The sequence below is a fragment of the Isoalcanivorax pacificus W11-5 genome, assembly GCF_000299335.2.
In the GTDB taxonomy this organism is placed as follows: domain Bacteria; phylum Pseudomonadota; class Gammaproteobacteria; order Pseudomonadales; family Alcanivoracaceae; genus Isoalcanivorax; species Isoalcanivorax pacificus.
The window spans coordinates 2,006,041-2,063,027 of the sequence record NZ_CP004387.1 but is presented as its reverse complement, the minus strand read 5'-3'; the positions used below and the strand labels follow the sequence as shown (position 1 = coordinate 2,063,027).

The 56,987-nt window shown below is 62.9% G+C and carries 51 protein-coding genes and 4 tRNA genes (1 of these 55 running past the window's edge); 19 read left to right on the top strand and 36 right to left on the bottom strand.

What is annotated here, in order from left to right; translation table 11 throughout:
* Positions 1-677: 677 nt before the first annotated feature.
* Complete coding sequence (locus S7S_RS09305; RefSeq protein ID WP_008737776.1) at positions 678-1,730, bottom strand: NAD(P)-dependent alcohol dehydrogenase; 1,053 nt, start codon at positions 1,728-1,730, stop codon at positions 678-680.
* Between the two features lie 210 nt (positions 1,731-1,940).
* Here S7S_RS09305 and S7S_RS09300 point away from each other — a divergent pair, with 210 nt between their 5' ends.
* Entirely contained in the window at positions 1,941-2,912 is a 972-nt protein-coding gene (locus S7S_RS09300; protein ID WP_008737775.1) for an alpha/beta fold hydrolase, read from the top strand.
* Between the two features lie 102 nt (positions 2,913-3,014).
* Here the strand turns inward: S7S_RS09300 and S7S_RS09295 are convergent, their stop codons facing one another.
* Positions 3,015-3,971 (bottom strand): adenine nucleotide alpha hydrolase family protein, encoded by a 957-nt coding sequence (locus tag S7S_RS09295; RefSeq protein WP_008737774.1) that lies wholly within the window; start codon positions 3,969-3,971, stop codon positions 3,015-3,017.
* A gap of 254 nt (positions 3,972-4,225) precedes the next feature.
* On the opposite strand from S7S_RS09295, the gene hemN reads away from it, so the two are divergent.
* From hemN to S7S_RS09275, 4 genes are all read left to right on the top strand, one after another.
* Complete coding sequence (gene hemN / locus S7S_RS09290; protein ID WP_008737773.1) at positions 4,226-5,599, top strand: oxygen-independent coproporphyrinogen III oxidase; 1,374 nt, start codon at positions 4,226-4,228, stop codon at positions 5,597-5,599.
* 75 nt (positions 5,600-5,674) lie between these two features.
* Complete coding sequence (fnr, locus tag S7S_RS09285) at positions 5,675-6,382, top strand: fumarate/nitrate reduction transcriptional regulator Fnr (protein WP_238582956.1); 708 nt, start codon at positions 5,675-5,677, stop codon at positions 6,380-6,382.
* 21 nt (positions 6,383-6,403) lie between these two features.
* The gene (locus S7S_RS09280) at positions 6,404-7,336 is read left to right on the top strand and encodes a universal stress protein (RefSeq protein ID WP_008737771.1); all 933 of its coding nucleotides are present in this window, start codon (positions 6,404-6,406) and stop codon (positions 7,334-7,336) included.
* Between the two features lie 86 nt (positions 7,337-7,422).
* Complete coding sequence (locus tag S7S_RS09275; RefSeq protein WP_008737769.1) at positions 7,423-7,722, top strand: sll1863 family stress response protein; 300 nt, start codon at positions 7,423-7,425, stop codon at positions 7,720-7,722.
* 17 nt (positions 7,723-7,739) lie between these two features.
* On the opposite strand, the gene yaaA is transcribed toward S7S_RS09275, so the two are convergent.
* Positions 7,740-8,519 carry a peroxide stress protein YaaA gene (yaaA, locus tag S7S_RS09270; RefSeq protein ID WP_008737767.1) on the bottom strand — a complete coding sequence of 260 codons (780 nt, stop codon included), beginning with the start codon at positions 8,517-8,519 and terminating at the stop codon, positions 7,740-7,742.
* Between the two features lie 129 nt (positions 8,520-8,648).
* Between yaaA and S7S_RS09265 the strand changes: the two genes are divergently transcribed.
* Complete coding sequence (locus S7S_RS09265; protein ID WP_008737765.1) at positions 8,649-9,173, top strand: hypothetical protein; 525 nt, start codon at positions 8,649-8,651, stop codon at positions 9,171-9,173.
* Positions 9,174-9,257: 84 nt separating this feature from the next.
* Positions 9,258-10,097, top strand: coding sequence for an MBL fold metallo-hydrolase (locus S7S_RS09260; protein ID WP_035204873.1), 840 nt, complete (start codon positions 9,258-9,260; stop codon positions 10,095-10,097).
* A 25-nt stretch (positions 10,098-10,122) separates the two neighbouring features.
* Here the strand turns inward: S7S_RS09260 and corA are convergent, their stop codons facing one another.
* Positions 10,123-11,073 carry a magnesium/cobalt transporter CorA gene (gene corA / locus S7S_RS09255; RefSeq protein WP_008737760.1) on the bottom strand — a complete coding sequence of 317 codons (951 nt, stop codon included), beginning with the start codon at positions 11,071-11,073 and terminating at the stop codon, positions 10,123-10,125.
* Positions 11,074-11,192: 119 nt separating this feature from the next.
* On the opposite strand from corA, the gene S7S_RS09250 reads away from it, so the two are divergent.
* On the top strand, positions 11,193-11,813 hold the full coding sequence (locus tag S7S_RS09250) for an alpha-ketoglutarate-dependent dioxygenase AlkB family protein (RefSeq protein WP_035204950.1): 621 nt from the start codon (positions 11,193-11,195) through the stop codon (positions 11,811-11,813).
* On the opposite strand, the gene S7S_RS09245 is transcribed toward S7S_RS09250, so the two are convergent.
* The gene (locus tag S7S_RS09245) at positions 11,791-13,014 is read right to left on the bottom strand and encodes a nucleoside recognition domain-containing protein (protein ID WP_008737754.1); all 1,224 of its coding nucleotides are present in this window, start codon (positions 13,012-13,014) and stop codon (positions 11,791-11,793) included. The two genes, S7S_RS09250 and S7S_RS09245, sit on opposite strands and share 23 nt — an antisense overlap.
* A gap of 72 nt (positions 13,015-13,086) precedes the next feature.
* Here S7S_RS09245 and S7S_RS09240 point away from each other — a divergent pair, with 72 nt between their 5' ends.
* Complete coding sequence (locus tag S7S_RS09240; protein WP_008737752.1) at positions 13,087-15,237, top strand: carboxy terminal-processing peptidase; 2,151 nt, start codon at positions 13,087-13,089, stop codon at positions 15,235-15,237.
* Between the two features lie 55 nt (positions 15,238-15,292).
* On the opposite strand, the gene S7S_RS09235 is transcribed toward S7S_RS09240, so the two are convergent.
* Entirely contained in the window at positions 15,293-16,435 is a 1,143-nt protein-coding gene (locus S7S_RS09235; protein WP_008737750.1) for an oxygenase MpaB family protein, read from the bottom strand.
* A gap of 127 nt (positions 16,436-16,562) precedes the next feature.
* The gene (locus S7S_RS09230) at positions 16,563-17,372 is read right to left on the bottom strand and encodes an alpha/beta fold hydrolase (protein ID WP_008737748.1); all 810 of its coding nucleotides are present in this window, start codon (positions 17,370-17,372) and stop codon (positions 16,563-16,565) included.
* Positions 17,373-17,616: 244 nt separating this feature from the next.
* On the opposite strand from S7S_RS09230, the gene S7S_RS09225 reads away from it, so the two are divergent.
* The 4 genes from S7S_RS09225 (at position 17,617) to S7S_RS09210 (ending at position 22,256) form a co-directional block, all read left to right on the top strand.
* On the top strand, positions 17,617-19,050 hold the full coding sequence (locus S7S_RS09225; protein ID WP_008737746.1) for an ABC1 kinase family protein: 1,434 nt from the start codon (positions 17,617-17,619) through the stop codon (positions 19,048-19,050).
* Between the two features lie 336 nt (positions 19,051-19,386).
* Positions 19,387-20,598: a Re/Si-specific NAD(P)(+) transhydrogenase subunit alpha gene (locus S7S_RS09220; RefSeq protein ID WP_008737743.1), complete on the top strand. Its 1,212-nt coding sequence runs from the start codon at positions 19,387-19,389 to the stop codon at positions 20,596-20,598.
* Complete coding sequence (locus S7S_RS09215) at positions 20,598-20,873, top strand: NAD(P) transhydrogenase subunit alpha part 2 (RefSeq protein ID WP_008737741.1); 276 nt, start codon at positions 20,598-20,600, stop codon at positions 20,871-20,873. The genes S7S_RS09220 and S7S_RS09215 overlap by 1 nt, the downstream gene beginning before the upstream one ends.
* 3 nt (positions 20,874-20,876) lie before the next feature.
* Positions 20,877-22,256: an NAD(P)(+) transhydrogenase (Re/Si-specific) subunit beta gene (locus S7S_RS09210; protein WP_008737739.1), complete on the top strand. Its 1,380-nt coding sequence runs from the start codon at positions 20,877-20,879 to the stop codon at positions 22,254-22,256.
* 114 nt (positions 22,257-22,370) lie between these two features.
* Here the strand turns inward: S7S_RS09210 and S7S_RS09205 are convergent, their stop codons facing one another.
* Positions 22,371-23,138 (bottom strand): DUF481 domain-containing protein, encoded by a 768-nt coding sequence (locus tag S7S_RS09205; RefSeq protein WP_008737737.1) that lies wholly within the window; start codon positions 23,136-23,138, stop codon positions 22,371-22,373.
* A 20-nt stretch (positions 23,139-23,158) separates the two neighbouring features.
* Positions 23,159-23,980: a mechanosensitive ion channel family protein gene (locus S7S_RS09200; protein ID WP_008737735.1), complete on the bottom strand. Its 822-nt coding sequence runs from the start codon at positions 23,978-23,980 to the stop codon at positions 23,159-23,161.
* Between the two features lie 208 nt (positions 23,981-24,188).
* Between S7S_RS09200 and metH the strand changes: the two genes are divergently transcribed.
* On the top strand, positions 24,189-27,917 hold the full coding sequence (gene metH, locus S7S_RS09195; protein ID WP_008737733.1) for a methionine synthase: 3,729 nt from the start codon (positions 24,189-24,191) through the stop codon (positions 27,915-27,917).
* Here the strand turns inward: metH and S7S_RS09190 are convergent.
* From S7S_RS09190 to S7S_RS09180, 3 genes are all read right to left on the bottom strand, one after another.
* Positions 27,905-28,747, bottom strand: coding sequence for a DMT family transporter (locus S7S_RS09190; RefSeq protein WP_008737731.1), 843 nt, complete (start codon positions 28,745-28,747; stop codon positions 27,905-27,907). The two genes, metH and S7S_RS09190, sit on opposite strands and share 13 nt — an antisense overlap.
* Before the next feature lie 65 nt (positions 28,748-28,812).
* Positions 28,813-30,798, bottom strand: a complete 1,986-nt coding sequence (locus S7S_RS09185) for a PEP-utilizing enzyme (protein WP_052269233.1) — start codon at positions 30,796-30,798, stop codon at positions 28,813-28,815.
* Entirely contained in the window at positions 30,795-31,547 is a 753-nt protein-coding gene (locus S7S_RS09180; protein ID WP_008737727.1) for a hypothetical protein, read from the bottom strand. Before S7S_RS09180 ends, S7S_RS09185 begins: the two co-directional genes overlap by 4 nt.
* 88 nt (positions 31,548-31,635) lie before the next feature.
* Here S7S_RS09180 and S7S_RS09175 point away from each other — a divergent pair, with 88 nt between their 5' ends.
* A complete protein-coding gene (locus tag S7S_RS09175) occupies positions 31,636-33,312 on the top strand; it encodes an alpha/beta hydrolase (protein WP_008737725.1) in 1,677 nt (558 codons plus the stop codon).
* Here S7S_RS09175 and S7S_RS09170 read toward each other — a convergent pair.
* From S7S_RS09170 to S7S_RS09055, 24 genes are all read right to left on the bottom strand, one after another.
* Positions 33,200-34,570: a hypothetical protein gene (locus tag S7S_RS09170; RefSeq protein ID WP_144401627.1), complete on the bottom strand. Its 1,371-nt coding sequence runs from the start codon at positions 34,568-34,570 to the stop codon at positions 33,200-33,202. The two genes, S7S_RS09175 and S7S_RS09170, sit on opposite strands and share 113 nt — an antisense overlap.
* A 62-nt stretch (positions 34,571-34,632) precedes the next feature.
* Positions 34,633-35,163 (bottom strand): type II secretion system protein GspM, encoded by a 531-nt coding sequence (gene gspM / locus S7S_RS09165; RefSeq protein WP_008737723.1) that lies wholly within the window; start codon positions 35,161-35,163, stop codon positions 34,633-34,635.
* A gap of 2 nt (positions 35,164-35,165) precedes the next feature.
* Positions 35,166-36,317 (bottom strand): type II secretion system protein GspL, encoded by a 1,152-nt coding sequence (gspL, locus tag S7S_RS09160; protein WP_008737722.1) that lies wholly within the window; start codon positions 36,315-36,317, stop codon positions 35,166-35,168.
* On the bottom strand, positions 36,307-37,368 hold the full coding sequence (gene gspK, locus S7S_RS09155) for a type II secretion system minor pseudopilin GspK (RefSeq protein ID WP_169745556.1): 1,062 nt from the start codon (positions 37,366-37,368) through the stop codon (positions 36,307-36,309). Before gspK ends, gspL begins: the two co-directional genes overlap by 11 nt.
* The gene (gene gspJ, locus S7S_RS09150) at positions 37,365-38,000 is read right to left on the bottom strand and encodes a type II secretion system minor pseudopilin GspJ (protein ID WP_008737718.1); all 636 of its coding nucleotides are present in this window, start codon (positions 37,998-38,000) and stop codon (positions 37,365-37,367) included. The genes gspK and gspJ overlap by 4 nt, the downstream gene beginning before the upstream one ends.
* Positions 38,000-38,452 carry a type II secretion system minor pseudopilin GspI gene (gene gspI / locus S7S_RS09145; protein WP_008737715.1) on the bottom strand — a complete coding sequence of 151 codons (453 nt, stop codon included), beginning with the start codon at positions 38,450-38,452 and terminating at the stop codon, positions 38,000-38,002. The genes gspJ and gspI overlap by 1 nt, the downstream gene beginning before the upstream one ends.
* Complete coding sequence (locus tag S7S_RS09140; protein WP_008737713.1) at positions 38,449-39,072, bottom strand: pilus assembly FimT family protein; 624 nt, start codon at positions 39,070-39,072, stop codon at positions 38,449-38,451. Before S7S_RS09140 ends, gspI begins: the two co-directional genes overlap by 4 nt.
* Positions 39,038-39,475: a type II secretion system major pseudopilin GspG gene (gspG, locus tag S7S_RS09135; RefSeq protein ID WP_008737712.1), complete on the bottom strand. Its 438-nt coding sequence runs from the start codon at positions 39,473-39,475 to the stop codon at positions 39,038-39,040. Before gspG ends, S7S_RS09140 begins: the two co-directional genes overlap by 35 nt.
* Before the next feature lie 48 nt (positions 39,476-39,523).
* Positions 39,524-40,747: a type II secretion system inner membrane protein GspF gene (gspF, locus tag S7S_RS09130; RefSeq protein ID WP_008737710.1), complete on the bottom strand. Its 1,224-nt coding sequence runs from the start codon at positions 40,745-40,747 to the stop codon at positions 39,524-39,526.
* A complete protein-coding gene (gene gspE, locus S7S_RS09125; protein WP_082027797.1) occupies positions 40,747-42,270 on the bottom strand; it encodes a type II secretion system ATPase GspE in 1,524 nt (507 codons plus the stop codon). The genes gspF and gspE overlap by 1 nt, the downstream gene beginning before the upstream one ends.
* A gap of 116 nt (positions 42,271-42,386) precedes the next feature.
* Complete coding sequence (locus S7S_RS09120; protein WP_008737705.1) at positions 42,387-43,529, bottom strand: response regulator; 1,143 nt, start codon at positions 43,527-43,529, stop codon at positions 42,387-42,389.
* A complete protein-coding gene (locus S7S_RS09115; protein WP_238582955.1) occupies positions 43,526-44,110 on the bottom strand; it encodes a chemotaxis protein CheB in 585 nt (194 codons plus the stop codon). The genes S7S_RS09120 and S7S_RS09115 overlap by 4 nt, the downstream gene beginning before the upstream one ends.
* 104 nt (positions 44,111-44,214) lie before the next feature.
* Positions 44,215-44,682 carry a response regulator gene (locus tag S7S_RS09110; RefSeq protein WP_008737701.1) on the bottom strand — a complete coding sequence of 156 codons (468 nt, stop codon included), beginning with the start codon at positions 44,680-44,682 and terminating at the stop codon, positions 44,215-44,217.
* Entirely contained in the window at positions 44,679-45,587 is a 909-nt protein-coding gene (locus S7S_RS09105; protein WP_008737699.1) for a CheR family methyltransferase, read from the bottom strand. Before S7S_RS09105 ends, S7S_RS09110 begins: the two co-directional genes overlap by 4 nt.
* Positions 45,584-49,240, bottom strand: a complete 3,657-nt coding sequence (locus tag S7S_RS09100; protein ID WP_008737696.1) for a response regulator — start codon at positions 49,238-49,240, stop codon at positions 45,584-45,586. The genes S7S_RS09105 and S7S_RS09100 overlap by 4 nt, the downstream gene beginning before the upstream one ends.
* 261 nt (positions 49,241-49,501) lie before the next feature.
* Positions 49,502-49,588, bottom strand: a tRNA-Leu gene (locus S7S_RS09095).
* 59 nt (positions 49,589-49,647) lie between these two features.
* Positions 49,648-49,721, bottom strand: a tRNA-Cys gene (locus S7S_RS09090).
* A 119-nt stretch (positions 49,722-49,840) separates the two neighbouring features.
* Positions 49,841-49,916, bottom strand: a tRNA-Gly gene (locus S7S_RS09085).
* A 175-nt stretch (positions 49,917-50,091) separates the two neighbouring features.
* On the bottom strand, positions 50,092-50,703 hold the full coding sequence (pgsA, locus tag S7S_RS09080) for a CDP-diacylglycerol--glycerol-3-phosphate 3-phosphatidyltransferase (protein WP_008737695.1): 612 nt from the start codon (positions 50,701-50,703) through the stop codon (positions 50,092-50,094).
* A 134-nt stretch (positions 50,704-50,837) separates the two neighbouring features.
* The gene (gene uvrC / locus S7S_RS09075; protein ID WP_035204870.1) at positions 50,838-52,661 is read right to left on the bottom strand and encodes an excinuclease ABC subunit UvrC; all 1,824 of its coding nucleotides are present in this window, start codon (positions 52,659-52,661) and stop codon (positions 50,838-50,840) included.
* 63 nt (positions 52,662-52,724) lie between these two features.
* Positions 52,725-53,369 (bottom strand): UvrY/SirA/GacA family response regulator transcription factor, encoded by a 645-nt coding sequence (uvrY, locus tag S7S_RS09070; protein WP_008737691.1) that lies wholly within the window; start codon positions 53,367-53,369, stop codon positions 52,725-52,727.
* Positions 53,370-53,498: 129 nt separating this feature from the next.
* Positions 53,499-53,924, bottom strand: a complete 426-nt coding sequence (locus S7S_RS09065) for a fluoride efflux transporter FluC (RefSeq protein ID WP_008737687.1) — start codon at positions 53,922-53,924, stop codon at positions 53,499-53,501.
* Positions 53,917-54,336, bottom strand: coding sequence for a CrcB family protein (locus tag S7S_RS09060; RefSeq protein ID WP_202966536.1), 420 nt, complete (start codon positions 54,334-54,336; stop codon positions 53,917-53,919). The genes S7S_RS09065 and S7S_RS09060 overlap by 8 nt, the downstream gene beginning before the upstream one ends.
* Before the next feature lie 49 nt (positions 54,337-54,385).
* Complete coding sequence (locus S7S_RS09055; protein ID WP_041025977.1) at positions 54,386-55,222, bottom strand: SIMPL domain-containing protein; 837 nt, start codon at positions 55,220-55,222, stop codon at positions 54,386-54,388.
* A gap of 193 nt (positions 55,223-55,415) precedes the next feature.
* Here S7S_RS09055 and S7S_RS09050 point away from each other — a divergent pair.
* The 4 genes from S7S_RS09050 to S7S_RS09035 form a co-directional block, all read left to right on the top strand.
* A tRNA-Ser gene (locus S7S_RS09050) sits at positions 55,416-55,505 on the top strand.
* 182 nt (positions 55,506-55,687) lie between these two features.
* A complete protein-coding gene (locus tag S7S_RS09045; protein ID WP_008737681.1) occupies positions 55,688-56,374 on the top strand; it encodes a Bax inhibitor-1/YccA family protein in 687 nt (228 codons plus the stop codon).
* The gene (gene tusD, locus S7S_RS09040) at positions 56,374-56,763 is read left to right on the top strand and encodes a sulfurtransferase complex subunit TusD (protein ID WP_008737678.1); all 390 of its coding nucleotides are present in this window, start codon (positions 56,374-56,376) and stop codon (positions 56,761-56,763) included. Before S7S_RS09045 ends, tusD begins: the two co-directional genes overlap by 1 nt.
* A gap of 1 nt (position 56,764) precedes the next feature.
* Positions 56,765-56,987, top strand: the 5' portion of a protein-coding gene (locus S7S_RS09035) for a DsrE family protein (protein WP_008737676.1). The gene runs 107 nt beyond the window's last position; 223 of the gene's 330 nt are visible here — the first part of the coding sequence; it begins with the start codon at positions 56,765-56,767; the stop codon falls past the right edge of the window.

The window sequence follows — 56,987 nt, the reverse complement described above, 5'->3', positions numbered from 1 at the left end:
GTCATCGCGTTAGTACCCATGGGCGCCAACCTCATGTGTGTGTGTTTTTGTGTGTGTGGCCGCCGGGGTTCAGGGCCATAAGGCCCGTCCCCGGTTGGCGCCAATATGAATACCCACTTACCTATCGTTACTCAAGTGTCAGTAGGGCGTGGAGAAAGTACAAAACAGGCTGTAGGCTATTCAGTGTGCAATCGGAGGGCTTGACAGAACGCCGGCTCTCCGTTCCGTGTGTGTGCTGAGGTGCGTGTGATGGTCAGAACTTACTCGACTATGGAGCTTGCAGACCAATGCAAGTCATTGATTGGCAAAGAATCAGTTTATGCTGTCAGCAAGCTTCTTGGAGTGTCCCAACAGGCTGTAGCCAACTGGTACAAGCTGGGGACAGTGATGGATGACGAGACGGGAATACGGGTTGCAGACGCCCTCAAAATCCCCCGCGAAACGGTGCTGATGAGCCTGCAACTTGAGCGAATTACTAGGCGTGGAAACGCCAATCTGACAAAAACATGGCGAAAGATAGCATCTCAGATTTCATAATGTAATCAATGCGTTGCACGCCATGGACTGGTGTGTAACGCATTTCAATTCCTATACATTATGCGAACTTTGAATAATATTCCCTAGGCTCTGCTGGTTAGACAGCGTGCCGTTGCTCACGCGGCACACCGTCCTCTGCCTCAGCCCGCCAGCGTGGCGCTGTCGATCACAAACCGGTACTTCACATCACTTTTCTGCATCCGGTCATACGCCGTCTCGATGTCCTGGATGCGGATCATCTCGATGTCCGCCACGATGCCTTTCTCGGCACAGAAATCCAGCATCTCCTGTGTTTCCCTGATGCCACCGATCAGCGAGCCTGCAATTGCACGGCGCTGGAAGATCAAGGCGCCGATGTTTGGTGACGGATGCGGATGTTCTGGCACGCCGACCAGCGTCAGGGTGCCGTCACGCTTGAGCAACTGGGTGTAGGCATCCAGGTTGTGGCTGGCCGCCACCGTGTTGAGGATGAAATCGAAGCTGCTGCGGTGCGCCTTCATTTCAGCCGCATTGCGGGTCACGACCACTTCATCCGCACCGAGCGTGTGGGCATCTTCGCGCTTGCTTTCCGACGTGGTAAAGGCCACGACATGTGCGCCCATGGCGTGGGCCAGTTTGATGCCCATGTGACCCAGGCCGCCAATGCCGACGATGCCGACCTTTTTGCCTGGGCCTGTGCCCCAGTGCCGCAGCGGCGAGTACGTGGTGATGCCGGCACAGAGCAACGGCGCCACGGCGGCGAGCTGTTCTTTGGGGTGGTTGATGCGCAGTACGAATTTTTCGTCGACCACGATGCGTTGCGAGTAGCCGCCGAGGGTGTGCCCCGGCGGGTCCTGCACACGACCGTTGTAGGTCGGCACAAAGCCGTTCTCACAGTACTGTTCCAGTCCGTCGTCACACGCCGCGCAATGCTGGCAGCTGTCGACCATGCAGCCAACGCCGACGGTATCGCCGACCTTGAATCCTTGCACTGCATTCCCGACGGCGGTCACTTCACCGACAATTTCATGGCCCGGAACGCAGGGGTATAAAGTGCCCTCCCATTCTGAGCGGACCTGATGCAGGTCGGAATGGCAGACGCCGCAATAGGCAATGTCGATCTGGATGTCGTGGGCGCCAGGCGGGCGGCGTTCGATATCGATGGCTTCAAGAGGCTTGTCCGCAGCGTGGGCGCCGTAGGCTCTGGTGGTCATGGATCTCTCCTGTCAGCATGGCGGGGTCTGGCAAAGGTAAACCCATCGCCAGCGTGTTGCACAGTGAATTATGGCTCCGCGTGCATGGTCTGTGGCGTGAATTGGCGCTATCGTCTTGAGCCGCTGGCGAGCACCCGGGGCGACCGCCCTGCTGCCTTCGTTTGTTTCTCTGGATCACGGAAGTCACGCTTCCGCAAAGGAACCGCATTTATGTTACGACTGCTCAAATTTCTCGGTGTGCTGTTGCTGGCCCTGGTGATCGTTATCGCCGCTTATATCGGCGTGAACTGGGCGCCGGATAAATCCGTGGATGAACTGGCCGGGCGCTGGGCACAGCCGCCTTCGCAGTTTGTCGAGGTCATGGGCATGCAGGTGCATCTGCGTGATGAGATGGCCGAGGGCGCAGACCCGGAGGCCCTGCCGGTCGTACTGTTGCACGGGACCTCGGACAGCCTGCACACCTGGCAGGGCTGGACCGACGTGCTCAGCCAGCAGCGTCGGGTCATCCGTTTTGATCTGCCCGGCTTTGGCCTCACCGGCCCGTTCCCTGCAGGCGACTATCGCATGGCGCATTACACGCAGTTCGTGCTGGCCATGCTGGATGAACTCGACGTGCCGCGCGCCATCGTGGCGGGCAACTCCTTTGGTGGCCAGCTGGCCTGGGAAACCGCCTATGCAGCCCCGGAGCGTGTTGCTGCGCTGGTGCTGGTGGATGCAGCCGGTTATCTGTTTGAAACCCAGTCGATGCCGATCGGTTTCCGTATTGCGCAGATTCCCGGCCTGAATGAGTTGATGAACCGGGTGCTGCCGCGCGGCATGGTCGAATCCAGCGTGCGCAGTGTGTACGGCAACCCGGATCGTGTAACGCCAGCACTGGTCGACCGTTACTACGATCTGACCCTGCGTGAAGGCAACCGTGCCGCCCTGGCGGCGCGTTTCCGCGAGGCGCGCGGCACCGAGGACGCGCCGGCGCGGCTGGCCACACTGAACATGCCGGCGCTGATCATCTGGGGCGACCAGGACCGGCTTATTCCGCCGGACAGCGCCACCCGCTTCCATCAGGACCTGCCGAATAACACGCTGCGCCTGTTCCCCGGCCTGGGACACGTGCCGCAGGAAGAAGATCCGTCCGGCACGGTCGAGGCGGTGCAGACCTTCCTGGCAGAGCAGTCGGTTCCCTGACGGGGCGTTGAAAAAGCCTCTTTTGAGGCTGTTGCAAGCCACCCTTGCGATGTGCTGACGGCCAGATCAAGCCGTCAGCACAGGCTGCTCTTCAACAACCGGCTATTCCGCCTGTGACAGACCAGCGGCAGCCAGGCTGTCATCGGCATCCGCAGCCGGGGTTGGCAGGATGCACAAATCCCCGCTGACCCGGGCCATCACCTTCTCCGGAATGGTACTGCGCCAGAAACTGCTCAGGCCGCCGGCCAATTGGCCGCACCCCATCATCAGCATCACACGGTTGTAACCGGCCCGCTGCAGGTCGTTCATCCAGGTCACCAGCGCCGGCCCGGCGTCGCCTTCGCACAGATGCGCTTCTGGTGGCACCCCACTGCCCTGCTCCGCAGCCAGACCACGCAAGACCTGGAGGCGCTGGCTGTGAGTGGCGAGCACATCGTCCTGGGCGTGGGTGAGATCGCCGAATTCTCCCAGCCAGCCCAGTTGTGGCACCACGGTCAGCAATTCCAGCGGAATGGACAGGCGCATGGCCAGCGTTGCAGCGTGTCGGGCCAGACGCTCGGCCGGGACGCAGCCGGCAGCGTGGGCGCCGGTGTCCAGCGCGGCGATCAGCCGCTGGGGTGGCAGGCTGTTGTCGGTATCCACCAGCCAGAGGCAGGCCTGTTGTTCCAGCCGCAGGAAGTGCCGCAGGTCGCTCGAGAGTGTGCCGGGATCGCGACGCATCAGTATCAGGGAGGCCTGCTGCTGGCAGACGGTGTCGTGCAGTAATGCCGCAGCGTCTTTTTCAAGCCAGGTCAGCGTGTAGTTTACCGGCCAACCCTCGGCACGCAGGACCGCCGTGAGTTCATCCAGCCCGGCACGGGCGGTGGCCAGGCTGCGGTGACGGACCTGCTGGCGCAGTTCCGGGGTCAGGAAGCGATAGTCCAGGCCACCGAGCGGGCTGCGTACCGGACGCCAGAGACACAGCCGGGTGTCTGCCTGGCGCAGCGCGGCGGCGCGGCGCAGCAAGACCTGATCTGCCTGCCCGTCGCCGGAAAGCACTACCAGCAATCGTGAGAACATGGCCACCCCCTGTTACCCGCCCGCTTGCCTGATGCTCCCATTGTTGTCGGCGGGTTGGTTGCGGTCAATTGGCCATCATGTCGCTATTTCAATCAATAGGTTATCTGTAAAACATAAAGTGATTTATTCGGTACAGAACCGTCGGCCAGTTTATTGATATGGATCAATAGATGCCTGCCCCGACGTGCCATGATGCGCCGGTATACGGTGATCGGGGGATCTCTTTTCATGGCAATGCCCGGTGTGGAGGCTGCATGAGCGCCTGGAGTACTGACATCATTCAACGCTATGGCGGGCCGGGGCCCCGCTACACGTCCTATCCACCCGCCCATTGCTTCCATGAGGAAGTAACCCACCAGGACTACCTTGATGCCCTGAGCGCGGGCAATGCCGAACGCCGCCCACTGTCACTGTACATGCACCTGCCGTTCTGTGAGCACGTCTGCTACTACTGTGCCTGCAATCGCATCGTGACCGGGGACAAACGTCTCGCAACGCCTTATCTGGACACGCTGCTGGCCGAGATGGCGCAGAAAAGCGCGCTCGTGGACAGTCAGCGTCCGGTAGTGCAGATCCATTGGGGCGGTGGCACCCCCACCTTCCTCGACGACGGCCAGTTGACCCGCCTGATGCACCAGACCGGACGCCATTTCCGCTTGCTGGACAACGACCGTGGTGATTACGGCATTGAGCTGGACCCGCGCACCGTCACGCGCAGCCGTATCAGCCTGTTGCGCGGCCTGGGTTTCAATCGTGTCAGCATCGGTGTGCAGGACCTGGATGCCCGGGTGCAGCAGGCCGTCAACCGCGTACAGCCCTATGACAGCGTGCGCGAGGTGGTCGACGCGGCGCGTGACTTCGGCTTCCGCTCGACCAGCGTGGACCTGATCTACGGCCTGCCATGGCAATCGGAATCGAGCCTGGCGCGCACCGTGGAGCAGTTGCTGGCGCTGCGCCCGGACCGTATTTCCCTGTACAACTACGCTCACCTGCCCGCCCGCTTCAAGGTCCAGCGGCAGATCTCCGAAGCCGCCCTGCCCGCGCCGATGGAGAAGCTGCGCATGCTGGTGCGTGCCGGCGACCTGTTCGCCGACGCCGGCTACGTGTTTATCGGCATGGATCATTTCGCCCTGCCCTCCGACGCCATGGCCATGGCGCAGAGCTCGGGCACACTGCATCGCAATTTCCAGGGCTACAGCCTGTACGGCGATGCAGACCTGCTCGGCATGGGTATCTCGGCAATCAGCCAGATCGGTGCCCTGTATGCCCAGAACCACCGCCAGATCGATACCTGGCAGTCGGCGGTGCAGAACGACGAAATGCCGGTCGCGCAGGGCTATGTCCTGGACCGGGATGACCAGATCCGGCGCGACATGATCATGTCACTGCTCTGCCACCTGGAAGTGGACCTGGCAGCCTTCGATGACCGCTGGGCCATCCAGACAACACACTACTTTGCCGATGAACTGGCCGCGCTGGCGGCGTTCGAACGAGACGGGCTGGTACGGCGCGATGGCCGGCGGCTGCACCTGACCGACAGCGGACGGCTCGCCGCCCGCGCCGTGGCGATGTGTTTTGACCGTTATCACAGCCCGGCCGACACAGTGCGCTTCAGCCGCATCATTTGAGACCTGCAGGCCGGACACAGGAGCCGTATAATGAACATCCGCATGGCGATAGCGCACCAACACAGGGAGACCCCCTTGGCTGCCCGAGTATCCTGTAACGACTGCAGTCTCAGTCAGATTTGCCTGCCACTGGCCGTGGAGCCGGCGCAGCTGGATGAGCTGGACCGCATCATCCGCCGGGGACGTGCGCTCAAACGTGGCGAGCACCTGTACCGGGCTGCGGACTCGTTCGAGGCAGTGTACGCCGTGCGCAGCGGCGCGCTGAAAACCTACGCCATGTCGGAAGATGGCGAGGAACAGGTGACGGGGTTCTATCTGCCGGGTGAAATTGTCGGCATGGACGGCATCAGCACCGCCTATCACATCTCCTCCGCCAAGGCGCTGGAGACATCGACCGTGTGCGAGATTCCCTTTACCCACCTGGAAACACTTTCCAGCCGCATTCCCAGCCTGCAGCATCACTTTTTCAGCCTGATGAGCCGCGAGATCCAGGAAGACCGTGCGCTGCACATGCTGTTGAGCAAGAAATCCGCCGACGACCGCATTGCCTCCTTGCTGACCACCATTGCGGCACGGCAGCAGCGCCGCGGATTGTCCAATCGCATTTTCCGGCTGCCCATGTCACGCTACGACATCGCCAATTATCTCGGTCTCGCCGTCGAAACGGTCAGCCGCATATTTACCCGGTTCCAGCAGCAGGGATTGATTCGGGTAGAGGGTCGCGAGGTGGAAATCCTCGACCGCCCACGCCTGTGTGGCGAGGGTCGTCTGCACGCAGGTTGACCGGGACAACAAGGAGTGCTCATGCAACCGGTATTCGTCGTTCTCGACAGCCAGCTCAAGGCGCCGCAGGTGGCGCTGATCAAGGGAGTTCGCCTGGCCAGAGGCATGCGCGCTCCACTGGTGGTGTTCGTCAATGCCTATTCTGCTGCGCTGGTGCGTGCCGCCGGCGATGAGTCCTCGCCATTGATTCAGGCCCGCAAAGCCGTCAACCACGGTTGGCAGGCGCGCATTGAGGCCTTGCTGGATGAGTGCGGCGCCCAGGACCTTGATGTGGATATCCGTATCGAATGGGTCAAAGACGATGACGAAGCATTGCGCGACGCCGTGCTCGACACTCGTCCGGCGCTGGTGGTGGTGCATGCCGGCGACGACAGCCATCCGCTCAAGCGCCTGCTGCTGACACCGCGCCACTGGCAATTGCTGCGCAAGGCACCCTGTTCTGTTCTGTGCGTCAATGACGCGCCCTGGGTGGGCGACGTGCCGGTGCTGGCCGCTGTCGACCCGGATCACGATGAAGGCCGGCTGGAAGGCCTCAATGCTGCCATCGTACGTGCCGCGCGCGAAATGAGCGATGTACTCGACAGCTCGCTGGATCTGGCACATGTGATCGAGCACCCGGACGAGGCACTGATCCTGATCGCCGGCGAAGCCATTCCCAGCTACGTGGACACCTCCGGCAATCTGCGCGACTACTACCAGAATCGCCTGAGCGCGCTGGCCGAGCAGGCCGGGCTGGGAGCGGAGCGCCATGTGCTGCTGGAAGGCAGCCCCGCCGCCGCGCTGGCCGAATACCAGAGCATGCACATGCCGCTACTGCTGGTGCTCGGCACCGTGCACCGCGGCCCGTTGCGCCGTTTGCTGCTCGGCAGCACGGCGGAAAAAATTGCCCAGCAGGCCAGTGGCGACCTGCTGGTAGTCAAGGATGAACATTTCAGCTCGCCATGGCAGGACTGAACGCGGCGGGCTGATCTGTATCAACACGGCGTGCCGGGGAACGGCACATACTCAGGGAACGACAACACGGCAAGGAGCACAACCGCATGAACCGCCTCAGCGATTATCTGCAACATCTGCGTCAACGGCTGGAGGACTGGGAGTACCAGTTCGATCGTTTCCAGCACCGCATGGAAGACATCAATGAAGAACTGCGTGACCAGGCCCGTGAGCGGCTGGCCGAACTGAAGCAACGCAGCGACACACTGCGCGCGAAGATCGCCGATCTGGAAAGCCAGAGCGAGCTGGCGCTGGAAGATATCCGTGATGGTCTGGACCTGGCCTGGGATGGCCTGCGCCTGGGCCTGCTGTCTGCCCGGGGCGAGTTCGGACAGGGTGCTGACTGAGCACCCTGTCCTGCCAGTCACTGATCCGCTTCCCGGCGACGGAACACCAGTGTATCCCCGTCGGACGCGGCGGCATGAAAGCGGTAACCTGCCACCTTGAACTCACGTAATTGTTCCGGCTGCTGTATCTGCTGCTGCAGAATCCAGGCTGCCATCAGCCCGCGTGCCTTCTTGGCGTAGAAGCTGATCACCTTGTACTGCCCACTCTTCTCGTCCTGAAAGACCGGCGTGACAACGCGGGCCTGCAATACCTTCTGCCGCACCGCACGAAAATATTCATTCGACGCCAGGTTCACCAGCACATCGGTGCCGGCGGCACGCAAATCCTTGTTCAACAGCGCGGTAATGCGCTCATCCCAGAAACTGTACAGGTCCGGACCGGCATGGTTGGCAAACCGTGTGCCCATTTCCAGCCGGTAAGGTCGCATCATGTCCAGCGGACGCAGCAGCCCATACAGCCCGGAAAGAATGCGCAACCGTTGCTGCGCCTGCTGCAGATCATCACGGCTGAAGCGCGACACATCCAGGCCGGTATAGACATCGCCCTTGAAGGCAAACAACGCCGGGCGTGCTTGCTCCGGGGGCATCTCCGCACTCCATTCGGCAAAGCGCGCGACGTTCAATGACGCGATGGCATCGCTGACATGCATCAGGCTGGCCAGCGCCGGCGGGTCGAGATGACGGAGCTGGGCGACCAGTTCACTGCTCTGTTCGAGCATACGGGGCCGGGTGGTGCGCAGGCGCGGAATATCGGATTGGTAATCCAGTGTCTTGGCAGGCGAAACTACAATCAGCATGATCAACCTCTTGCGATACTGGCGCGGGAGTATATCAGGCCCACGGGCGGGCGCCTCGCCCGCCCGGCCTTTCACTGCGACAGGTACAACCCATCGGCGCTGTGGCCGGTGGCCAGACAGGATGGAACTATGCTGCGTGTATTACTGGTGTGTGCAGGCCTGGTCGCCATTGCGGTGGTGCTCTGGAGCAGTTGGCGTGTGGATCGCCGGCTGTTTGCCTTTGTGCTGGCCGTGGTGGTGATCGGGGCGCTGCTGTTCGGGGTGGGCTACTGGCGCACGGCCGATCAGGCCATGGTCGTCATTGCGCCGGACCAGGTGCGCCTGAGTGTGGAACAGGCCCGTGGCATGGAGACCGGCATTCGTCTCAGCGGCCGTGTGTACAACCAGAGTGCCTGGCCGGTGGCGCTGATCCAGGGTCGCGCGGTGCTGCAGGAATGCACCGCTCCCGGCCAGGACGCATGCCGCGAAATCGGCAGTGCGGCCTTCCGTGTACGCCAACACGTGCCTGTGGGCGGCAGCTATCCCTACTCGCAGGTGGTGCGCCTGTCGGACAGCCTGCTGGCCGACCCTGCCACTCCCGACAGCAATCGGCGCTGGCATATCGAGGTGCTGTCCGTGAGCGGATATGCGTCCAATACGCGGGACGGCCACTGATGTGACCTGATGGATGTGACCTGCTTTGCTCAGCATCGCCGAAAGGTTCACAATGCCGCCGTCACTGTGCAGCCTGAGTTCACGATGAGCAGTCTGATTCCTGGCCAGCCCAGCCTGGTCGCGCCCGGCGTGTGGCGTATCCTGGCCCTCAATCCCGGCATGATGACCGGCCCCGGCACCAACAGTTATCTGCTGGCATCGGACCAGGGCCTGGTGCTGCTGGACCCGGGGCCGGAAGATGCCCACCATGCCGACAACCTGCGTGCCGCGGCGACCGAGATCGGCCAGCCCATCACCTGTGTACTGGTGACGCACACGCACCGGGACCATTCCCCGAATGCAGCCTTGTTCGGCGCCGTGCGACGCCTGGGCCCCCTGCCGCCGGATGACGGCTTGCAGGACGAGGCGTGGCAACCGGATCAGATACTGGCCGACGGCGACTGCCTGTCACTGGGTGAAGGCCGCACACTGCGTGTGATCGCCACGCCGGGCCATGTCTCCAATCACCTGTGTTATCTGCTGGAAGAGGAAGGGGTGCTGTTCAGCGGTGATCACCTGATACAGGGCTCCACCGTGGTGATTGCCCCACCCTCCGGTTCCATGGCCGATTATCTTGCCTCACTGCGCAAGCTCGAACATGAAAGCATCCAGGTGATGGCGCCCGGCCACGGTGACCTGATCATCGAACCGATGGATTACATCAGCCACACCATCGGCCACCGTCTGCGCCGCGAAGAAAAAGTGATACGTGCCCTGACACAGCATCCGGACAGCCAGGTCAGTGAACTGGTGCCAGGTGTCTACGATGATGTGCCGGTGTTTTTGCACGGTGTGGCCACCATGTCACTCCTCGCGCATCTGCTCAAGCTGGAGCAGGAACAGCGCGCCCGTCGCGACGCGGAGGAACGGTGGGTGCTGTTGTAGGCTACCCACCCTGCACCCTGCCGCGCTAGAACCAGCCCTTGTATTTAAAGTACAGATACGGCGCCAGCCCGGACAGGAACATCAGTAGCAGCGCGAACGGGTAGCCCAGTGTCCAGTCCAGCTCTGGCATGATGCGGAAGTTCATGCCGTATACGCTGGCCACCATGGTCGGCGGCAGGAACACCACTGCGGCGATGGAGAAGGTCTTGATGATCTGGGACTGTTCGATATTGATGAAACCCTGCGCGGTATCCATCAGAAAGTTGATTTTCTCGAACAGGAAATTGGTGTGCGTCATCAGCGTATCCAGGTCATGCTGGATTTCCAGGCAGGTGGCGCGGCGCTCCACATCATTGCGCAAGTGACGCTGCAGAAACGAGATCGAGCGCTGGGTATCCATCAGGCACAGACGGGTCTTCCCGTTGCTGTCCTCCAGCTTGGCCAGCCGGTCAATGGCATCCTCCATCACGGAATTCTCGTCTTCCAGCACGATCTGGCTGACGTTCTCGAGTTGGCGATGCATGTCCTCAAGGTTGTCGGCCATGTTTTCCACCTTCTGCTCCAGCACGCTGAGCAGAATGTCGAACGGATCGTCCACCTTCACCCAGCCGCGCCGGGCGCGCATGCGCATCAGACGAAAATCCGCCACCTCACTGTCGCGCAGCGTCAGCAACTGGTCATTGGAGAGCACAAACGCCACGGTGGTCGTGCGGTGCCGGCCCTCGCTCTGGTACAGGAACAGCGAGTGGACGTGAATGCCCTGCTCGTCGGTGAAGAAACGGGCCGAGGACTCAATCTCCTCGACATCATCAATATCCGGCAGCGAGCCGCGGCGCATGGCATTGAGCAACGCGACTTCATCGTCCTCGGGGGCCACCAGATCAATCCAGCGCGCAGACTCGAGCTGCTTTACCTCGTTCGGCTGATCGCCCCGTTCGCGCAGTACACCGCTTTCGATATCAAACACATACAGCATGCTATGCTTCCACCACCGAAATACTGATCCCATTGCCGCCGATGCTGGCAGCGGAGTGTGACAGCCTGAGCACCACCGTCGCGCCGCTCATTGTGCACGGCGACGGAGGCAAAAACACCATGTCCAGCACGCCGGGTTGTAAGCCGGCTTTTCAGACGCTGCCTGGCACGCCGGGCCTCGCCCTGTGGGAGCCGCTGCTGCCGGCAATCGATGCCGATGCGCTGCTGGCCGAACTCACGGCCACCCTGCCCTGGCAGCAACCGCGCATTACCCTGTACGGCCGCAGCCACCCTGTGCCACGCCTGCAAAGCTGGCACGGGGATGCTGACGCCGGCTACCGCTACTCCGGGCTGGCGATGACTCCGCAGCCGTGGACGCCCGCGCTGGCACGGCTGCGTGACCAGGTCGCGGCGGCCTGCGGCCACCGTTTCAACAGCGTGCTGGCCAACCTCTACCGTGATGGCCGCGACAGCATGGGCTGGCACGCAGACGATGAGCCGGAGCTGGGCCCGCAGCCCTGGATTGCCTCGCTGTCGCTGGGCGCCACCCGCGACTTCGCGCTGCGCCGCAAAGGTGCCCGCCGCACTGCGCTGACGCTGCCACTGCGCCACAACCAACTGCTGCTGATGCCGCCCGCCATGCAGCAGCACTGGCAACACGCCCTGCCCAGACGTCTGCGTGTTGAGCAGCCACGCCTTAATCTGACTTTTCGGCTGATCAACCGAAAAACAGATAGGTAGCCAGGATCGCCGTCAACAGACCGGCGAAATCCGCGACCAGTCCGCACACCAGGGCATGCCGCAGGCGCACCACGCCGACACTGCCGAAATACACGGCCAGCACATAAAAGGTGGTTTCCGTGCTGCCCTGCATCACCGCCGCCATACGCCCGGCCAGCGAATCCACACCGTGGGTCTGCATCACTTCCAGCATCATGGCGCGCGCGCCACTGCCGGACAAAGGCTTCAGCAGGGCCACCGGCAGTGCGTCGACAAAGCGCGTGTCCAGGCCGCACAACATGGCCAGCCAGCGCAGGCCGTCGAGCAGCCATTCGAGGACACCGCCTTCGCGCAGTACCGCGATCGCCACCAGCATCGCCACCAGGAACGGGATCAGCCTGACCGCCAGTTCGAACCCCTCCCTGGCCCCTTCGATGAAGGTGCTGTAGGCGTCCAGCCTGGCCCGGTGCGCCATCAGCAGGAACAGCGCCACCACTGCCAGCAGAATGCCATTGCCGACGCTGCTGGAGAGCGTCGCCGCCGCCTGGGCAGGCAGCGTCAGTGCCAGCGCACCCAGTGCGCACAGGAGCAGCAGCCAGAGCCCGGCGGCGGCGAGAATCACCGGGTCGAGCAGGCGGATTTTCTGGATACGGGCGGTCAGCCAGACCCCCACGAACGTCGACATCGTGGTGGCCATCAGCATCGGCAGGTACACGTCGGCGGGGTCGGCCGCCCCCTGCTGGGCGCGGTACATCAGCACCGTGACCGGCACCAGCGTCACCGAGGAGGTATTCAGCACCAGGAACATGATCTGGCTGTTGGTTGCGCTGGCCGGATGGTGGTTCTCCACCTGCAGCGCCTGCATCGCCTTCAGGCCCAGCGGCGTGGCCGCGTTATCAAGCCCGAGCATGTTGGCGGACAGATTCAGGGTGACCGGCGCCATCGCCTGGCTGTTGCCGCGGCTGTCCGGCATCAGCCGGCCCAGCAGTGGTGCCACACGCCGGGCCAGCCAGTCCGCCAGGCCGCTCTGCTCGGCCAGCCGGAACAGCCCGGTCCACAATGTCAGCACGCCAATCAGACCGATACTCACCTGCACCGCCAGATTGGCGGCACTGAACATCGCCTGCATGGTATCCGCCAGGGCACCCGGATCGCCGCTGAGGGCACGGATCAGGGCGGCGAGGATGCCAAACAGCAGGAAACCGATAAACAAGTAGTGCATTCATAACCCCGTGTCGTACGCTGGGCCATTACCTTATACTCGGTCATTCATGCATTGCGAACGGTCCTGATAATGACACGACGCACCACGTTACTCCGCAACCTCAGCATTGTTGCCCTGCTGATTGCCGCCCTGTTGCAAGTCTGCGGCGCCCTCACCGTCAGCCCACGCCCCGAGCCCGTCTCCGCCGGTGGCCTGGCGCCCGAAGAAGTCCATGCCGGTGCCGCGCGCGGCATTGTGGATCGCCTGCAGGGGCACTACCGGCAGATGCGCTTTGATGACAGCCTGTCGGAAAAAGTGTTCAACCGCTACCTGCGAGATCTGGACCCGAACCGGGTCTATTTCCTTGCCAGCGATGTGGCAGCCTTCGACCGCTATCGCCTGTTGCTGGATGATCAGCTGCGTCGCGGCGACCTGAGCGCCGGGTTCGATATCTTCAACCTCTACCAGCAGCGCGTCGGCGAGCGGCTGGAATACCTGCTGGCACGTCTGGACGAAGGCCTTGACTCGCTCAGTTTCGATGGCAGCGACAGCGTGCTGCTGGACCGCTCCGAGCAGCCCTGGGCCAGCAGCGAAGAGGACATGGATGATATCTGGGAACGGCGCCTGAAGAACGCGGTGCTGACCATGCGCCTGGACGGCGTCAAGGACGAGGAAATCCTCACCCGCCTGGAGCGCCGTTACAGCAGCCAGCTCAACCGGGTGCAGCAGAATGCCTCGGAGGACGTGTTCCAGATCTACATCAATGCCCTGACACAGACATTTGATCCGCACACGTCCTATTTCACCCCGCATACCTCGGAAAACTTCAATATCAGCATGAGCCGTTCGCTGGAAGGCATCGGTGCCGTGCTGCAGGCCGAGGACGAGTACACCAAGGTGGTGCGCCTGGTGCCGGGCGGGCCGGCCGCCAAGGCAGGCCAGTTGAAGTCTGCCGACCGCATCGTCGGCGTCGGCCAGGAAGACGACGAGATGGTCAACGTGATCGGCTGGCGCCTGGACGAAGTCGTGAACCTGATCCGTGGCCCGAAAGGCACCGAGGTACGGCTGGAGATCATCCCCGCCGGCAGCGCCAGCGAGCACAGCACGCGTGAGATCACCATCGAGCGCAACAAGGTCATGCTGGAAGAACAGGCGGCCAAGAAGCAGATCATCGAAATTCCGGGCACCAACGACAGCGTGGAACGCATCGGCGTGATCCGCATTCCGGCCTTCTATCTGGATTTCGATGCCTACAACCGTGGCGAGCCGGATTACACCAGCACCACCCGTGACGTGGCCAGGCTGCTGCAGGAACTTAACGACGAGGAACCGGCCATTGACGGCCTGGTGATCGACCTGCGCAACAACGGCGGTGGCTCGCTGCATGAAGCCACGCAACTGGTGTCGCTGTTTATCGGCGGCGGCCCCACCGTACAGGTGCGTGATGCCCGTGGCCGTGTGCAGGTGGAGCGCGACAAGGTGCCGGGCACTTTGTACAGCGGTCCGATGGCCGTACTGGTGAACCGTTTCTCCGCCTCAGCGTCGGAAATTTTCGCGGGTGCCATGCAGGATTACGGCCGCGCCATCATTATCGGCGATCACACCTTCGGCAAGGGCACGGTCCAGACGCTGCTGCCGCTGGGCCATGGCCAGCTCAAGCTGACCCAGGCCAAGTTCTATCGCGTATCCGGCTCCAGCAACCAGAACCTGGGCATTGTGCCGGACATCGAGATGCCCTACCTGATCGACAAGGAAGACATCGGCGAAAGCGCGCTGCCGAACGCCCTGCCCTGGGACAAGATCGACGCGACCGCCTACACGCCACAGTTCAACCTGACGCCGTACCTGCCCTCGTTGCGCGAGTTGCACGACCAGCGTCTGGCGGTGAATCCGGAGTTCATCTATGTGCGCGAACAACTGGTGCTGCTGGAAGAGCAGCGTCAGAAAGAAAGCGTATCACTGAACGAAGAGGAACGCCGCAGCGAGCAGGAGGCATTCGAAGTGCGCCGGCTGGCGATCGAGAACACCCGCCGCAAGGCGGTCGGTGAAGAGCCCCTGAAAGACATGGCAGCCTTGAGGGCTCTGGACGAGCAGCGTTCCCTTGATCCGGAAAATGAAATGGGTGACAGCGACAAGCCAGACCCCTATCTGCAGGAAACCGGCGCAGTACTGGCCGATCTGGTGCGGCTGCTGCAAAACCGGCAGGTGGCCAACAGCGAAGGCAAGACCGCTCAGGAATAATGTCGTACGCACAAGAAAAACGGGCTTCGGCCCGTTTTTTTTGTCGTGTTTGTCGTCAGGCCATGGCCTTGAACCCCCAGCGTGCCGGGTCACCTCCCAGCCCCGCCTTCAGCGTACGCCGGCCGAGCGCAAAGTTCATGTCCTCGATGCGGCGCAGCAAGGTATCCGGTACAAACCGGTGACTGGCACTCACCGCGCTGACAGCCGTGCGCACCAGCCTGACCGCCATCGCGGCCGGCACGCTGCTGTGAATATTCAGGTCATCCGCCACCGCATCGCCGATCAGGTAACGGCTGAACGCGAGCAGCACATCGTAGGACAGATTGAATGGCGGTTTGCCGGCCATGTCGCGCAGCAACGCCTTGGCCAGCCGCTCGCTGTCCGGTGTGGGGTCGTACAGGTGTGACGTGAGTTGCAGCGCGAGAATTTCCTGCTCCTCCACCGTCGTGGTCAGCAGTGCCTCCCGCACGCCCAGCACGTGCCCGGCGTAGCGCCACATATAATGCATCGAGGCATGTTCGCGGCGGGAAATTCTCAGGCCCAGGCGTTTCAGCCCGCGTACCACCATGAAATCGAATTCCAGGATGGTGCCAGCCATGTCTTCCTGATTGATCGGCAGATCATAGCGCTGTGCATCAAAACGCGGATTGTTCTGCAGAAACTGGCGCACCGCGGAGTGCAGCAGCCTGACTTCCAACAAAGTGCGATGGCCAACACCGCCGGGCCGCAGCCCGTCCTCACCGACCAGATTGTGCAGCATCTGCCCGGTTTCGTAGATACGCCGCGAGACATCCTTCTGCAGCCGGCCGGTGGCCACCAGCACCTGGGCCGGCTTGTTGTGGGCGTAGCCTTCCACCAGGCTGGAGCACATCAACACCAGCCCCTGCAGCGAGGCATAGCGGCGATAGACCCGGCGCCCAAGCTCCATCTGCTCAAAATCCACCCAGTCGGGCACTCGATAGCAATGCTCAATGAAATCGCGGAACACCCCGCCCTCGCTGCGAGCGCGCTGCTCCACCTCTTCCAGCAACCCGGTAGGCCGCTGGTAGCGCATTAGCGCGGTGCAGGCATCGGCTTCCGGGTCCTGTACCTGCCGCCAGGCCTGCAGGCGTTCGTGGGAATAGCGATCAAACCAGATCGCTTCGCTCGGGGACGCTGGCCCCGCGAGATGTCGTTTCAGTTCCGCTGGCGTTGCCATGCCCCGCTTCCTCGTTCAGAACCCATGAGTTCTGACGAATCTAAACAGCGCCCGGCAACCGGTCAAGGACACCGGCGCGCAGAGTAACGGATATCTGCAGGTTGTATAGCGAGGGGTGGTGACAGGCTCAGTTCGCCGGCACGGGGTCGGCAGCAACGGCACTGCGACTGCTGGCCAGGCTATCCACCCAGTTCAGCGCGGTTTCTGCCAGCCAGCGGGGTGCATCCAGCGGCAGGTCATGCCCGGCATGCGGGTGCACCCGCAGCGGACATCGCCAGGCGCCGGCCAGGGTCACGGAGCACAGCGGATGCACCAGCGTGTCGGCGGCACCGTTGACCAGCAGCACGGGCGTGGTGGCCGGCAACTGCGTCGGTGCACGGAAGCGGATCGCTGCCCAGAGCTGGCGCAGCGCATTCCGGCGGCTGGTCGGGTGGCTTGCGGCATAGGCGGCCCAGCGGCTGGCCACGGCGGACATCTCCGCTGAGGGCACCATATTGGTGGTCAGCCGCAGAATGGTGTGTTCGCGCGCATAGATATCACGCCCGTACAGGGCAAAACGCAGCAGTGGTCCGTAGTTCACTGGCCGCAGCCGCTGCCAGAACGGGTTGAAGCCTGATGCGCTGGTGTTGATCAGCACCGCCGCCGCCACCTCGTCCGGGAAACGCTGTAACCAGTTCAGTGCCACCATGCCACCCAGCGACAGCGCCATGACATGGTACGGCGGCTTCAGGCCGCGCGAGCCCAGTTGTTCGCGCAGTGCGTCCACCATGTCGCTGACCGAGGTCGGGCTGTCGCTGAGGTACTGGTCACCGTTCCCCGGCAGATCCAGCGTCTCCACCCTGGCGCCCGGCCTGCTGGCCCGCAGCATGTCGGGAAACCCCTCCCAGTGCCGGGCTTCGCGTACCAGCCCGCGCAGTAACACCCATGTTTCGTTCATCGCCCACCTGTCTCCCTGACAATTCCTTCTGGACACTGCCCCCAAATCCTCTGGCCCGCGGTGATCATGCGTGCCTTTTGCCGCCGCTGTCATCAGTGCTTATTCGTATTGTGTGCCGCAAAGGGTGTGCTTTACTGACCGCCGCGCCCCGGCCGCCCCCGTCCACCCGCTTCGGCAGCCGGCGGCAAAGTACGCTAGAATCGGCGCCGCTGAACCCATTCCGGACCCGGAGCACTGCATTCCGATGACTCGTAAAACGGTAAAGCGCGTCAAGACAGGCGCCTTTGAACGACGTTTTTCCCTGGCGCGGGCAGGTATTCTCGCCGGCGCACGTTACGCAACGCTGACGGCCGGCACTTTCCTGACACCCCGGGAGCAGCGCGCAGACCGCCGCAAGGCGATTCTGTCCAGCCAGGCCCAGGAACTGGTGCATGAACTGGGCAAACTGAAAGGATCGGTCGTCAAAATCGGCCAGATGATGGCGCTGTTCGGCGAGCATTTCCTGCCGGAAGAAGTCACTGCCGCACTGCACACGCTGGAGAACAGCACCACGGCACTGGAGTGGCCTGCGATTGAGCGGCATCTGAGGAAAGAGCTGGGGGACATCAAGCTCAGCGAGCTGGATATCGACCGCGAACCCATCGGTGCCGCATCCCTCGGCCAGGTCCACCGCGCAGTGCGCAAGTCCGATGGCGCGGAACTGGTGCTGAAAATCCAGTATCCCGGTGTGGCTGACGCCATTGATTCTGACCTGCGCGCAGTCGTTCAATTGCTGCGGCTGAGTCGTATGGTGCCCATGACCGACCAGTTTAATCAATGGCTGGATGAGGTCAGGGCCATGCTCAGCCGCGAGGTCGATTACGATCTCGAGGCCTACACCACCCGGTTTTTCCGTGATCTGCTCAAGGACGACGCGCGCTTTGTGGTGCCAGAGGTATTCGCCACCTACTCCACCCACAATATTCTGTGCCTGTCCTTCGAACACGGTGTCAGTGTCAGCGACCCGGCGGTGCTCGAGCTGTCGCAGACGCGCCGGAACTTTATCGGCCGCGCGATCATGGAGCTGTGCTGCCATGAAGTGTTCGAGTGGAACAAGATGCAGACCGACCCGAATTTCGGCAATTACCTGCTGCGGGTGGGCGACAGCCCGGAGCAGGACCAGATCGTATTGCTGGATTTCGGCGCCATCCGCGATTTCGACGATGAGGTGCTGGGCCCGGGCCGGGAAATGATCCGTGCTGCCTGGCACCACGATCGGGCTCGCCTGATGGATGCACTGAACGCCCTGGGGTTTCTCGGCAATGGCACGCCGCGCAAGGTGCTGGATGAATTCTCCGCGCTGTGCTTCGAGGCCATCGAGGTACTGCAGGACCCGGATCGCCACCCGCCGCCGCCGGAAGTGCTCAACGAACAGGGCGAATACCTGTGGGGCAACAGTGACCTGCCGTCGCGCATTGTCGCCCGCGCCAGCCGCAATGCCCTGTCGCGGCACTTCGACGTACCGCCGAAAGAGTTCATTTTCCTGGCCAGAAAGCTGCTGGGGGCCTATACCTTCCTGCATGTGATCGAGGCCGAGGTGCGCGGCAATACGATCCTGGAGCCCTTTCTTCACATGCATGAGGAGGCCGACCGAGCCCTGGTAGCCAGAAAAAATACTGAGTCAGCAGGCAGGCAATGACCGTTTTGGTCATTAATTGACCGCTTGGGAGCGATCAGCCCGAGAGATGTTTGCCATACGACCAATGTCGCAATAAGGTAGCACCCTGCCCGCCGGCCGGTCCCTCTGGAACCGGCCGGTTCTGTGTCAGGAACGGGTTAATGATCGCCAGGCATGTCACCATGCCGAAGCGATAACGCCCCGGGAAGATGAGGAAATTCAAACAACTCCACTGCTTTTTCCGGGGCGTGCGACAAACCGGATCAGGATGATCCGCCTTGTTGCCAGGTTATTTAACAGTGTAGAAGCGCCTGCCTTGTCATGCGGCAGGCATCCCAAATCCAGCGAACCACGTAAATGGGGGTAACGCAGGTGATCATCGGTGTACCCAGGGAAATTTGTCCCGGCGAGACGCGTGTAGCACTGGTTCCGGCCAATGTTGCTGCACTGCTGAAAAAACACAAGATCGAACTGCTTGTTGAACGTGAAGCGGGCCTTGCCGCCGGCTACACAGATGCAGACTACCAGGAGGCCGGCGCCACGCTCACCGATCGCGCCACGATTTTCAGCAAGGCCGACGTGGTATTGCAGGTCCAGACACCCGGCAGCAACCGGGACAACGGTGACGAGGACATGGCGCTGCTGCGCGATGGCCAGATCGTCATCGGCATGATGGACCCGCTCGCCAACCCGAAGTTCGCCTCTACCCTGGCGGAAAAGAAGGTCACCGGCATTGCGCTGGAACTGGTGCCGCGCATTACCCGGGCCCAGGCCATGGACGTGCTGTCTTCCATGGCCATGCTGGCCGGCTACAAGTGCGTACTGCTCGCTGCCAATGAAGCCAACCGCATGTTCCCGATGAACATGACCGCCGCCGGTACGCTGAATGCGTCGCGGGTGCTGGTCATGGGCGCCGGTGTGGCCGGCCTGCAGGCCTGCGCCACCGCCAAGCGCCTGGGCTCCATCGTTGAAGCCTACGACGTACGCGCCGCTGCACGTGAGCAGATCCTGTCCGTGGGCGCCAAGCCGGTGGAACTGGACCTGGATACCGGCGCTGCCGAAGGCACTGGCGGCTACGCCAAGGCCCAGGGCGAGGACTTCCTCAAGCGCCAGCGTGAATTGATGACCGAGGTTGTCTCGCGCATGGACGTGGTCATCACCACCGCCGCCGTACCGGGCGCCAAGTCGCCGATCCTGGTCACCGAAGACATGGTCAAGGCCATGAAGCCGGGCTCTGTGATCGTCGACCTGGCCGCAGAACGTGGCGGCAACTGTGAAGTCACCGAAGCCGGCAAGACCGTGGTCAGGCACGGCGTCACCATCGTCGGGCCGGTCAATGTGCCGTCCACCCTGGCATTCCATGCCAGCCAGATGTTCGGCAAGAACATGGAAAACCTGCTCAATCTGCTGATCAACAAGGAAGGCGGCATCGAACTGGATTTCGAGGACGAGATTGTGCGGGAAACCGTTGTGGCCGACAAAGGCGATGTGCCGCAGGCGCGCATGCGTGACCTGCTGGGCCTGCCGGCGCTGGCTGCGCCGGAAGCTGCTGCAGAGGAGCAGAAATAATGGATTTCGTATCTCAACTGACGCTGTTTGTGCTGGCGATCTTTCTCGGTGTTGAACTGATCACCAAGGTTCCGCCGACGCTGCATACCCCGCTGATGTCCGGTACCAATGCGATTTCCGGCATTACCCTGGTTGGCGCCCTGCTCGCTGCTGGCCACGGTGCCGGCCTGCTGATCAACGTGCTCGGCTTTATTGCGGTCGTGCTGGCGACCATCAATGTGATCGGTGGCTTTATGGTCACCAATCGCATGCTGGCGATGTTCAAGAGGAAGTAAGCCATGCAGATCTCGCAAAACTGGATTGATATTGCCTATCTCGTGGCATCGGTATTGTTCGTGCTCGGCATCAAGGGCCTGACCAAACCGAAAACCGCCGTGCGCGGCAACCTGCTGGCTGCGGCCGGCATGGGTATCGCTGCTGTCATCACGCTGCTGCATCACAGCATTGTGTCCTATGAAGTGATCATTGCCGGCCTGCTGATCGGCGGTGCCATTGGTGCCGTGCTGGCGATCAAGGTCCAGATGACTTCCATGCCGCAATTGATTGCGCTGCTGAACGGGTTTGGTGGCGGTGCGTCTGTGGCACTGGCTGCTGCCGAGTATTTCCAGGGCGCCAGCGGCACCATCGCACTGGGCGCCACTGGCCTGGCCGTGCTGATCGGTACCGTGACGCTGACCGGCTCGCTGGTGGCCTTCGCCAAGCTGCAGGAACTGCTTGACGGCGGCTCGATTGGCTTCCCGGGCATGAAGTTCGTCAACTTGCTGCTGCTGCTCGGCTCCCTGGCGGCGATCGTCTATCTGGTCATCAACCCCGGCAACGACATGGTGTTCTGGGGCCTGGTAATTGCCGCTGCCCTGCTCGGCCTGTTGCTGGTGCTGCCGATCGGTGGTGCCGACATGCCGGTGGTGATCGCGCTGCTGAACTCCTACTCCGGTATCGCGGCCTCCGCCGCCGGTTTCGTCATGGGCAACAGCGCCCTGATCATCACCGGTTCGCTGGTCGGTGCGTCCGGTCTGATCCTGACACAGATCATGTGCAAGGCGATGAACCGTTCGCTGACCAACGTGCTGTTCGGCGTGATGGCCGAAGGTGGCGAAGCCATCGATGCGGACGAAATCTACCAGGGCAAGGTCAAGTCCTCATCGCCGGACGAAGTGGCGATGATTCTGGAAACCGCCCAGCGCGTGGTGATTGTGCCCGGCTTTGGCCTGGCCATGGCACAGGCCCAGCACGCCGTGCGCGATCTGGCCGATACCATCGAAGCGCGTGGCGCCGAAGTGGAGTACGCGATTCACCCGGTGGCAGGTCGTATGCCGGGCCACATGAACGTGCTGCTGGCCGAGGCCGAAGTGTCCTACGACAAGCTCAAGGACATGGACACCATCAACCCGACCTTCGAACAGACCGACGTGGTCATCGTGATCGGTGCCAACGACGTGACCAACCCGATGGCCCGTGAGGACAAAGGCAGCCCGATCTACGGCATGCCGATCCTGAACGTGGACAAGGCACGCACCGTGGTGGTGGTCAAACGCTCCCTGAGCCCGGGCTTTGCCGGCCTGCCCAACCCGCTGTTCGCCAAGGACAACACGCTGATGTTGTTCGGCGATGGCAAGCAGGCAATTCTGGACATTACTACTGCCCTCAAAGAAGGCTGATTTTCAAGCCACCCACAAAAAAGGAGAGCCGAGGCTCTCCTTTTTTGTGGGTGGCTGTCTGCGAGTTGCGGGCCTGAGGGGCTTTGGCCGGCTCGCCGCCGGGCGCGCAGCGCCCTAGAACTTGTACACCACCCCTACCGTGATTTCCTGATCAGTCTTTTTGGCGTCCGGCGCCGGGTCGGTAGTATGCCGCAGCACATGGCTGACACGCAGTGAGAAGGCCCCGGTAATGCGCGTGCTCAGGCTGGTGGTGGCCCGGGTGACGGTGCTGTCTTCGCCGATTTCCGAGGTCAGGTCTTCGTTGAATTCGGCGGTTTCCGACAACGCCAGGCGATAACGCAGGCCGAGACGCAGGATCGCATCCTCTTCCTTGCGGCTCTCGCCGGCAGGTTGCTGGCCTTCCTCATACTGGCGCCAGCGATAACCGGGACCGGCTTCGATATCCAGCCGCTGGCGTTCGCTGTCGAGGAGGCGGCGACCATAACCGAGCGCGTAGCTGGCTTCGTAATCGTAGCCGGTAAAGCGGTCCTTCTCGGCGGTCAGCACGTTGAAGATATAGTTCGCTTCATCCAGCTTGCGGTCCAGCTTGTAGGAGCCGAAGTACCGCTCGGCGGTACGTTCGTCCTCGCGGGTATCGTTGTTGCGCTGCTTGGCGTTGGAGGCTTCCAGTTTGGCAATATGACGCCAGTCGATGCCATCACGCTCGGCATTGCCCTTGGCGGTCAGTGTCTGCGAGCGGGTATTGCCGCTCTTCATCAGATAGGCCAGTTCGGCGTCGCCGCTCCACACCTGTTGCACGTCCTGATCGGCCGCATCCTGTGCACTGGCCAGCCCCGGGGCAATCACAGCGGCGCAGGCGACCGCGAGAAGAGTCTTGTGCATCAATGAAACTCCTGTTTCGTTTATTTTTCCGGCTTGTCGAAATGAATGTCCATCTGCGGGAATGGAATGCTGATCCCTTCTTCATCGAAGCGGATCTTCATGGCTTCCATCGTGTCCCAGTAAACACCCCAGTAATCCGGCGTCTTCACCCAGGGGCGCACAATCAGGTTGACCGAGCTGTCGGCCAGTTCCGATACGGCGACCGTGGGCGCAGGCTCCTTGAGGACGCGCTCGTCCTTGCCCAGCACCGCATGGATCACCTCTTTCACCTGGCGCAGGTCAGCCTCGTAGCTGACACCGAACACCATGTCCACGCGGCGGGTCGGCATGGTCGAGTAATTGGTGATATTGCTGCTCATGACCGCCCCGTTGGGCACGGTGATGACCTTGTTGTCCGGGGTATTCATCAGCGTCGCGAAAATGCGGATTTCCTGCACGGTGCCCGCTGTGCCGCCGGCTTCGACATAATCGCCGACACGGAACGGGCGAAATACCAGCAGCATCACGCCAGCAGCGAAATTGCCAAGTGAATCCTTCAATGCCAGGCCGACGGCCAGGCCGGCGGCGCCGAAGATGGCGATCAGCGAGGTGGTCTGCACGCCAAGGCGGTCCAGCGCGGCGATCAGGACGAAGACAATCAGGGCAACGTGCAGAATACGGGCCAGAAAACTGGCTACAGTCACGTCCAGTTTGCGCTTGAAGGCATTTTCCAGCACAGCGGCAATGCGTTTCACCAGCCACAGCCCCACCACCAGAATGATGATGGCCATGACCAGGTTGTAGGCATACAGTGCGGCGTAGCGCTCGACAAACTCCGTGACCAGCGCGGTGATATCTTCCATTTCTGGCTCCCTCCGGTAAAAAACCAGCAGTATGCCAGAGCCCCGCTGCCTCGGCAGCCGCAGGTTTCCGGGGGGTTTCCATATTTTACAAAACTGCCACAGGTGACAATGGGTGCCCGGCCAACGGTCAATGGCCGTCATCTTTGGGCAATCGCGTCCCGGCTCGCTATAATGCCAGCCCGATTTCATCACGTCATGGAGCCAGCACATGTCCCACCGCCCGGATCAGAGCCTGCGTCAGGCCCTGGAGGAGCAGTTCCGCCGCCGAATCCTGATCCTGGATGGCGGCATGGGCACCATGATCCAGGCACGCCGTTTCGATGAAGCGGCCTACCGGGGCGAGCGTTTTCAGGACTGGCCGAGTGACCTCAAGGGCAACAACGACCTGCTCTGCCTGACCCAGCCGGACGCGATCCTGGACATTCATCGCGAATACCTCGCCGCCGGCGCGGACATCCTCGAGACCAACTCCTTCAACGCCACCCGCATCGCCATGGCCGACTACGACATGCAGGCGATCGCGCGTGAGATCAATGTCGCCTCGGCACGGCTGGCCCGCCAGGCAGCGGATGAATTCACCGCCCGTGATCCGTCCCGGCCGCGTTTTGTGGCCGGGGTGCTCGGCCCCACCAACCGCACGGCCAGCATCAGCCCTGACGTGAACGACCCCGGGTTCCGCAATGTCAGTTTCGATCAACTGGTGGAGGCCTATCTCGAATCCATTGATGGTCTGATCGAAGGCGGCGCCCAGCTGCTGCTGATCGAGACGGTGTTCGACACGCTCAACGCCAAGGCTGCCGTGTTCGCCGTGGAAACCTGGAAAGCGCGTGAGGGCGTCGACGTGCCGGTGATGATCTCCGGCACCATCACCGATGCCTCGGGCCGTACCCTCACCGGCCAGACCACCGAGGCGTTCTACAACTCCCTGCGTCATGCCCGGCCGATCACCATCGGCCTGAACTGCGCCCTTGGCGCGCAGGAACTGCGGCCCTACATGTCCGAACTGTCGCGCATCAGCGAGGGATACGTGTCCGCGCACCCGAATGCCGGCCTGCCGAACGAGATGGGCGAATACGACCAGTCACCGGACGTGATGGCGAAGGAAATCCGCGACTGGGCCCAGAAAGGCTTCCTGAACCTGATTGGCGGTTGCTGCGGTACGACACCGGCGCATATCCGCGCCATCGCCGAAGCCGTGGCCGACTGCACACCGCGCGCGCTGCCTGATGTCGCTCCCGCCTGCCGTCTGGCGGGCCTGGAGCCGCTGAACATCACCGAAGACTCGCTGTTCATCAATATCGGCGAGCGCACCAACGTGACCGGTTCGAAGCGCTTCCTGCGGCTGATCAAGGAAGGCGACTACGACACCGCGCTGGAAGTTGCACGGCAACAGGTGGAAGCCGGCGCGCAGATGATCGACATCAACATGGACGAGGGCATGCTCGAGTCCGTGGATGCCATGGTGCGCTTCCTGAATCTGGTCGCCGCCGAGCCGGAAATCGCCAAGGTGCCGATCATGATCGACTCCTCCAAGTGGGAGGTGATCGAGGCGGGCCTGAAATGCATTCAGGGCAAGGGCATCGTCAACTCGATCTCGATGAAGGAAGGCGAGGAAAAATTCATCGAGCAGGCCCGGCTGGTGCGCCGCTACGGCGCCGCTGTGATCGTGATGGCGTTCGATGAAGTCGGCCAGGCGGATACCCGCGAGCGCAAGACCGAGATCTGCACCCGCGCCTATCGCCTGCTGGTAGACAAAGTGGGCTTCCCGGCCGAAGACATCATCTTCGATCCGAATATCTTTGCCATTGCCACCGGCATTGAGGAACACAACAACTACGCGGTGGATTTCATTGAAGCCGTGCACGACATCAAGACCACCCTGCCCCACGCCCAGGTGTCCGGCGGCGTCTCCAACGTGTCGTTCTCGTTCCGGGGCAATGAGCCGGTGCGCGAGGCCATCCACGCCGTGTTCCTGTACCACGCCATCCGCGCCGGCATGGACATGGGCATCGTCAACGCCGGGCAGCTGGCGATCTATGAGGACATTCCCGCCGAACTGAAACAGGCGGTGGAAGATGTGGTGCTCAACCGCCGTGAGGACGGCACCGACATCCTGCTGGCACTGGCAGAAAAGTACCGCGACAGCGCCAGCGGCGGTGGCGGCCGGCAGGAAGACCTGAGCTGGCGCGAATGGCCGGTGAAACAGCGTCTGCAACACGCCCTGGTCAAGGGCGTGGCCGATTATATCGAGGAAGACACCGAAGCGGCGCGTCTGGAATCCGTGCGCCCGCTGCACGTTATCGAAGGCCCCTTGATGGATGGTATGAACGTGGTCGGCGACCTGTTCGGGGCCGGCAAGATGTTCCTGCCGCAGGTGGTGAAATCCGCCCGTGTGATGAAAAAGGCGGTGGCCTACCTGCTGCCGTTCATGGAAAAAGAGCGCGAAGAACTCGGCACCCAGGATGAATCCAACGGCCGTATCATCATGGCCACAGTGAAAGGCGATGTGCACGATATCGGCAAAAATATCGTCGGCGTGGTGCTGCAGTGCAACGGTTACGAGGTAATTGACCTGGGTGTGATGGTGCCCTGCGAGAAAATCCTCGACGCCGCCCGCGAGCACAAGGCCGACATCATTGGCCTGTCCGGCCTGATCACTCCCTCGCTGGATGAAATGGTACAGGTCGCCAGCGAGATGGAACGGCTCGGCTTCGAGCTGCCATTGATGATCGGCGGCGCCACCACCAGCCGCATCCATACTGCCGTGAAGATCGAGCCGCAATACCATGGCCCGGTGATTCACGTCGCAGACGCCTCGCGTGCCGTGGGTGTGGCCAGCCAGCTTCTGAGTGACACGCAACGCGATGATTATGTTGCCGGCATTCGTGAGGAATACCGCGTGCTGCGCGAACGGCGCGCCAGCCAGCAGAACCAGCGCAAGCTGGCCAGCCTGGAGGATGCACGGGCGAATGCCTTCCTGCCCGACTGGAGCCAGTACACACCGCCCGCACCGGATTTTACCGGCACCCGCGTGTTCGACGACTACCCGCTGGAAGACCTGGTGCACCGCATTGACTGGACGCCATTCTTCCGCAGCTGGGAACTGGCAGGCAAATTCCCCGACATCCTTGAAGACGAGGTTGTTGGTGTGGAAGCGCAGCGCCTGTATCGCGATGCACGCGCCATGCTGGAGCAGATCGTCAAGGAAAAATGGCTCACCGCCCGCGCTGTCATCGGCTTCTGGCCTGCCGCCAACATCGGCGACGATATCGAGCTGTTCCAGGCCCATGGCGATGCCGCGCCGTTCCTCACGCTGCATCACCTGCGCCAGCAGACGGATCGCGGCGACAGCGGCGCCCGCGCCGACAAGCCGAACCTGTGCCTGAGCGACTATATCGCCCCGCGCGACAGCGGCGTGCAGGACTGGCTCGGTGCCTTTGCGGTCACCACCGGTATCGGTATCGAACCGCACCTGGCCCGTTTCGAAGCGGACCACGACGACTACAGCAGCATCATGCTGAAAGCCCTCGCCGACCGCCTGGCGGAAGCCTTCGCGGAACGCATGCACGAGCGGGTGCGGAAAGAATTCTGGGGTTACGGGCGCGATGAAAACCTCAGCAATGACGACATGATCCGCGAGCGGTATCGAGGCATCCGTCCGGCGCCGGGTTATCCGGCCTGCCCGGACCACACGGAAAAAGCCTTGCTGTGGCAACTGCTGAACCCGGAGGCCAACGCCGGCATGACGCTGACCGAAAGCTACGCCATGTACCCGGCGTCGTCAGTATCCGGCTGGTATTTCGCGCACCCGGACGCGCGCTACTTCGGCACCGGCAAGATCGGCCGCGACCAGATCGAGGACTATGCCAAGCGGACCGGCCACACGGTGAAAGACATCGAGCGCAGCATTCCGCACCTGCTGGGCTACAACGACTGAGCCCGTTTCGCGGCCAGCACCAGCGCCACCCCACCGAGCACCGCCACGGCTGACAGCACCAGCCGTGGCGTGAATGGCTCCGCCAGCACCAGCGCGCCGGCCAGCGCGGCCAGTACCGGCACACTGAGCTGTACCGTGGCGGCCTGCAGCGCGCCCAGCCCGCCCAGCGCGCTGTACCAGATGGCGTAGCCGACGCCGGAAGTCAGGGCACCGGACAGCACCGCATAGCCCATCCCTTCCAGGTCCGGGCTGGCCTGGCCAATCAGTAACAGGCTCAATGCCAGCGCCATGGGTGCCGCGCGCAGGAAGTTGCCCGCTGTCGCCGCCAGCGGATCTGCCACACCCCGGCCCAGCACGGAGTAGGCTCCCCAGGCGACACCGGCCGCCACCATCATCAGCGCCGCCATCAGCGGGGCGGCAGTTCCGCCCGGCAGCAGCAGCGCCACCAGCCCGGCCAGCGCCAGCAGCATGCCGCATGTGCCCTGCAGCGACAGCCGCTCGCCGCGCCACAGGCCATACAACAGCATGCTCAACTGCACCGCACCGAACAGCAGCAAGGCGCCGATACCGGTATCAAGCTGGCGATAAGCGAAGGAAAAAAACGCCGCGTAGGCGAACAGCGCCAGCGCGCCGGGATAACTGCCGCCGGGGCGTCTTGGTTGTTGCAGCCACAGCAGCAGGCACAGCGTCACCGCACCTGCCAGCAGGCGGACACTGGTAAAACTGGCGGCATCGATGCCGGTTTCGCGCAGGGCCAGCCGGGCCAGCAGAGAGTTACCGGCAAAGGCCAGCATGGCCAGACAGGTCAGCAACAGGATACGGGCGGGCACGGGTTTCTCCGGCAGGCAGACATCCGGCCCAGTGTACGGGAGCACGGATGTCCGCGCGTCCCGCCTTAGGTCGTAGGCCCTGCCCGGGTAATCACGCCGGCAGCGCTGTCCAGCTGCAGCAGGCTGTCGCTGACCAGGCAATGCATGGCGTCGTCAACGCCGATGATGCAGGGAATCCCCAGCAGGCGCGCCAGCAGTGCCGCCGGCTGGTCCGGATCGTGGCCACACAGCACCAGCCCGCTGGCCAGGCACAGCCACGGCAACCAGCCGCTGTCGCACTGATCCAGCACCAGCACGTCACCCGGCTGCACCTGCGACAGGGCCCAGCCGGAGTGCACCAGGCGGGCCGGGCCGCTGGCCTTGCCCGGCACCAGGGCGCGGCCATTGAGGACCGGGCGCTCGCGCTGGTCCAGCCGCGCGCCATAGGCGATCTGGTCGATGATCCAGTCCGGCGCTCCCTGGTAGGCGTCCGTGAGAAAGCGCACCTTGCGCGAGCCCAGCGTCTCGGCGTCGGGCCGGCGGCTGCCCTGCTCCTGCCAGAGCAGCCACAACTCGTCGAAATAGACAAAGAAAATGTCTTCGTCGCGCACCAGGCGCCCGCGGGCTACCAGTACCTGCCCCATGCCCAGCAGCAGGCGCCGCAGGGCGCTGCCGAGCTGTTCGCGCAGCCCGGCAGCCTGGGCGGCGAGGCCCGGCATGCTGCGGGACAGTGCGCTCAGCCGCGCCAACCGGTCGGCCGGCACGTCCAGCAGCCGGGCCAGCTCCGGGGGCTGTTCGCCGAAACGTGGCATAACCGGATCTGCCCCGAGCCCGGCTCCGTCCGGCAAGGCGCTGCCCTCGCCCAGCGCGATCAGTGCGTCACGGTGTGCGGGTGGCAACAGGTGGCCCAGACGCGCTGCGGCATCCCCGCCGTGTGCGTCCGGCGCCTGGCAGTAGGCCAGCCAGCCCTCGATGGCCGCCAGCGCTTCGCCAAGGCGATCCAGTTGCATCAGCCGGCGCCATTGCCCTTCGAGGTCCGCCAGCGCCGGATCGCTGGTGCCCAGGCGCTGCAGCTGGTTGCTCAGGTTGCGCAGTTGCCGGCCTGCGAGCCAGGGCCGCAGCCCGTCACGGCGCCAGTGCCGCCCGCGTGGCGCCGGCGGCGTGACAGGACGCCAGGCCGGCGGCATGGCTTCATTCATCTCTGGACGGCCTTCGTCCAGCAGGCGCTGGAAGAACCGGCTGTTGGAATAGATATGGCTGTGCTGGCGCCGGTACGGCTCGATATTGCCCAGCTCGCGCCAGCCCAGCCGCTCGCCGAGCGGGCGCCAGAACGCGGTCTTCAGCCAGCGGCCTGCCAGCGTGTACCACAGCGGCGAGACAGCCTGCTGCCACAGGCCGAAGCCGGCGCGCCGGCTCCAGGCCTCATCCGGCCGTGGCAATGAGCCCACCGGCAGCGTCTGCACCAGCCACAGTTGCCGGCCGTCGTAGATCCACTCACCGGCCTGCGGCCGATCGAACCGGCTGCGCAGATGGTCTGCAAGCTGGGTGAACGGCGGTGCGCCCACGCACTGCCCCAGAGGATCATCCTGGCTGCTGAAGGCCACGTGCCCGTCGCGGTGCAGGATCAGCCGTGCAGGGTCACTGCCGGCGTGTTCGACCACACCCTCGACGACGATATGCTCCAGGTCCTGCCGTACCGGATGCCGGGTGAACAGCACCCCGGCGGCCTGCCGTGCCGGCAGCGACTGGACAATGACCTGCGCCGGTGCGTCCGGCCGGTGAAACAATTGCAGCAGCGCGGCGGCCAGCGCTCGGTCAGAATCCAGGTTCAGCAGCGATTCGCGCTGCGAACCCGGTGTGGCCGGTCCCTGGTGCAGCACCCAATAGCGCTCATCATTTCCGCCGGCGGCGGCAGCCAGCGCATCGGCCAGTTCGCCGGCGCCCATGCTGCGGACGGCATCGCCCCGGACACGCCAGCTTGGTGGCACCGGCAGGCCCATGGCCGCCCACTGCTGTACGCGCTCGGCGGCTGCATCAGCCGCCGGCAGCAACGGTTCGATCAATGCGGTCAAGCGTTCGCTCCCCCGATCCGGCGGGCGAGCGCCCGGCCGGCGACATACCACAACGGCGTCACCAGTGCGGCGACCACCGCCAGCACCACGGCGATACCGCCGAACAGATAGGGTGCTTTCATCAGTGTGCTCATCAAAGATTCTTCCCAGTAAAAAAACCAGGGGTTCTCCGGCGGGAACATCCAGATGTGCAGTTGATAGAACACGGCTTTCGGCCCGCTGACCAGCAACCACAGGCCAATCGGTGTCGCCGTCAGCGCCGCGCCGGCCAGCCGTGCCCGCCAGCCCGGCAGCCCGGTACGAGCCAGCGCCATAGCCAGCGGCAACCAGCCCAGCAACGCGATCAATGCGCTGTAACCGCCCAGCCTCAGCAACCGTGCGACGTCTTCCAGGTGCACGCGTTCATCGCGGTCCAGCAACCTGATGTCGCGGCCGCCGGGGCCGCGGTAAACGATTTCGCCCAGCCCCTTGCCGTTGTCGTGGACGGCGCGGCTGATTTGCGCAAATGCCTGATAATGCTGCTCGGGCGGCAATTGTGCGAAACCGGGTTTGCGCGCATTGTGCGGTGCGTATTCCGCAATATGCCGGTCGATATCGAGCACGTCGTACCAGAGTGGATAGCTGTAATCGATGCGCGCGTAGAGCCACCAGGCCAGCGCCAGCGCCAGCCAGACGCAGCACAGGCTATAGCCGAGCCAGATCAGGCCGCGCCCGGTCTGCTGAAGACGTTCAGTGTGTTGTCCACCCATGGAAACTGCTCAGGTTGTTGTCCGCAAGCGCGGCACTTTTTTTGAATAACGACAAACACCATACACAATAACAAGAGGATTCACCGCCATGCGCTATGCACTGGCCCTGCTGGTTGTGATGCTGCTCGGTGGCTGCGCCACCACCCTCCCCTCCGTGCCGCCCGGCCCCGTCAGCCAGCCACTGGAGGCGCACCGTTATCAGGTGGAGATTCCCACCCATGACGGCCTGATGCTGACCGCGACAGTCTATCAGCCGGCACTGGCCAGCGGCGACACCGCGCCGGTGATCATTGCCACCCACGGCTTCGGCGGCTTCCGCGCCAAACGGCCGTTTTCGATCTACGGCAAGACCATGCTCACCGGCCAGGCGGCCATCGCCGCCTGGCGCCAGGGTTACTGGGTGGTGTTCTACGACCAGCGCGGTTTCGGCGGCAGTGACGGCAAGGTGCACATGATGAGCCCGGATCATGAAGTGCGCGATGTCAGCAGCGTGATCGACTGGACGCTGGCGCACCTGCCCGCCATTCGCACCCTCGCGGACGGCCGTCCGGCGCTGGGGATGATCGGCGAATCCTACGGCGGCGGCGCGCAGATTCTCGGCAGTATCCGTGACGACCGGCTTGCCGCACTGGTGCCGATCGCCACCTGGTATGACCTCGCCGATGGCTTCGCACCCCACGACCATGTGCGCAGCCAGTGGGGCGCGCACCTGTTTACCCTTGGCACCTTTTCCAGTGGTTTCGATTTCGGCATGGCGGTGAAAAAACCGTTCCGCAGTGCTTTCGGTGGCACTCTGGCGCCGGACGCACGGCGTATGCTGCGCGCCCACAGCCCGGTGAGCTTCTGTGAGCAGGGCCAGTATCCGCAGGCCGATGCGCTGTTGATCCAGGGATTCCGCGATTCACTGTTCGGCATTGAACATGCGCAGGCCAATCAGGCCTGTTTCGAAGCCGGCGGTCGTGAGGCGCGGCTGCTGGCGATACAGGGCGGGCATATCCTGCCCTGGCCGACGCAACGCTGGTCCGGCAAGCCGTTGTTCAATACCGAAGACACCCTCACCTGCAACGGCGAAGAACGCCCGCTGGTGGACATGATCGTGAGCTGGTGGGACGAAAAACTGCGCGACGGGGATACCACCGTACCCGCTTTCTGTGCCGCCCTGGACTACGACACCGGCATGCAGCTGGGTGGCCTGCCGACACAAACGGACGCCTTCCCGCTCAGCAGTGGCGCGGTCAACATTCCTTTCGCCGGCCTGTTTGAATGGCTGATGGTGCCGTTCGATGTCGGCTCGGATATCTTCCGCGGTTTCTGGCCCGGCCGTGACCTGCGCCAGCTGCGCCCGAACGGTGGCGGTGGCCGGCCACGTTTTGTGCCGGTGTATGTCGCCGAGCGCGATGATGAGCTGCTGCTGGGCACACCCGAGATCGACCTGCGGCTGAGCGGCTCTGCCAGCCGCGTCAGCACCCGTGTGTTCGTCGGGATCGGCGTACAGCATGCCGGCAAGCGCCGCGTACAGGTTGCCAGCGAGCAACTGACACCGCTGCCGGCCAAGGGCCTGTACCGCGAAAGCCTGCCGCCGGTATCCGTGCCGCTGAAGGCCGGTGACCGGGTCGGGCTGGTGGTGTACGGCTACAGCTGGCAGTACGCCTTCAATCCGTCGTTCTGGTGGAGTCGGGCGCAGCTGGAAGGCGCGCTTCGCCTGCCGCTTCAGGAAGGGCTTGAGGAATTGCCGCTGCCGGCACTGAGCGCGGCCACGGAGTGACCTGCAGCGCCGGCGTCAGGGTACGGGCGTCGGCGTAATCTTCCGGGGCCATGCCGTGCAGGTCGCTGCCGAACAGCATGCGCACCGCGAAACGCATCTCCTGTTCCTCCGGCCAGCCTCGCAGGGCATAGCCCAGGTTTGGCAGCTGCCCGGGAAACTGCTCCGGTTCCACCGCCAGATGCGGATCGTCCTGATAGACCAGGGCCAGCGGGATACCGCTGAGATTGTCCGGCACGTCCAGTTCGGCCAGCAGGATGAACTGCTTGCCGGAGTCAAACAGGATCCAGCTTTCGTCCGAACTCAGGCCGCGCTCGATCATCTGGCGCTCCTCGTCGTCGATGCGTCCGTCCACCAGCCCGCGCAACGGCCCGCTGCGGGCAGTCTGCACGGTGGCGCCGTACTGCGCGTTGCCGTCGATGGTCACGGACACTTCCGGTGCCCGCAGCGTGCGCCGGTACAGGCCTGGCACCCGGGCGTAGGTGTGCGCCTCGTAGTGATCCGGATAGCGGTACGCCTGCACGTGCAGTTTCATCACCGGGATACCGGCCAGCACGACACGGGTTTCCAGGTGCATCACGGTGCGCAGCGGGCCGGATTTATAGCCAGTGAGGGTCGGCCGCAGGTTGGTGTTGTCCAGCGTCACCCTGGCATGGCGGTTCAGGAACCCGGCGGCCATGCGCATTTTCAGCGTATCGATGATCGAGCCTTCGCCGCGATAGCCGTCATACCCCAGGTATTGCCAGTTCAGTTCGTTGTCCGGGTCCACCACCAGCTGGTAGCTGTCGGTAATGGTCGTGCCGGTGCGCAGGTCGTGGTGTACAAACCAGCTGTCATCCCGGCGCGGGTCGGAACGGGCGATGTAGAAATAACGCCGCTCATCATCACTGCCGGTCACGGCCAGTTCGCTGAGGATGCGGCCCTGCGCCGGTGCAGCGTCCGCTGGCGCCTGAACACCGGCATCACGCAATCGCAGCAGCAACCGGTCGTCGCCAGTGAAAAGCGCTGCCGGCGCATCACGGTCCAGTTCCCCTTCCTCGAACCAGACCATGTCCGCGTCGCCGACCGGATCGATCTGGAACACCACGGGCTGGAAAGCGCCGTCGCGCCAGACCACCACGGACAGTTCTGCGGCCGGCGTGGCGTCCGGCAGCTTCAGTGTATTGGCATGCAGTTCCAGAATGCGCAGGTCACTGACGCCACGCACATCCGGTGCGGCCTGCACCGGCAGCAGCGGGCCGGCCAGCAGCAACATAAGCAAAAGCCGCACACCTGATGGCATGCGGCTATCACCTGACAATCGGCGTGTGCCGGTGTGCGGCATCAGCTCCCCCGTCGCAGCGTCGCCCGCACGTTGACGGTACCCGGCGTCTGGCCGGTGGAGATTTCCACGGCGGCGGCCCGCACGCCCTGCTCCTGCTGCAGGGTCTGCAGCCAGGTGATCACCGGGGCGAATGGCTGCTGCTCGAGCTGCACGCGGGCAGCGTCGTTGCCCTCCGGCGTAAAGCCGCGCAGTGTCAGCCCGGCGCGTGACGCGCTGGCGTTGATCACGCTGATCCAGTCGCCCTGCATGGTCGGTGTGTTGCGCTGTCCGCTGCGGGCAGCGCGCACCACCTCGGCGTTGTCCTGCATCCAGTCCACCACCTGGGCCTGTGACAGGTAGCGCTGTACCGCCGCCTGGCGCGCATCCAGCACCGGCTTCCACATCAGCAGATAGATCAGCATCAGTACCAGCGCGGCGCCGAGAACCGCCACCGCCACCTGCTCGCGGTACTGCAGCGTGGCATACCATTGGCGGGCCGGTTCGAGTGCCTTGAGTGTCTGTTCGCGTGCTTCCCGAATCTGTTCGTTCATGATCAGCCCTGCCCTACCCGCATACGTGCCGTCACCCCGCTGGCTTCACTGCGCGCGGTGCCGATTTCGGCGCTGAGGCCGGCCGACTGCATTTTCTCGCGCAGGCTTTCCAGCACAGAAAAATCCTTCGCCGTAATGTCCACCAGCAATGTGTTTTCCCGTTCATCGAACTGCACCCGGCGCGGCGTCACGCCCTGGTCGGTGGCGCCACCGATGATGTCACCCACCGGCGCCATCAACGTCAGGAAGCCGGCGCCGGCACCGCCGCCACCGAGGCGTTCCAGTTGCGTGCGGAACTCCCGCTGCAGCAGCTGTGGCCGCGAACTGCCGGGAAACAGTTCCTGATACAGCGCCACCGCTTCGGCCGCTTGCGCCTCGGCCGCACGGTTGTATTGCCATTGCTGCACCAGCAGCAGCACCCAGACACACATCAGTACACCGGCGGCAAGCCGGGTCACCGGCCACCAGGGTTGCATCATCTGACGCCAGCCACTGTGTTCCACCGCCGGCCGGAGGTCGCTGTGCAGCAGGGCAATCACGTCCCCCTGCAGCCCTTCCGCAAAAGCGCTGAACAGTGCCTCGAGATGATCAATGCGCGTGAACTCGGCCGTATCGATGCCCAGCAGTACGGGTATCTGCTCCAGCTCCGTCGCGGGCAGCACCAGGGCCTGGCCCGGCGCAGGAATGCACAGCAGGTCATTGTCCAGCCGCGCCACGCAGGGGGCGTGGCCACGCAGCAGGTCCGCGTCGACCCAGGCGCCCAGCAGGGTGATGTCCCCGGCCGACGCGAACCAGTCGAGCAGTTGCTCCAGCCCGTCGCGTTCACACGCCAGCACCGGGTAGGCGCCGTCCACCGGCTTGCCGTGGGCGTACCACATGTCATCGGTGGTGGTGAGCAGGGATTCTTCCAGCAGGAACGGCAGCACTTTCTGCATGTGCCGCGCCTGGCGTTTGCTCAGTTCCACATTGGTGAGCAGGACATCCCCCGAGGAAAGCACGGCGCGCACCGGGCCACTGAGCGTCGCCAGTGCGTCGCTCAGGGTACCGCGGCTGATCCCTTCGCCGGGCACATGCCAGGCGACCGTCACTGCGTCGGGGCTTTCCACGCGCAGGGTGCCGGCAGGCAGGTAAATTATTGTGCTGTCATCCTTCATTGTCGGCACCGGTTGTCTGTTGTGTCGTGGCCTCATTGTAGAAAGGATTGCAGGGCGGTTCGAGCGGTCCCAGGATCGGCACCAGTTGCCGGCTGAAGACCTCGGTCGGGCCCTGTTCGAGCCGCTGCAATCGCGTCACCAGCCGACTGCGCTGGTCGTTGTGCTGTACATCCACCATCACCTGGAAATAGCTCGAGCGCACGTCCAGCCGCTCGGCGATCTGTGTGCGCTGCTGCTCTTCCAGTGCCGCGAACGGCGCCTGCGCCATCAGCTCGTCAATCGAGGTGATGGCCGCCTCCTCGCGCAGCGTCTTGATCTGCTGGGTGCCCGCTTCGCCCACGGTATCGGCGAACAGGGCATCCAGCACCGGCAGCGAGGCGGTGTTGACGTTCAGTTTGGTGCCCGGCGGCAACGCCGTGAACAGGCTCCAGAACGCCGCCGACGGAATGTCGGCGGCCGTCATGCTGCGCAGCGCGCGCATCTCGGATTCGTGTGCCACCGGGCCATTGGGTGTGCGGCGCCAGCGGTATTCGGCGTCTTCCGCGCCTTCCACCCCGTCAACGATATTGTTGCTGTCCAGCCAGTCAGCCAGTTCGTGTGATAACACCTGGGCCTTGCCGGGATCAACCAGTGTGTTGCCCAGCAGTGCGGCCAGCCGCTCGCGCCAGAGTTCGTCACGGACGAATTCGTTGCCCTGCTGGGCGATCAGCCAGTTCAGGTTGAAGCGGCCCTGCAGGTCCTGCACGGTGGCGCTGAGCACGGCATCCTCGTAAGGAGTCGGCGGCAGGCTCACGGCCCAGGTTTCCTCGATGCAGTCATCCAGCAGCGCATTGTTAAGACGGTCATCTTCCAGGTCATCGATCAACGCCTGGATCGCCACGGTCTCGGCGGCGATGGCGTACTGGTAGCGCTTGTCCCAGTCGGTCAGGTTTTCCGTGCGGGCACGGAAACGGTCCTGACGGAACATGACTTCGGTGGCGACGACGGCCATCAGGGCCACCATCATCATCACCACCATCAGCGCCATGCCCCGCTGCCGCGCGCCCCTCATGTCTGGCTCCAGGGATTGAGCACGGTACGGAAATAGCGATGCAGGCGGCTGCCGTCCTCCATGCGGATTTCCATCTCGATGCTTTTCGGCAGCGCCTGGAACAGCGGCGGGGTCTGTTCGAGATCCACATCCGGCCACAGCTCGCGCCATTGCCAGTCCCCTTCCGGGCCCTGGCCCAGATACCGGAATTGCAGTGTCTCCACCTCTTCCAGCATCACGGTATCGGTCGGCTCGGTGCCCACGTTGACGTCCAGCGCCGGCCAATGGCGGCGTACCAGCCGCTGCTCTTCATCCAGCAGGTAGGCGACGCGCTGCATCTGGCTGCGGTCGCGCAGATCGAACGGGTTGGCCCACCCCAGTCGGGTAAATTCAAAGTATTCCAGTGTGCCGCGTACCGCCGGTTGCGGATCACCGAACGGGTCGCGTACCGGACGCGCAATCAGTTGCTCGATATCCTGGGCCAGGAAAATCAGCGCACGCTGTTTGGTTTCCTGCCGGGTGGCGTGCTCGGCCAGCATCGCGCGGCTGTTCAGGGATTCGCTGAAAGAAGCCTGCGCAATCACGTACATCAGCGCGAAAATGGCGATGGCGATGATGACTTCAAGCAGGGTGAAACCGGCCTGACGGCGCATCAGCTTTCCCCTCCGCCACCTTCACCGCCACTGCCGGGATCGTCGCCCGTGGCGGTGGTTTCCGGAGCGGGCCGGCCGAGCAGGCTGGTCAGGATATAGATCACCTGACGATCGCCACCGAGACGGCTTTCCGGGCCGACTTCGATGTCCACGCGACGGGTATCGGGATAAGGGCCATTGCTGATGATGGTCCGGATCTGCCAGGTGCGACCGTGCTCGTCGTCCTCGGGCGGCTCGAGTTTTTCATCCTGGGTGCCGTTTTCCGGCCATTGCTGGTAGACCTGCATCTCCACCAGCTTGTCGCTGGCAACCATGTAGGCCTGGGTGCGCTCATCCAGCATCACGGTGTTCACGGCGGCAGTGCTCATGCTCTGCATCAGCGCCATCACGCCAAACACCAATACCCCCAGCGCCACCAGTACTTCCAGCAGCGTGAACCCGCGCTGCTTCATTCTTCTTCGTCCTTGATCAGCGTGGCCCGTGACAACGCATCCAGTTCCAGCTCCACCGGCATGCGGTCGGAGCCGATCAGTTCCAGTTTGAAGTGCGCCGGGGTGGCTTCGCCGCTGGGGAAGAAAAACAATTGCGGGCGGCTGTCCTTGTCATCATCTTTCTCACCGGCGGTGAGCCGTGCCTCGGCAGCTTCCACCAGCCCGAAGCCGGCGGTAAACGGGCTGCTGCCGCCATCCTGCTCGACCTTCTCCAGTTCCCAGCTCAACCGCAGGTCATCGCCGAGATCCCAGCTGCCCAGACCGGCGCGGGAATCCCCGCCAAAGGGGACGAACTTCTGTGCTTCCGGATCAAACCGCATCGCCTCGATCCGGTCTTCTTTCAGCCGGACACCGAGCAACTCGCCGCTGAACACACTCTGTTCACCGACTGCCACAAGCAGTTCCTGCAACCGCACGGCGCCCTGATCCAGCTCCCGCTCGCTGCCAATATGCAGGTTGGGGATCAGCACTGCGGCGAACACCGCCACCAGCGTGACCACCACCAGTATCTCGACCAGGGTGAAGCCACGCTGCCGGAGCGCCGCCTTACCGCTGCAGTTCGCGATAGTTGAGATCGGCATTCACACCCTCACCGCCTTCCACGCCGTCTGCGCCGAGGGAGATCAGATCATAGGCACCCGAACTGCCCGGGCTGATATAAACGTACTGGCTGCCCCACGGGTCCTGCGGCAGGCGCGGGAGGTAACCCCCTTCCGGCCAGCTCCGTGCCGAACTCGGGCGTTCCACCAGCGCGCGCAGCCCTTCCTCGGTGGTCGGGTAGCGGCTGTTGTGCAGGCGGAACATGTCCAGTGCCGAGGCAATGCTCGCCATATTGCTCTTGGCCAGGTCCACCTTGGCCTGTTCTCCCTGCCCGATCACGTTCGGCACAATCATCGCGGCCAGCATGCCGATAATCGCCACCACCACCATGATCTCGATCAGCGTCAGACCCCGCTGGGCCCCCTGCCGTGCGACCTTCCTCATCGTCGTCTCCACAGTTTCTCTTGTCAGTCTGTTATCAGCGTCCCGGCATCAGATGCCGAACAGTTTGTTCATCTGCAGGATCGGCAGCATCATCGCCATCACGATCAGCACCACCAGCCCGGCCATCATCAGCAGCATGGCCGGCCCGAGCAGGCTCACCACGGTATTGACCACACCGCTCATTTCCCGTTCCTGGTATTCGGCTGCGCGGGTCAGCATCCGGTCCAGTTCACCGCTGGCCTCACCGCTGGCGATCATCTGCACCAGCATCGGCGGAAAGTAGCCGCTGGTCTCCAGTGCCCGGCTCAGGTTGCCCCCTTCCCGTACCCGCGCGGCGGCCTGGTTGACCGCCTCACGGATGGCCAGGTTGCCGACCACCTGGCTGGAAATGGCCAGGGCTTCCACCAGCGGCACGCCGCTGCGGGACAGGATGCCGAGGGTGCTCGCCAGCCGCGAACTGTCCGAGGTACAGATGAGTTTGCCGATCAGCGGCATGCGTGCCAGGCGGGTGTGAACACGCATGCGGAATGAGGGTGCGCGCATGGCCCTGACGAAGGCGAAGATACCGACCACAATCAGCAGCACGGCCAGCCACAGCCAGTCACGAAACAGGTCGCTGACCGTGATCATGACCCGCGTCAGCATCGGCAGGGTCTGCTCGTTGCGGGCGAACACCTCCACCATGCGCGGCACCACGAAGGTCATCATCATGACGATGATGAGGATCGAGAAGATCATGATGAAAATCGGATAGATCAGCGACTGCATCACCGAGCGGCCGGTGTCGTGCCGGTTTTCGAGATATTCAGAGAGCTGTTCCAGCACCTGTTCCAGATGCCCGGAGGATTCCCCCGCCGCCACGGTGGCCCGGTACATTTCCGGGAAGGCACGCGGAAATTCGCCCATTGACCGGGCCAGGCTGTAGCCCTCGGTCACCTTGGCCCGCACGGCCAGCACGATGCGCTCCACATGAGGGCGGCCGGCCTGGCGGGCCACGGCGGACAATGCCTGCTCAATGGGCAGTCCGGAACGGATCAGGGTGGCCAGTTGCCGGGTAATCAGTGCCTGCTCGGCGGTATTCAGCTTGCCGGAGCGGGACAGGCCGGAGAACAGCGTCCCCTTCCCCTTCTGGTCCCTGGTTTCACGGACTTCGATGGGTACCCAGCCCTTGTTGCGCAGCTGCTGGCGCACCTGGCGGGCGCTGTCGGCCTCCACCATCCCTTTCTTGATCTTGCCGCCGGCATCCAGCGAGCGGTATTCAAACGCCGGCATCAGCTTTCCCTGGTGACACGCAGTACTTCTTCGATGGTGGATTCACCCGCCATCACCTTGCGCCAGCCATCATCGCGAATGCCCGGCGTGCGCTTGCGCGCGTGGCGCTCCAGCGCCTGTTCGCTGGCGCGCTCGTGGATCATCTCGCGCATGTCGTCATCCACCACCACCAGTTCATAGATACCGGTCCGGCCGCGATAACCGGACTGGTTGCAGTGTTCGCAACCCTTTGGCCGGTACAGTGTCAGGGCTTCGCCTTCCGGGCGCCCCATCAGCGCCAGTTCGCTCGGCGTGGCCTGGTAGGCTTCACGGCACTCGGGGCACAGCACGCGCACCAGACGCTGGGCCATTACGCCAAGCAGGCTCGATGACAACAGGAACGGCTCGATGCCCATGTCCTGCAGACGGGTCACGGCGCCCACGGCGGTGTTGGTGTGCAGGGTCGAGAGCACCAGGTGGCCGGTGAGCGAGGCCTGGACCGCGATCTCGGCGGTCTCCAGGTCACGGATCTCGCCGATCATCACCACGTCCGGATCCTGACGCAGGATGGCGCGCAGGCCACGGGCGAAGGTCATGTCGACCTTGTTGTTCACCTGGGTCTGGCCAATACCTTCGAGCTGGTATTCGACCGGGTCTTCCACAGTGAGGATATTGCGCGAGGAATCGTTCAGTTCGGTCAGGCTGGCGTACAGGGTGGTGGTTTTACCGGAGCCGGTCGGCCCGGTCACCAGGATGATGCCGTGCGGCTTGTGGATCTGCGCCATCATCTCCTGGTAGCACACGTCGCCCATGCCCAGGTGGCCCAGTTGCAGGCGCCCTGCCTGCTTGTCGAGCAGACGCATTACCACCCGCTCACCATTGCTGGACGGCATGGTGGACACCCGCACGTCCACGTCCCGGCCGCCCACGCGCAGCGAGATACGGCCGTCCTGGGGAATCCGTTTTTCGGCGATGTCCAGCCGCGCCATTACCTTGATCCGGGACACCAGCAGCGGCGCCAGCTCGCGCCGTGGTGCCAGCACTTCGCGCAGCACGCCATCCACGCGCATACGCACCAGCAGGCGGCGTTCAAAGGTCTCGATATGGATATCGGAGGCGTTTTCGCGAATCGCTTCCTGCAGCAGCGCGTTGATCAGCCGGATGATCGGCGCGTCATCTTCCTGCTCCAGCAGATCGGAGGTTTCCGGCAGGGCATCGGCCAGGCTGGCCAGGTCCATGCCCTCCAGGCTGTCAGCCGCTTCGGCGGCGGCGCCGCGCTGCTGTTCATAGGTAATGGCCATGGCACTGGCCAGGCCACCCTCGTCCAGGGTGGTAAGTTTCGGCAGATCACCGAGCCAGCGGCGCACTTCGGCCAGCACGTGGATGTCCACCGGCGGGACGCAACACAGCTCACGCTCGCCATTCTGGCCCCGCAACAGGATGCGGTGACGGCGGGCAAAACTGTAGGGCAGCACCTCGCGGGAAGCGACAGCGGGCAGAATGTCTTCCGCAACCTCTTCTTCCTGGATATCGACCTCAGACATGGCGACCAGCATTCTCCATTTCAGGCTTCGGGCTCGTTCTTATTCGGCTACTGCCTTGCCCTGGGGCTGCAACAATACCCGGACGATGCCACCTGAGCCAGGATGGCACCGAGTCATCATATCTTTTCCATCAGGGCCTCGATGATACCGCGTCCGGCGTCGTGCATATCCAGAAACTGGAATCCGGTCTGGTAATCCTCACCCGTACCGGCGGGCTGGCACCAGATCGCCCTGGCGTCAAAGCTCAGAGTGTTCAATCCGTTGATCTGTTCCGGCAGGACCATGCTCAGGGCCAGGCGCTGCCCTTCCTTGATCGCCTTGCGGCTGCTCAGCTTGAATCCGTCAACGCTGATGTTCAACAGGCGCCCTACATTGCCACCAGTCGTACGATCGAACAACACCATCTCGCGAAACACTTTCTTGCGCGGATAACGGCGTGCTTCCCGCGCCTGGCGTTCCTGCACGGAAAGGTCAAAGCCGGTCTGCTCGCGGAACAGGATGACGCAACCACTGAATGCCTCATCGGGCGGATTGATCGGTGTGGCGGTCATCTCCAGCGCCACCAGATCGCCATCACGCCGGGCGTACAGGCTGGCCTCATTGCGCCAGCAGCGCCCCGCCCGGCAACCGGCCAGCAACGCCGACGACGACCAGTCGAACGGCGTGGCCTGCATATCCTGGCACAGCAGCGCCTGTATCGGCTGGCCGATCAGGGCATCGCGGTCACAGGCGAGCAGTGTAGCCGCGGCATCATTGCAGAATGATATAAGCCCATCAGCGTCGGTCCCGAGGATGCCTTCGCCGAGGGCCTGCAACAGCCGCTCGTTCTCGTCCTTGAGCCGCTTCATCTGGACCACGGCCTGCTGCAGTTTGCGTTTCTGCAGGTCCAGGTCAAGAAACACGTTGACTTTGGCTTCCAGCACCTGCTTGTCCAGCGGCTTGAACAGATAGTCCACGGCGCCACATTCGTAGCCCTTGAAGACGTATTTCTGTTCCTTGCTGATGGCGGTGACAAAGATGATCGGCAACGTGCGCGTGCGGCGATTCTGCCGCATCAGCTCGGCCACTTCGAAGCCGTCCATGTCGGGCATCTGCACGTCCAGCAGCACCAGCGAAAAATCGTGCTTGAGTGCCAGCTGCAACGCCTCGTTGCCACTGGACGCCATGACCAGTTGCCGGCTCGGGGCTTCGAGAATCGCCTCGATGGCAATAAGGTTTTCCTTGTGATCGTCTACTACCAGAATGTTCTGCCTGATCATTCCTGCAACCCGAAAACCTGTTCCACCACGAAATCACCGATGTCGGGCAGGTCACGCACCCAGTCGACACAGCCCGTATCAATTGCCGACTGGGGCATGACCTGGGCTTCTGCCGTCAGTGGCGACTGCGCCACGGTGATTCCCCCGCGTTGTTTTATGTATTTTATGCCTGCCGCACCGTCTTCATTGGCGCCGGTCAGGATAACCGCGAGCAAGCCGTTGCCGTAGACATGGCCGGCGGAATAAAAAAGCTCGTCGATCGATGGCCGTGAATAATTCACCGGCGCTGCCAGTGAATAACATACCGTGTGATCACTATCCACCAGCATGTGATAACCGGGCGGTGCGACATAGACACAGCCTGGCTCCAGTATGGTCTTGTCCTGTGCCGACATCACCCGCATGGCGGTACGGGTGTCCAGCAACCAGGGCAGTTTGTCACCGGCCGTCGGATGCTGATGCTGTACCAGCAGTACCGGCACCGGCAGCGTTGCCGGCAGCCGTCCCAGCACGGCTGTATAAGCCTCAAGCCCGCCCCAGGACGCGCCCATTACCACTGCCTTGATGCGTTGTCGGGACATAAACCTTCTCTATTCAGTGCGCCGCTGCCCCCGCCGGGTGTGCCTCCCAACGCGACGCCTGAGCTGCTCCATGCCGTGTTGCATCCGTGCGGCCATCGATGCTGTCAGTTTTTCTGGCCGCGTTGTTTTTCTGCCTCGTACGCAGCCCGATAGGCCTGCGCCTCCTTGAGCTTTGCCTGCAACTCACGCCGTTGCCGGTCCAGCTGCAGGAAAAAATTGACCTTGCTCTGCAGGATCAGCGGGTCGAGCGGTTTGAACAGGTAGTCGACCGCACCGGCCTGGTAACCCTGGAATACGTACTTCTGCTCTTTGCTGATGGCAGTGACAAAGATGATCGGGATGGTCTGCGTGTCCTTCCGCTGCCGCATCAGCTCGGCCACCTCGAAACCGTCCATGCCCGGCATCTGCACGTCCAGCAGTACCAGCGAGATATCTTCCTTGAGCAGAATTTTCAGCGCCTCGGGGCCTGAGTGCGCCTTGAGCAGACGACGCTCGGGCGCTTCCAGGATGGCGTCCAGGGAGACCAGGTTCGCGGGCTGGTCGTCCACCATCAGTATGCTTTGCTCAATCATCGCGTATCTCTTTTCATCAACTGCCGCTTGCGGAAGATGCGCAGATCCCCCACCACCGGCTCAAAATGCTCTTCACACCCGGAAAACCGCAGGCTTTCCTTGGTGCCCAGGCACAGATAACCGCCCATATCCAGGCTATCGCGGAACAGCCTGAAAACGCGCTGCTGCAGGTCCCGGTCAAAGTAGATCAGGACATTGCGGCAGACAATCACGTTCATTTCACCAAACACCTGGTCAGTGGCCAGGTCGTGGTCGGCGAAGACGATATTGCGTTTCAGGCGCTGATCCATGATCACGCCGTCGTACTTGGCGGTGTAGTAATCCGCCAGGGATGCCTTGCCCCCCGCGCGACGATAGTTGTCGCTGTAAACCTTGATGGCAGCGTAGGAATAGATGCCCTTCTTCGCCGCCGCCAGGACATTCTTGTCGATGTCCGTGGCATACAGCATGGCGCGGTCGAACAGCCCCTCTTCCTCGAGCAGGATCGCCATGCTGTAGATTTCTTCGCCGGTAGCACACCCGGCATGCCAGATCTTGATGAACGGAAACGTCTTCAGTACCGGCACCACCTCCTCGCGGAAGGCGCGATAGAATTCCGGGTCACGGAACATCTCGGTGACGTTCACCGTCAGGTCATTCAGCAACGTGACGAAAAACGCCTGGTCGCGCAGCACCCGGTCGGTCATCGCCATGATCGAGGGTAGCCCGGACATGCCCAGCCTGTGCATGACGCGGCGCCGCAATGACGCCTTGCTGTAGCTGCGGAAGTCGTACCCGTAAAGCTGGTAGATCGCCTCCAGCAGCAACCGTATCTCGATATCCTCGATGTTCACCTGCTCATCGGTCACCTGCACCGGTGGTTCGGTGGGCCGGGCCTGGTAAGGCGCTACCGGTTCTTCGCTCATTTGTGCAACCACACCCGCATCAGGGACGTCAGCTTGGCCATGTCGATCGGTTTCGAGCAGTAGTCGTTCGCGCCCGCGTCAATGCACTTGGCGCGGTCGTCCTTCATGGCCTTGGCGGTGAGCGCCAGGATCGGCAGCCGGCCGAAGCGATCCTGCTTGCGGATCTCGCCCATCGCCTGATAGCCGTCCATTTCCGGCATCATGATGTCCATCAGCACGATGTCCATGTCCGGTGCCTCATCCAGGGCTTCCAACGCCTCCCGGCCGTTATTGGCGATGGTGATGTCAAAGCCCAGTTCTTCCAGTTGCGCGGACAGTGCATAGATATTGCGCATGTCATCATCCACCAGCAGCAGGCGCTTGTCCTCGAACACGTCATCGCGATGCTCGACTGCCTGCGCGGCATTGCGCGAATGCCCGGGCAATGTGGATTCCAGCCAGTGCAGGAACAGCGAGGCTTCATTGAGCAGCCGTTCGGAGGAACGCTCGGTCTTGAGGATGATGCGGTCGGCATACTTGCGCAGTTGCGCCTCTTCCTCGCGGGTCAGGTCCTTGCCGGTATAGATGATCACCGGGACGCTGTCGTAATCAGCGCTGTTGTGGATCGTTTCCAGCAACTCGAAACCGCTCATGTCCGGCAATGTCAGGTCAAGGATCATGCAGTCGAACACCTGATTGCGCAGCGCTTGCAGCGCATCGGTGCCGTTGGTAGCCGCGGTGATTTCCACACCTTTCTGGTCAAACAGCTCGCGGATGCCCTCGTGCTGGATTTCACTGTCCTCAACCACCAGCAGCCGGCGCACATTCTTGGAAATGGCCGTCTCGATCTTGGCGAATGCACCCAGTATCTGGTCCTTGTTGACCGGCTTGGTCAGGAAATCAATGGCACCCAGGTCCAGCGCCTTTTTCCGTTCGTCCTTGCCGGACAGGAAATGCACCGGAATATCCTTGCTGCGTGGATCGGCCTTGAGCCGCTCCATCACTTCCCAGCCATCCATGCCCGGCAGGCCGATATCGAGGATGATGGCGCTGGGGCGGTAGTGGCGGGCGTATTCCAGCCCGCTTTCCCCGTCGGCACACACGTGCCCTTCCAGGCCATAGTCTGCCGCCAGGTCGACCAGCACGTTGGCGAAGTCGGTATCATCCTCGATGATCAGTACGCTCTTTTCACGCACCAGGAAACCATCTTCCGGCAGCGGCTGCACGATCTCGGCCAGCATCGCCCCCAGCGGTGACGGCGCCTGCTCGGGTTCTGCTTCAACCTCGACGGTATCTTCACTGCCGATGGGCAGGTACAGCATGAAGGTGGAGCCCTGCCCTTCGCCATCGCTGTGAATGGCAATTTCACCGCCGAGCAGCCGTGCCAGCTCACGCGAAATGGTCAGCCCCAGGCCAGTGCCGCCGTATTTGCGGCTGGTGGTGCCATCGGCCTGCTGGAACGCCTCGAAGATCAGCTGCTGCTTGTCCGGCGCGATACCGATGCCGGTGTCGATCACCGAGAAACGCATCGTCTCGCCTTTCACCAGATGCCGCGACGGCAGCCGCTCGTCCTCGGCCGGCACGTCCAGTTTCAGCGTCACGCTGCCCTGCTCGGTGAACTTGAGCGCATTGGACAGCATGTTCTTGAGCACCTGCTCCAGCCGCTGACGGTCGGTGAAGAAATGCGCCGGCATGTTGTCCTCGACCTGGACATGGAACGACAGCCCGCGGTTCTCGGCCACGTGGGAGAAGTTGCGGCGGAAATGCTCGGACAATTCCTGCGGGCTGATATCGTCGATGACCAGCTCCATCTTGCCTTCCTCGATCTTGGAAATATCGAGGATGTCGTTGATCAGTGACAGCAGGTCTGTGCCCGCCGAGTAGATCACCGAGGCATGCTCCACCTGTTTTTCATCCAGGTTGCCGCGCTTGTTCTCGCTCAGCGCATTGGACAGGATCAGGATGCTGTTCAGCGGCGTGCGCAACTCGTGCGACATGGTGGACAGGAACTCGGACTTGTAGCGCGAGGACATTTCCAGTTCGCGTACTTTTTCTTCCAGCTCCTGCCGCAGCAGCTCCAGCTCGCGGTTCTTCTTCGTCACCTCGGCCTTCTGCTCGGACATCAGCCGCGCCTGGGCTTCCAGCTCCTCGTTGGTGACACGCAATTCTTCCTGCTGGGCCTGGAGGCTTTCTTCCGAGGCGCGCAGCGCCTGGGTCTGGGCTTCCAGTTCCTCGTTGATGGCTTTCAGCTCTTCCTGCTGCTGTTGCAGGCGCGACTCGGAGGCAGAGAGATCCATCGCCTGCTGCTCCAGATCTGCATTGACCTGTCCCAGCTCACGTTTCTGCTGCTCCAGCTCCTGCGCCTGCAGCCGGGTCTGTTCCAGCATCTGTGCCAGCCGCACGCGGCTTTGCGCGGTGTGCACAGAAATCGCCAGCGCACGCACTGCCTGTTGCAGGAAGTTGAGATCGTCCTCATCGAACTCGCGGAAGGCGGCCACTTCGATCACGCCCTTGAGCTCATCCTCATGCACGATCGGCGTCACGATCACATTGCGTGGTGTAGCCGACCCCGTCGCCGACGTCACGCTGAGATAATCCTCCGGCACACGGCTGAGCAGAATCTGTTTCTGCTCCAGCGCGCACTGACCCACCAGCCCCTCACCCAGACTGAAATCACCTGCCAGGTGCTTGCGACGCTCCATGGCGTGAGAACTGTTCAGACGCAGCGTGCCACTCTGGTCATCAAACATATAAAAGGCACCGACCTGGGCGTGCATGGCCGGCACCATATAATTGAGCACGTTGTTGCCCAATTGCTGCAGCGTCATGTCGCCGCGCATGGTGTCGTTGAATTCAGCCAACTGGCTTTTCAGGCGCTCACTGCGCCGGTCTTCATCGCGCGCTGTCTTCAGCGCGTCACGCATGCGCCGGATGGCATACAGCAGCCGCCCGGTTTCATCGCGGCTGCGCACCTGGATATCTGCATCCCAGTTGCCCTGGGCGATATCGTCGGCGGCCACCACGGCGTAACGCAGCCCCTTGGTAATACTGCGGGTCACGCGCCAGGCAATCAGGCTCAGCAGCACAAACGTCAGGATGCTGATGCCCAGCCCGACATACTGCATATTGCGGCTGTCTTCGCGCGACACACTGAGCTTGTTGCGGAATGCCTCGTAGCGTCCCTGCTCAAAAGCGCGCTGCCGGGCTTCATACTGCGACTGCAATGTCAGTACACGCTGGCGCTGGCTTTCGATGGCCTGCGGCGACGCCGTGTGGCTCATGGTCAGTTGTGCCAGGGCGTCGGCTTCGGCCAGATAGCTGTCGACCAGCTCGATCAATGCCTCGACATCGTCATGGACGGTGGGGTTGATATCCGCGATGCGGCTGAGTGCTTCTTTGTAGCGCCAGGCCAGGCTGTGGGCCTCGACGAACAGTTCATCATTTTCCTGATTCAGGGCCTGGATAAAGGCTTCGCGCACGGCCGCGTAGGCGAGATTGCTTTCGTTGATATTCTCGAGCACCGGAACGTCCGTTTGCTCGATGGTGGAGATCTGGCGAATGTTGGCTTCGTTGTTATAAAAGCCGTAAACGAAATAGGCCAGAAACGCCAGAATGCCCATCGCGGCCACCGACAGGATCTTCAGTCGGATGGACAGATTGGTAAACCAGTTCATCAGGGTCCCCTCAACAACGTGCCGTGCGGCAGGCCGTTCCCGTAGTCACCGCCTTGGGGGCGGTTGAAATAGTTGTTCTGGCGGATGACATCATGGTCAGCCGAATGTCGTAGGCTAGCAGATACAATCAAGGCGAGACAATAAAGAAGATGCTTGAAAAATCGCTTTCAGGCTGCTGATTTATAAGGATTTTGTGATGCCATTATGATGGCATCATGGGGATTGTGACGGAGTTGGCATTTCGCGGGCAGATCAGGAATCTGGTGCCCGGGGCGGGACTCGAACCCGCACGCCCCGAAGGACAAGGGATTTTAAGTCCCATGCGTCTACCAATTTCGCCACCCGGGCAGGGTGAGACCGGTCCGGATGGCCGGTCCGGAAACTGCTTGAGGACTGCTTTAAAGATATGGAGGCGCGGGTCGGAATCGAACCGGCGTATACGGAGTTGCAGTCCGCTGCATAACCACTCTGCCACCGCGCCGTGAAACTGGATTACCGGAAAATCGGTGCCGAAAAAGCACTGCCCCGGAAAACAAAAACCCCGGTTGGGCCGAGGTTTCTGACCGGCCCGTCCCGCCTGGAACGGGCCTGGTCTGAATCTGGAGCGGGAAACGAGGTTCGAACTCGCGACCTCAACCTTGGCAAGGTTGCGCTCTACCAACTGAGCTATTCCCGCATATTGTGTTTGCTGCCGATAACGGAGGTCCATCATCGCCCGGAAATCGCCTGTATGGCAATGCCCTGACAGCGGCGAGGATTCTACCGCAGGTCGTCACCCTGTCAAGCCAACATTCCGTTTCGCCGTTCAAGTGCCGAATCTTTGAGCGCCAACGCTGAAAACTGGCGTCTTTTTAGCCTTTTCGGCGCGGCCACAACTCCGGCCAGGCCGCGCGCAGGTAACTCATCATCGACATCAGCGTCAGCACCGTCGCCACATACAGCAGCGTGTAGGACACCCACAGGTCCCAGGTCATCAGCAGATCGCCCGCCTTGGTCTTGCCGGGCGTCTGCACCAGCAGCGCGGTGATGGCAATGATCTGCACCACGGTTTTCACCTTGCCGACCCAGCTCACGGCCACCCTCGCCCGCTGGCCGATTTCCGCCATCCACTCCCGCAACGCCGAGACTGCGATTTCACGGGAAATGATCACCAGTGCGGGGATCGCCATCCAGGCAGTGCCGTGGTTCTGCACCAGCAGCACCAGCGCGGCAGCCACCATGAGCTTGTCCGCCACCGGGTCCAGAAAGGCCCCGAAGCGGCTGGTGAGCTGCATGCGGCGGGCCAGATAGCCATCCAGCCAGTCGGTGATGCCCGCCACCAGGAAAATGCCTGCCGCCAGCCAGCCGCTCCAGCTCAGCGGCAGGTAGAAGGCACCGACGAACACCGGAATCGACAGCAGCCGCGCCAGGGTCATCAGATTCGGCAGATTCAGGCTTGGTGGCACGTTGTGTTTATCCGGCATGCATTACGGGCTCATCTCTGATCAGAATTGGGCGTACTTCCCGCGTGCCGGCTGGCAGGCCAGGAATGCCCCTGTGGGCAGCGCGCCATTATGCAGCAATATGCCCGGGCAATCACGGCTGGCCATCCGGAGCGTCATTCGTGCAGCCAGGCGTAGATGGATTCGGCCATGCTGCGGCTGATGCCCGGCGCCCCCGCCAGGGACTCGACCGATGCATTGCGCAGCTGCTGCAGGCCGCCGAAATGATGCAGCAATTGCTGCCGGCGGCGCGGGCCGATACCGGGTATTTCCTCCAGCACGGAGGCGTTGCGTGCCTTGCCGCGCCGGGCCCGGTGGCCGGTGATCGCAAAGCGGTGCGCCTCATCCCGCACTTGCTGCAACAGATGCAAGGCCGGGCTGTCCGCCGGCGGTGTCAGTTCACGCCCGTCGCTGCGATGCAGCACTTCCAGCCCGGCCTTGCGTGACGGCCCCTTGCTGATACCGAGCACGTACATATGACCCAGGCCGATGCTTTCCAGGGCGGTCATCACGCTTTTCACCTGTCCCTTGCCGCCATCAATCAGCAGCAGCTCCGGCAACGCCTTGCCTTCACGCGTCACGCGCTGATAGCGGCGCGTCACCGCCTCGGCCAGCGCGGCGTAATCATCACCGCCCTGCGCCGGCGCCACATTGAAGCGGCGATAATCGCCCTTGATCGCCCCTTCCGCCCCGAACACGACACAGGACGCCACTGCCTGCTCGCCCCCCGTGTGGCTGATGTCGAAGCACTCAATGCGCGCCGGGGGCGCGGGCATGGCCAGTAATTCGGCCAGCGCCGCGTAGCGCTGGGCCATGTTATCGCGGCTGGTGAGCTGGGTGATGATGGTCTGCTCGGCGTTTTCCCGCGCCATGCGCAGCCACGCCAGGCGTTCGCCACGCACCGCACTCGCAAAACGGACCTTGCGCCCTTTCGCAGCGCGTAGCGCGTCGGCCAGCGCGCCCAGGCTCTCCACCGGGCGGTCGACAATCACCTCGGCGGGCAGCGCCAGATCGCCGCTGTCACCCAGGTAATATTGCGACAGGAATGCCTCGAGGATTTCCTCTTCATCATCGTCCGCGCGCACGCGTGGAAAGTGACTGTGATGACCCAGCACCCTGCCCTGGCGCACTACCAGGATTTCCACCACCGCCAGGCCATGGCGGGCCAGCACGGCGATCACGTCCACGTCGCCCCGGTCGGTATCCACATACTGCTTCTGCTGCACCAGCCGGATGGCCGCGATCTGATCACGCAATTCCGCCGCCCGCTCAAAATCCAGCGCCTCGGCCGCAGCGGCCATGCGCTGCTCCAGCCCGCTGGTGACCTGGGCATCGCGGCCGTCGAGGAAATCAATGGCCAGCGCTACCTGGCGACGATAATCCTCCTCGCTGACCAGCCCGACACAGGGCGCAGTGCAGCGCTTGATCTGGTATTGCAGGCAGGGGCGCGTGCGGTTGCGGAAAAAACTGTCACGGCAATTGCGCAGGCGGAATACCTTCTCCACGACATTCAGGGCTTCGCGGACGCTGCCGGCGCTCGGGTACGGACCAAAATAGCGTGTGCCCTCCTTGCGCTTGCCGCGATGGAACCCCACGCGCGGAAACGTCTGCTCCACGCTGATGCGAATGTAGGGATAGGATTTGTCATCGCGCAGCAACACGTTATACGGCGGCCGCAATTCCTTGATCAGCGCCTGTTCCAGCAGCAACGCTTCGGTTTCATCGCTGGTGACGGTGGTCTGGACGCCGGCCACCCGCGCCACCAGGGCGCGGGTTTTTACCGCATCAACGCGTTTCTGGAAGTAACTGTTCAGGCGCGCTTTCAGGTCGCGGGCCTTGCCCACGTACAGCACCTTGCCGTCCGCATCCAGCATGCGGTACACGCCTGGCTTGCGGCTGCAATGTCGGAGGAATGTCGCGGAATCGAACTCGGTCGCCAAGGTCTTTCAGCCAGACTGTGTCATGAAAACGGAACGGACGCCGGCGACCGGCCAGCAGCGCTGTCAGACCGCCAGTTCGGTGTCGAGCATACCATGCCGCACAGCGAGCAAGGTCATCTCCACGTCACTGGTGATGCTCAATTTGTCGAAGATGCGATAGCGATAGGTGTTGACGGTTTTCGGTGACAGGCAAAGCTTGTCGGAAATGTCCTGCACCTTGTGGCAGTTGACGATCATCATCATGATCTGCAGCTCACGCTCGGACAGCAGCTCGAACGGGGTCGCCTCCGGCGTGTAGGGTTTCAGGGCCATGGCCTGGGCTATGTGCGGGCTGATATAACGCTGCCCGGCATTCACTACCCGAATGGCACGGACCATTTCCTCGATGTCGGCGCCCTTGGTGATGTAGCCCACCGCACCGGCCTTGAGCAACCGGGACGGGAACGGCTCTTCCTCGCACACGGTCACGGCAATCACACGAATGCCGTCATTGGCGCGCACCATCTTGCGGGTCGCTTCCAGGCCTCCCATGCCAGGCATCTTGACGTCCATCAGCACCACATCCGGCTCCAGGTCGCGGGCCAGACGCACGGCTTCTTCACCACTGTCCGCCTGCGCCAGCACGCGGATACCCTCGACATCCCCCAGCATGCGCGCAATACCGGTGCGCACGAGGTCATGATCATCGACCACCATAACCTTGATCATTGTTGTCTCCGTTTATTGTCATCCCTGACGTGATTCACGCTTGCGGGTGCCTGGTAAGCCATACCGGACAACGCACCACGCGGCGGCTGGCTACAGATTACAGCCGCCCGAAGGGGATTAGAAGCGGGGTCACAGCGTGCCATCACGGGGATTGAAGCGCTGGCCGACGGTATAGCCGGTGGCCACAGCAAGCAGCCACGCCAATACCGACGCCAGCACATAGCCGCCGGCCAGCCCCCAGGCCTGCGCCTGGAACATGGCCAGCACTTCCAGGCTGAAAAACGAGAAGGTGGTAAAGCCACCGAAAACCCCGGTGACCCAGAACTGCTGCCAGGCCGGTGGCAGTCGCCAACGGCCGCCCGGCAGGGTCAGCGCCGCCACCAGGCCGATCAGGAACGACCCCAGCACATTGGCGGTCAGCGTCCCCCAGGGCCAGCCGCCGCCGTGCAGCCACACACCCAGCCCCCAGCGGGCACTGGCGCCCAGCATGCCACCGAGTGCCACCATCAGCGTCAGGGCGATACCGGGTACCGGCGGGCGCGGTATCTCAGCCACAGCACCAGACTCCCAACAGGTACCCACCCGTCACCAGCACCAGGCACCCCGTCACCGACAGCAGTACATACAGCAACGCCCGCAGCGGGTAGCCGTGCTGCCGGGCCAGCACCAGCGTCTGGATACTGAATGACGACACCGTCGAATAGCTGCCCAGCAACCCGGCAATCAGCAACAACCAGCCAGCGGGTACCGGCAGGCGGCCAAGGTTGAACAACGCCAGCAGCCCGCCTGCGAGCAGCGCCGCACTGAGGTTCACGACGAGCGTGCCCCACGGCATCGCCGTGCCCAGGCGGCGCTCGATGGCTGCTGCCATGTGATAACGGGCCACGGCACCGGCGGCACCGCCGAGGGCCACCAGGCCGAGCCCGGTCAGGCTCGGCAATATGGCGGGGAACTGCGTAGCGGTCATCAGCGCGTCCATCGGGTCCACATCGGCCGGAATGTTAGCCGCTTTCCGGTTAGTCCGCTTTCAGGGTGTAGAGCGCACAGACACGGCCTTCGATCCGCTGCGGCTGCAAATCCGCCGCCAGGGCGAACTGCTCGGCGGCGGCCGCCAGTTGCTGTGGCGACGCATCCCGTGGCGGCAGCGGTGCGGCGGCGACTTCCGCCGTCGCGCGGGAAAACGCCACCGCCCCACCCCGATAACCGGTCTCGGCCGCCGGCGTGCCAAGACACGGCCCCTGCCCTTCCTGCAACCACTGCAGCGCCCCGAGCGTGGCGCCGCCCGCCTGCGCGGCCAGTTCGGCACGCTGCCGGGCGTCCTCGACCGCCGCTTCATAGGCCGCTCGCTGCCCTTCGGCGGTCGGTTCAAGATAAAACCCCAGCGCCGACGACTGTACCGGCCCGGCCGCCAATGCCGCCCCGCGGGCAGCGGCGGCCTGTTCCGGGTCCAGCACTTCCACATTGACACTGACACGGGCCACATACCCCAGCAGCGCATCCGGATGCACGTTCTCCACCAGTTGCTCGTTGAACTCATTCAGGCGGCGTGTCACCTGCCGGTAATAAGGCCGTACATCCAGATTGGAGGTAATGCGCACCTCGCCATCGCTGGCCAGCCGGATCGCCTCGGCGGCGCGGTTGGCGCGCTCCACCACGGCGGCGGATGCCGCTGCACTGTGTTCGTTCTTTTCCTCAAACTCGACATTGAAGCGGGCGCGGTTGGGGGCCTGCTCCACGAAGGCGCGGCCGAGCACTTCGATGGTGGGACGGCGTTCGTCGGCCTTGTCCTGTGGCGGCGCACAGGCCGTCAGGGCAAGCAGGCTGATGGCGGCAAAAGCTGAGACAGGATGCATGGTGCTCCCTCACGTGGATGATTGTCCGCATATGGCCAGAGAGCACATGGCGATGCAAGGGTTACACGGCACGCCCGCAACGCAACAACCCCCCTCTGGTGTTCCGCGAACGTCGCGGGCGCCTTTTCTGGTTGACTGTCCTGCTCACCTGTTTATCATGCCTGCTCATTCGCTTGCCGCAGCGAAGCTTCCCGGAGAGGTGGCAGAGCGGTTGAATGCAACGGTCTTGAAAACCGTCGAGGATTAACGTCCTCCGTGGGTTCGAATCCCACCCTCTCCGCCACTTCCATTGTGCCTGTCATCGCTTTATCCCAGCCTGGAAAACCTCGCCACTGCCAGCGCCCGATATGGACGCCCATGTCACCCAGTGTCACAAACTGACACTATGATGCCGGAATGCCTTGGATTTTAGGGCGCCCGCTTCTATTATCCGGGAACTGATGTGCATTTTGGGGAACCCGACCTATGGATAAGGATTACCGTTACGCTGCGCCCACCTCCGCTACTGCCGGCCCGATTGTCGGCGGCGAGCAGGCTGCCAGCGTACTGCGCAACACTTACGGCCTGTTGGCCATGTCGCTGGCGGTGTCTGCCGCGGCAGCCTGGTTCGCCATGGCGTCCAATATCGGTTTCATCAACCCGTTTATCGTGATCGGCGTGTACTTCGCACTGCTGTTCGCCAACGCCAAGCTGCAGAACAGCGGCTGGGGCATCCTCACCGTGTTCGCCATTACTGGCTGGCTGGGTTTCACCACCGGCCCGATCATCAATGCCTACGCCAGCGTGCCCGGTGGCATGGAAACCGTGACGCTGGCGCTCGGCATGACAGCGACGGTGTTCATCGTGATGTCGGCCATCGCACTGGTGACCCGGAAGGATTTCTCCTTCATGGGCAGCTTCCTGATGGTGGGCCTGATCGTGGCCTTCGTCTGCGGGCTGGTCGGCCTGTTCTTTAACCTGCCGATGCTGTCGCTGGCCGTATCCGGGATGTTCGCCCTGCTGTCGTCGCTGCTGATCCTGTGGCAGACCAGCGCCATCATCCATGGCGGTGAGACCAACTACATCCGCGCCACCGTGACGCTGTTTATCTCCCTGTACAACCTGTTCCTCAGCCTGCTGCACCTGCTTACCGCCCTGGGTGGCGATGACTGATGCAGTACAGCCTGCTGGTGACCGCCGGGCCTGACAGCCAGGCGGCCACCACCGCGCTGCGCGCCGCCGAGGCGGTGCTGGCGCGGGGCCACACCCTCTTCCGTATTTTCTTCTATCGCCAGGGCGTACTGCTCGCCAACCGGCTCACCAGCGTGAGCGCGGGCGAAGTGGATATCTGTGCCCAGTGGCGTGCCTTCATTCGTGATCATCAACTCGACGCCGTGGTCTGCATCGGTGCCGCCCTGCGGCGCGGTATCGTTGATGCCGACGAAGCCGCCCGGCTTGAACTGGAGGGTGACAACCTGGCCCCCGAATTCGTTCTCTCCGGCCTGGGCCAGTGGGCCGAGGCGGTGGCCGTGAGCGACCGGGTCATGAGTTTCGGACGCTGACATGTCTCCCCTGCTGATTTGCCGCACACCACCCCATCAGGACGACAGCCTGGCCGAACTGTTGGACATGGCGCTGACGCTGGCCGCCTTCGGGCAATCCGTGACGTTGCTGTTTCTGGGTGAGGCCATCCAGCACCTGATCGGCCACGGGCCGGCCACCGGCCGTCGCGATATCACCGAGTTGCTGAATGCGTTATCCGATTACGGCATCACCTGCGCGGCGC

Excerpts from the sequence above, each read along its gene's own strand:
- S7S_RS09305 (WP_008737776.1), bottom strand. The coding sequence starts at position 1,730 with ATGACCACCAGAGCCTACGGCGCCCACGCTGCGGACAAGCCTCTTGAA.
- S7S_RS09300 (WP_008737775.1), top strand. The coding sequence starts at position 1,941 with ATGTTACGACTGCTCAAATTTCTCGGTGTGCTGTTGCTGGCCCTGGTG.
- S7S_RS09295 (WP_008737774.1), bottom strand. The coding sequence starts at position 3,971 with ATGTTCTCACGATTGCTGGTAGTGCTTTCCGGCGACGGGCAGGCAGAT.
- hemN (WP_008737773.1), top strand. The coding sequence starts at position 4,226 with ATGAGCGCCTGGAGTACTGACATCATTCAACGCTATGGCGGGCCGGGG.
- S7S_RS09280 (WP_008737771.1), top strand. The coding sequence starts at position 6,404 with ATGCAACCGGTATTCGTCGTTCTCGACAGCCAGCTCAAGGCGCCGCAG.
- S7S_RS09275 (WP_008737769.1), top strand. The coding sequence starts at position 7,423 with ATGAACCGCCTCAGCGATTATCTGCAACATCTGCGTCAACGGCTGGAG.
- yaaA (WP_008737767.1), bottom strand. The coding sequence starts at position 8,519 with ATGCTGATTGTAGTTTCGCCTGCCAAGACACTGGATTACCAATCCGAT.
- S7S_RS09265 (WP_008737765.1), top strand. The coding sequence starts at position 8,649 with ATGCTGCGTGTATTACTGGTGTGTGCAGGCCTGGTCGCCATTGCGGTG.
- S7S_RS09260 (WP_035204873.1), top strand. The coding sequence starts at position 9,258 with ATGAGCAGTCTGATTCCTGGCCAGCCCAGCCTGGTCGCGCCCGGCGTG.
- corA (WP_008737760.1), bottom strand. The coding sequence starts at position 11,073 with ATGCTGTATGTGTTTGATATCGAAAGCGGTGTACTGCGCGAACGGGGC.
- S7S_RS09250 (WP_035204950.1), top strand. The coding sequence starts at position 11,193 with ATGTCCAGCACGCCGGGTTGTAAGCCGGCTTTTCAGACGCTGCCTGGC.
- S7S_RS09245 (WP_008737754.1), bottom strand. The coding sequence starts at position 13,014 with ATGCACTACTTGTTTATCGGTTTCCTGCTGTTTGGCATCCTCGCCGCC.
- S7S_RS09240 (WP_008737752.1), top strand. The coding sequence starts at position 13,087 with ATGACACGACGCACCACGTTACTCCGCAACCTCAGCATTGTTGCCCTG.
- S7S_RS09235 (WP_008737750.1), bottom strand. The coding sequence starts at position 16,435 with ATGGCAACGCCAGCGGAACTGAAACGACATCTCGCGGGGCCAGCGTCC.
- S7S_RS09230 (WP_008737748.1), bottom strand. The coding sequence starts at position 17,372 with ATGAACGAAACATGGGTGTTACTGCGCGGGCTGGTACGCGAAGCCCGG.
- S7S_RS09225 (WP_008737746.1), top strand. The coding sequence starts at position 17,617 with ATGACTCGTAAAACGGTAAAGCGCGTCAAGACAGGCGCCTTTGAACGA.
- S7S_RS09220 (WP_008737743.1), top strand. The coding sequence starts at position 19,387 with ATGGGGGTAACGCAGGTGATCATCGGTGTACCCAGGGAAATTTGTCCC.
- S7S_RS09215 (WP_008737741.1), top strand. The coding sequence starts at position 20,598 with ATGGATTTCGTATCTCAACTGACGCTGTTTGTGCTGGCGATCTTTCTC.
- S7S_RS09210 (WP_008737739.1), top strand. The coding sequence starts at position 20,877 with ATGCAGATCTCGCAAAACTGGATTGATATTGCCTATCTCGTGGCATCG.
- S7S_RS09205 (WP_008737737.1), bottom strand. The coding sequence starts at position 23,138 with ATGCACAAGACTCTTCTCGCGGTCGCCTGCGCCGCTGTGATTGCCCCG.
- S7S_RS09200 (WP_008737735.1), bottom strand. The coding sequence starts at position 23,980 with ATGGAAGATATCACCGCGCTGGTCACGGAGTTTGTCGAGCGCTACGCC.
- metH (WP_008737733.1), top strand. The coding sequence starts at position 24,189 with ATGTCCCACCGCCCGGATCAGAGCCTGCGTCAGGCCCTGGAGGAGCAG.
- S7S_RS09180 (WP_008737727.1), bottom strand. The coding sequence starts at position 31,547 with ATGGGTGGACAACACACTGAACGTCTTCAGCAGACCGGGCGCGGCCTG.
- S7S_RS09175 (WP_008737725.1), top strand. The coding sequence starts at position 31,636 with ATGCGCTATGCACTGGCCCTGCTGGTTGTGATGCTGCTCGGTGGCTGC.
- gspM (WP_008737723.1), bottom strand. The coding sequence starts at position 35,163 with ATGAACGAACAGATTCGGGAAGCACGCGAACAGACACTCAAGGCACTC.
- gspL (WP_008737722.1), bottom strand. The coding sequence starts at position 36,317 with ATGAAGGATGACAGCACAATAATTTACCTGCCTGCCGGCACCCTGCGC.
- gspK (WP_169745556.1), bottom strand. The coding sequence starts at position 37,368 with ATGAGGGGCGCGCGGCAGCGGGGCATGGCGCTGATGGTGGTGATGATG.
- gspJ (WP_008737718.1), bottom strand. The coding sequence starts at position 38,000 with ATGCGCCGTCAGGCCGGTTTCACCCTGCTTGAAGTCATCATCGCCATC.
- gspI (WP_008737715.1), bottom strand. The coding sequence starts at position 38,452 with ATGAAGCAGCGCGGGTTCACGCTGCTGGAAGTACTGGTGGCGCTGGGG.
- S7S_RS09140 (WP_008737713.1), bottom strand. The coding sequence starts at position 39,072 with ATGCCGATCTCAACTATCGCGAACTGCAGCGGTAAGGCGGCGCTCCGG.
- gspG (WP_008737712.1), bottom strand. The coding sequence starts at position 39,475 with ATGAGGAAGGTCGCACGGCAGGGGGCCCAGCGGGGTCTGACGCTGATC.
- gspF (WP_008737710.1), bottom strand. The coding sequence starts at position 40,747 with ATGCCGGCGTTTGAATACCGCTCGCTGGATGCCGGCGGCAAGATCAAG.
- gspE (WP_082027797.1), bottom strand. The coding sequence starts at position 42,270 with ATGTCTGAGGTCGATATCCAGGAAGAAGAGGTTGCGGAAGACATTCTG.
- S7S_RS09120 (WP_008737705.1), bottom strand. The coding sequence starts at position 43,529 with ATGATCAGGCAGAACATTCTGGTAGTAGACGATCACAAGGAAAACCTT.
- S7S_RS09115 (WP_238582955.1), bottom strand. The coding sequence starts at position 44,110 with ATGTCCCGACAACGCATCAAGGCAGTGGTAATGGGCGCGTCCTGGGGC.
- S7S_RS09110 (WP_008737701.1), bottom strand. The coding sequence starts at position 44,682 with ATGATTGAGCAAAGCATACTGATGGTGGACGACCAGCCCGCGAACCTG.
- S7S_RS09105 (WP_008737699.1), bottom strand. The coding sequence starts at position 45,587 with ATGAGCGAAGAACCGGTAGCGCCTTACCAGGCCCGGCCCACCGAACCA.
- S7S_RS09100 (WP_008737696.1), bottom strand. The coding sequence starts at position 49,240 with ATGAACTGGTTTACCAATCTGTCCATCCGACTGAAGATCCTGTCGGTG.
- pgsA (WP_008737695.1), bottom strand. The coding sequence starts at position 50,703 with ATGCCGGATAAACACAACGTGCCACCAAGCCTGAATCTGCCGAATCTG.
- uvrY (WP_008737691.1), bottom strand. The coding sequence starts at position 53,369 with ATGATCAAGGTTATGGTGGTCGATGATCATGACCTCGTGCGCACCGGT.
- S7S_RS09060 (WP_202966536.1), bottom strand. The coding sequence starts at position 54,336 with ATGACCGCTACGCAGTTCCCCGCCATATTGCCGAGCCTGACCGGGCTC.
- S7S_RS09055 (WP_041025977.1), bottom strand. The coding sequence starts at position 55,222 with ATGCATCCTGTCTCAGCTTTTGCCGCCATCAGCCTGCTTGCCCTGACG.
- S7S_RS09045 (WP_008737681.1), top strand. The coding sequence starts at position 55,688 with ATGGATAAGGATTACCGTTACGCTGCGCCCACCTCCGCTACTGCCGGC.
- tusD (WP_008737678.1), top strand. The coding sequence starts at position 56,374 with ATGCAGTACAGCCTGCTGGTGACCGCCGGGCCTGACAGCCAGGCGGCC.